At 42.1% G+C, this 57671-nt stretch carries 50 protein-coding genes and 2 pseudogenes (2 of these 52 running past the window's edge); 43 read left to right on the top strand and 9 right to left on the bottom strand.

Annotation, left to right across the window (positions count from 1 at the left end; all coding sequences use genetic code 11):
- From MKX34_RS20205 to hcp, 5 genes are all read left to right on the top strand, one after another.
- A protein-coding gene (locus MKX34_RS20205) for a sensor histidine kinase (RefSeq protein WP_038572109.1) crosses the window boundary here: on the top strand, positions 1 to 554 show its 3' portion. Its footprint begins 769 nt before the window's first position; the window shows 554 of its 1323 coding nt (coding positions 770–1323); the start codon falls outside the window, past its left edge; its stop codon occupies positions 552 to 554.
- 110 nt (positions 555 to 664) lie between these two features.
- Positions 665 to 1273, top strand: coding sequence for a CPBP family intramembrane glutamic endopeptidase (locus MKX34_RS20200; protein ID WP_036688777.1), 609 nt, complete (start codon positions 665 to 667; stop codon positions 1271 to 1273).
- Between the two features lie 200 nt (positions 1274 to 1473).
- Complete coding sequence (locus tag MKX34_RS20195) at positions 1474 to 2031, top strand: cysteine hydrolase family protein (RefSeq protein ID WP_036688775.1); 558 nt, start codon at positions 1474 to 1476, stop codon at positions 2029 to 2031.
- Between the two features lie 188 nt (positions 2032 to 2219).
- Positions 2220 to 3620 carry an MFS transporter gene (locus tag MKX34_RS20190; RefSeq protein ID WP_143763797.1) on the top strand — a complete coding sequence of 467 codons (1401 nt, stop codon included), beginning with the start codon at positions 2220 to 2222 and terminating at the stop codon, positions 3618 to 3620.
- A 93-nt stretch (positions 3621 to 3713) separates the two neighbouring features.
- Positions 3714 to 5006, top strand: a complete 1293-nt coding sequence (gene hcp, locus MKX34_RS20185; protein ID WP_076275202.1) for a hydroxylamine reductase — start codon at positions 3714 to 3716, stop codon at positions 5004 to 5006.
- A gap of 137 nt (positions 5007 to 5143) precedes the next feature.
- Here hcp and MKX34_RS20180 read toward each other — a convergent pair whose 3' ends face one another.
- A complete protein-coding gene (locus tag MKX34_RS20180; protein ID WP_076275203.1) occupies positions 5144 to 5902 on the bottom strand; it encodes an SDR family NAD(P)-dependent oxidoreductase in 759 nt (252 codons plus the stop codon).
- Between the two features lie 135 nt (positions 5903 to 6037).
- Here MKX34_RS20180 and MKX34_RS20175 point away from each other — a divergent pair, with 135 nt between their 5' ends.
- The gene (locus tag MKX34_RS20175; protein ID WP_038572105.1) at positions 6038 to 6409 is read left to right on the top strand and encodes a MerR family transcriptional regulator; all 372 of its coding nucleotides are present in this window, start codon (positions 6038 to 6040) and stop codon (positions 6407 to 6409) included.
- Positions 6410 to 6698: 289 nt separating this feature from the next.
- Positions 6699 to 8630 carry an AraC family transcriptional regulator gene (locus MKX34_RS20170; RefSeq protein ID WP_038572103.1) on the top strand — a complete coding sequence of 644 codons (1932 nt, stop codon included), beginning with the start codon at positions 6699 to 6701 and terminating at the stop codon, positions 8628 to 8630.
- Here MKX34_RS20170 and MKX34_RS20165 read toward each other — a convergent pair.
- Complete coding sequence (locus MKX34_RS20165; protein WP_179089023.1) at positions 8608 to 8802, bottom strand: hypothetical protein; 195 nt, start codon at positions 8800 to 8802, stop codon at positions 8608 to 8610. The two genes, MKX34_RS20170 and MKX34_RS20165, sit on opposite strands and share 23 nt — an antisense overlap.
- Positions 8803 to 9057: 255 nt before the next feature.
- On the opposite strand from MKX34_RS20165, the gene MKX34_RS20160 reads away from it, so the two are divergent.
- The 7 genes from MKX34_RS20160 (at position 9058) to MKX34_RS20130 (ending at position 15000) form a co-directional block, all read left to right on the top strand.
- A complete protein-coding gene (locus MKX34_RS20160) occupies positions 9058 to 9630 on the top strand; it encodes a hypothetical protein (RefSeq protein ID WP_036688772.1) in 573 nt (190 codons plus the stop codon).
- A gap of 68 nt (positions 9631 to 9698) precedes the next feature.
- Positions 9699 to 10316: a hypothetical protein gene (locus MKX34_RS20155; RefSeq protein WP_076297650.1), complete on the top strand. Its 618-nt coding sequence runs from the start codon at positions 9699 to 9701 to the stop codon at positions 10314 to 10316.
- A gap of 181 nt (positions 10317 to 10497) precedes the next feature.
- Entirely contained in the window at positions 10498 to 11247 is a 750-nt protein-coding gene (locus MKX34_RS20150) for a hypothetical protein (RefSeq protein WP_076143776.1), read from the top strand.
- A 65-nt stretch (positions 11248 to 11312) separates the two neighbouring features.
- Positions 11313 to 11621 carry a hypothetical protein gene (locus MKX34_RS20145; protein WP_256717308.1) on the top strand — a complete coding sequence of 103 codons (309 nt, stop codon included), beginning with the start codon at positions 11313 to 11315 and terminating at the stop codon, positions 11619 to 11621.
- A 63-nt stretch (positions 11622 to 11684) separates the two neighbouring features.
- Positions 11685 to 12236, top strand: coding sequence for a DUF4303 domain-containing protein (locus tag MKX34_RS20140; RefSeq protein ID WP_038572095.1), 552 nt, complete (start codon positions 11685 to 11687; stop codon positions 12234 to 12236).
- Positions 12237 to 12362: 126 nt separating this feature from the next.
- Positions 12363 to 13757 carry a hypothetical protein gene (locus MKX34_RS20135; RefSeq protein ID WP_076297649.1) on the top strand — a complete coding sequence of 465 codons (1395 nt, stop codon included), beginning with the start codon at positions 12363 to 12365 and terminating at the stop codon, positions 13755 to 13757.
- 34 nt (positions 13758 to 13791) lie between these two features.
- Positions 13792 to 15000, top strand: a complete 1209-nt coding sequence (locus MKX34_RS20130; protein WP_076223204.1) for a hypothetical protein — start codon at positions 13792 to 13794, stop codon at positions 14998 to 15000.
- Positions 15001 to 15102: 102 nt separating this feature from the next.
- Here MKX34_RS20130 and MKX34_RS20125 read toward each other — a convergent pair whose 3' ends face one another.
- Complete coding sequence (locus tag MKX34_RS20125) at positions 15103 to 15576, bottom strand: hypothetical protein (protein WP_076223148.1); 474 nt, start codon at positions 15574 to 15576, stop codon at positions 15103 to 15105.
- A 269-nt stretch (positions 15577 to 15845) separates the two neighbouring features.
- On the opposite strand from MKX34_RS20125, the gene MKX34_RS20120 reads away from it, so the two are divergent.
- From MKX34_RS20120 to MKX34_RS20110, 3 genes are all read left to right on the top strand, one after another.
- The gene (locus tag MKX34_RS20120; RefSeq protein ID WP_076297648.1) at positions 15846 to 17114 is read left to right on the top strand and encodes a hypothetical protein; all 1269 of its coding nucleotides are present in this window, start codon (positions 15846 to 15848) and stop codon (positions 17112 to 17114) included.
- A 295-nt stretch (positions 17115 to 17409) separates the two neighbouring features.
- A complete protein-coding gene (locus tag MKX34_RS20115) occupies positions 17410 to 17961 on the top strand; it encodes a hypothetical protein (protein WP_051491598.1) in 552 nt (183 codons plus the stop codon).
- Between the two features lie 30 nt (positions 17962 to 17991).
- Entirely contained in the window at positions 17992 to 18690 is a 699-nt protein-coding gene (locus tag MKX34_RS20110) for a polysaccharide deacetylase family protein (protein ID WP_179089344.1), read from the top strand.
- A 5-nt stretch (positions 18691 to 18695) separates the two neighbouring features.
- Here MKX34_RS20110 and MKX34_RS20105 read toward each other — a convergent pair whose 3' ends face one another.
- Entirely contained in the window at positions 18696 to 19538 is an 843-nt protein-coding gene (locus tag MKX34_RS20105) for an AraC family transcriptional regulator (protein WP_076297647.1), read from the bottom strand.
- Between the two features lie 271 nt (positions 19539 to 19809).
- Between MKX34_RS20105 and MKX34_RS20100 the strand changes: the two genes are divergently transcribed.
- The 4 genes from MKX34_RS20100 to MKX34_RS20085 all read left to right on the top strand — a co-directional run bounded on the left by MKX34_RS20100 (position 19810) and on the right by MKX34_RS20085 (position 26160).
- Complete coding sequence (locus tag MKX34_RS20100) at positions 19810 to 20682, top strand: chitosanase (RefSeq protein WP_036689122.1); 873 nt, start codon at positions 19810 to 19812, stop codon at positions 20680 to 20682.
- A gap of 88 nt (positions 20683 to 20770) precedes the next feature.
- A complete protein-coding gene (locus tag MKX34_RS20095; RefSeq protein WP_076297646.1) occupies positions 20771 to 23359 on the top strand; it encodes a metallophosphoesterase in 2589 nt (862 codons plus the stop codon).
- A gap of 612 nt (positions 23360 to 23971) precedes the next feature.
- The gene (locus tag MKX34_RS20090; protein WP_076100295.1) at positions 23972 to 24346 is read left to right on the top strand and encodes a hypothetical protein; all 375 of its coding nucleotides are present in this window, start codon (positions 23972 to 23974) and stop codon (positions 24344 to 24346) included.
- A gap of 173 nt (positions 24347 to 24519) precedes the next feature.
- Positions 24520 to 26160 carry an alkaline phosphatase gene (locus tag MKX34_RS20085; RefSeq protein ID WP_076297645.1) on the top strand — a complete coding sequence of 547 codons (1641 nt, stop codon included), beginning with the start codon at positions 24520 to 24522 and terminating at the stop codon, positions 26158 to 26160.
- A gap of 131 nt (positions 26161 to 26291) precedes the next feature.
- Here the strand turns inward: MKX34_RS20085 and MKX34_RS20080 are convergent, their stop codons facing one another.
- The gene (locus MKX34_RS20080; protein ID WP_076297644.1) at positions 26292 to 27338 is read right to left on the bottom strand and encodes a DUF418 domain-containing protein; all 1047 of its coding nucleotides are present in this window, start codon (positions 27336 to 27338) and stop codon (positions 26292 to 26294) included.
- 184 nt (positions 27339 to 27522) lie between these two features.
- On the opposite strand from MKX34_RS20080, the gene MKX34_RS20075 reads away from it, so the two are divergent.
- The 4 genes from MKX34_RS20075 to MKX34_RS20060 all read left to right on the top strand — a co-directional run bounded on the left by MKX34_RS20075 (position 27523) and on the right by MKX34_RS20060 (position 31858).
- Positions 27523 to 28671, top strand: a complete 1149-nt coding sequence (locus MKX34_RS20075) for a VanZ family protein (RefSeq protein ID WP_076297643.1) — start codon at positions 27523 to 27525, stop codon at positions 28669 to 28671.
- A 154-nt stretch (positions 28672 to 28825) separates the two neighbouring features.
- Complete coding sequence (locus MKX34_RS20070; protein WP_038572078.1) at positions 28826 to 29593, top strand: ABC transporter ATP-binding protein; 768 nt, start codon at positions 28826 to 28828, stop codon at positions 29591 to 29593.
- Positions 29580 to 31499, top strand: a complete 1920-nt coding sequence (locus tag MKX34_RS20065) for an ABC transporter permease (RefSeq protein ID WP_076297642.1) — start codon at positions 29580 to 29582, stop codon at positions 31497 to 31499. The genes MKX34_RS20070 and MKX34_RS20065 overlap by 14 nt, the downstream gene beginning before the upstream one ends.
- Positions 31500 to 31504: 5 nt before the next feature.
- Positions 31505 to 31858 carry a YxeA family protein gene (locus MKX34_RS20060; protein WP_036688737.1) on the top strand — a complete coding sequence of 118 codons (354 nt, stop codon included), beginning with the start codon at positions 31505 to 31507 and terminating at the stop codon, positions 31856 to 31858.
- A gap of 82 nt (positions 31859 to 31940) precedes the next feature.
- On the opposite strand, the gene MKX34_RS20055 is transcribed toward MKX34_RS20060, so the two are convergent.
- On the bottom strand, positions 31941 to 33335 hold the full coding sequence (locus MKX34_RS20055; RefSeq protein ID WP_076297641.1) for a HAMP domain-containing sensor histidine kinase: 1395 nt from the start codon (positions 33333 to 33335) through the stop codon (positions 31941 to 31943).
- 6 nt (positions 33336 to 33341) lie between these two features.
- Complete coding sequence (locus MKX34_RS20050) at positions 33342 to 34043, bottom strand: response regulator transcription factor (protein ID WP_036688733.1); 702 nt, start codon at positions 34041 to 34043, stop codon at positions 33342 to 33344.
- A 212-nt stretch (positions 34044 to 34255) separates the two neighbouring features.
- Here MKX34_RS20050 and MKX34_RS20045 point away from each other — a divergent pair.
- The 13 genes and pseudogenes from MKX34_RS20045 to MKX34_RS19985 all read left to right on the top strand — a co-directional run.
- Positions 34256 to 34321: pseudogene (locus tag MKX34_RS20045) on the top strand (hypothetical protein); the annotation flags it as partial.
- 54 nt (positions 34322 to 34375) lie between these two features.
- A pseudogene (locus MKX34_RS20040) lies at positions 34376 to 34913 on the top strand (MMPL family transporter); the annotation flags it as partial.
- Between the two features lie 305 nt (positions 34914 to 35218).
- Positions 35219 to 36082: a MurR/RpiR family transcriptional regulator gene (locus MKX34_RS20035; protein WP_036688728.1), complete on the top strand. Its 864-nt coding sequence runs from the start codon at positions 35219 to 35221 to the stop codon at positions 36080 to 36082.
- 572 nt (positions 36083 to 36654) lie between these two features.
- Positions 36655 to 37560, top strand: coding sequence for an N-acetylmuramic acid 6-phosphate etherase (murQ, locus tag MKX34_RS20030; RefSeq protein WP_042129111.1), 906 nt, complete (start codon positions 36655 to 36657; stop codon positions 37558 to 37560).
- A gap of 57 nt (positions 37561 to 37617) precedes the next feature.
- On the top strand, positions 37618 to 39072 hold the full coding sequence (locus MKX34_RS20025) for an extracellular solute-binding protein (RefSeq protein WP_036688723.1): 1455 nt from the start codon (positions 37618 to 37620) through the stop codon (positions 39070 to 39072).
- 104 nt (positions 39073 to 39176) lie between these two features.
- A complete protein-coding gene (locus MKX34_RS20020; RefSeq protein ID WP_036688721.1) occupies positions 39177 to 40079 on the top strand; it encodes a sugar ABC transporter permease in 903 nt (300 codons plus the stop codon).
- 18 nt (positions 40080 to 40097) lie between these two features.
- The gene (locus MKX34_RS20015; RefSeq protein ID WP_036688719.1) at positions 40098 to 40958 is read left to right on the top strand and encodes a carbohydrate ABC transporter permease; all 861 of its coding nucleotides are present in this window, start codon (positions 40098 to 40100) and stop codon (positions 40956 to 40958) included.
- Positions 40958 to 42178: an anhydro-N-acetylmuramic acid kinase gene (locus tag MKX34_RS20010; RefSeq protein WP_076100307.1), complete on the top strand. Its 1221-nt coding sequence runs from the start codon at positions 40958 to 40960 to the stop codon at positions 42176 to 42178. Before MKX34_RS20015 ends, MKX34_RS20010 begins: the two co-directional genes overlap by 1 nt.
- Positions 42179 to 43150, top strand: a complete 972-nt coding sequence (locus MKX34_RS20005) for a GNAT family N-acetyltransferase (RefSeq protein WP_249267672.1) — start codon at positions 42179 to 42181, stop codon at positions 43148 to 43150. It abuts the gene before it with no gap.
- Positions 43151 to 43152: 2 nt separating this feature from the next.
- The gene (locus tag MKX34_RS20000) at positions 43153 to 43860 is read left to right on the top strand and encodes a PIG-L family deacetylase (protein WP_076100309.1); all 708 of its coding nucleotides are present in this window, start codon (positions 43153 to 43155) and stop codon (positions 43858 to 43860) included.
- A 98-nt stretch (positions 43861 to 43958) separates the two neighbouring features.
- Positions 43959 to 45101: a DUF1343 domain-containing protein gene (locus MKX34_RS19995; RefSeq protein WP_076100310.1), complete on the top strand. Its 1143-nt coding sequence runs from the start codon at positions 43959 to 43961 to the stop codon at positions 45099 to 45101.
- A gap of 17 nt (positions 45102 to 45118) precedes the next feature.
- Positions 45119 to 46681 carry a glycoside hydrolase family 3 protein gene (locus tag MKX34_RS19990; protein WP_076297640.1) on the top strand — a complete coding sequence of 521 codons (1563 nt, stop codon included), beginning with the start codon at positions 45119 to 45121 and terminating at the stop codon, positions 46679 to 46681.
- Positions 46682 to 46709: 28 nt separating this feature from the next.
- Positions 46710 to 47627, top strand: a complete 918-nt coding sequence (locus MKX34_RS19985; RefSeq protein WP_076297639.1) for a BadF/BadG/BcrA/BcrD ATPase family protein — start codon at positions 46710 to 46712, stop codon at positions 47625 to 47627.
- A gap of 96 nt (positions 47628 to 47723) precedes the next feature.
- Here the strand turns inward: MKX34_RS19985 and MKX34_RS19980 are convergent, their stop codons facing one another.
- Complete coding sequence (locus MKX34_RS19980; RefSeq protein WP_076297638.1) at positions 47724 to 48932, bottom strand: GNAT family N-acetyltransferase; 1209 nt, start codon at positions 48930 to 48932, stop codon at positions 47724 to 47726.
- Between the two features lie 232 nt (positions 48933 to 49164).
- On the opposite strand from MKX34_RS19980, the gene MKX34_RS19975 reads away from it, so the two are divergent.
- The 3 genes from MKX34_RS19975 to MKX34_RS19965 all read left to right on the top strand — a co-directional run bounded on the left by MKX34_RS19975 (position 49165) and on the right by MKX34_RS19965 (position 52697).
- Positions 49165 to 50001, top strand: coding sequence for a MurR/RpiR family transcriptional regulator (locus tag MKX34_RS19975; RefSeq protein ID WP_081384081.1), 837 nt, complete (start codon positions 49165 to 49167; stop codon positions 49999 to 50001).
- Positions 50002 to 50407: 406 nt separating this feature from the next.
- Positions 50408 to 51496, top strand: a complete 1089-nt coding sequence (locus MKX34_RS19970) for a DUF1648 domain-containing protein (protein WP_076297635.1) — start codon at positions 50408 to 50410, stop codon at positions 51494 to 51496.
- 211 nt (positions 51497 to 51707) lie between these two features.
- The gene (locus tag MKX34_RS19965; protein ID WP_076297634.1) at positions 51708 to 52697 is read left to right on the top strand and encodes an aldo/keto reductase family protein; all 990 of its coding nucleotides are present in this window, start codon (positions 51708 to 51710) and stop codon (positions 52695 to 52697) included.
- An 8-nt stretch (positions 52698 to 52705) separates the two neighbouring features.
- On the opposite strand, the gene MKX34_RS19960 is transcribed toward MKX34_RS19965, so the two are convergent.
- On the bottom strand, positions 52706 to 53605 hold the full coding sequence (locus tag MKX34_RS19960; RefSeq protein WP_038572065.1) for a LysR family transcriptional regulator: 900 nt from the start codon (positions 53603 to 53605) through the stop codon (positions 52706 to 52708).
- Between the two features lie 177 nt (positions 53606 to 53782).
- On the opposite strand from MKX34_RS19960, the gene MKX34_RS19955 reads away from it, so the two are divergent.
- A complete protein-coding gene (locus tag MKX34_RS19955; protein WP_038572064.1) occupies positions 53783 to 54616 on the top strand; it encodes a sugar phosphate isomerase/epimerase family protein in 834 nt (277 codons plus the stop codon).
- A gap of 233 nt (positions 54617 to 54849) precedes the next feature.
- Positions 54850 to 57671 carry the 5' portion of an ATP-binding protein gene (locus MKX34_RS19950; protein ID WP_339203217.1) on the top strand. It continues 259 nt past the right edge of the window, so only the first 2822 of its 3081 coding nucleotides appear in the window; its start codon is at positions 54850 to 54852; its stop codon lies beyond the right edge, outside the window.

Raw genomic sequence — 57671 nt, 5'->3', positions numbered from 1 at the left:
ATCATGTGCTGATCCTTATTCATTCTCTGCTGGATGAAGGCGCTTTAGAAGAAGCCAAGCGATATATTGCAGAGGTTGCTTCGACACAGGAGGCGGGAGAAAAGTTTATTTCTTCTGGAAATATCGCTATTGATGCCATTTATAATGAGAAATTCGCAAAAGCTGAGCTACATCAAGTTACAATGCAATCTCATTTTCGCATCCCGCAGGACCTGTCACTTGCAGGCAAAGAGGTTGATATTGCAATTATTCTAGGCAATGCATTAGATAATGCAATTGAAGGGGTTCAGAGATTACCAGAGTCAGAGCAGAATGTTATTGAGCTGGAAGTAATTTATACCGAAGGGTTATTGGTGATTTCTTTAAAGAATCCTGCATCTCTGCTTACAGAGGACGGGCAGGGCTCTTTTTTGTCCAGCAAGCGGAACTTTGGGAGTAGAGGGTTCGGAATCGAAAGCATTGAGTATGCGGTTCAACAGCTTCAAGGAAGCGTCAGTTTCAGATATGAGAATGGGCAGTTCATGATGTTGGCGGTATTACCACTGCCTGAGTAGCAATCCGAAACCAACTACTCCACCTAACCTGCAAGTTACGGTCTCTTCCCGCGGGCAAGCAGCGGTCCATGATATATTGAGGCTGTTCTTATTAAAGGGAGGGTATTCCGTTGACATTGTCATTGCTCATCAGTGCAGTCCTTCAGCTCATCTTATTCAGCATCATTCCCTATACATACTGGTTTTTTACAAGCAGAACAACATCATCCTTTGCCATGTGGATTGGCTGGAAGAAACCCCAATTGATTTCTAGGAAGCAGTTCATACTATGTTTTATACTTACGATGACTATATTCACCAGTCTGGGAATGCTTACAGCAATCTACATGCTGGATAGGAATACTTTGGCCAGCTCACAGTTTTATGGTACAGGTCTTAAAGGTTTGATTCCGGCATTGATTTATTCTTGGTTGCAGACTAGCTTGTCCGAAGAGATTCTGTTCCGCGGCTTCATTGGAAAACGGTTAAGTTCGAAATTCGGATTCGGAATTGGAAACTGTGCTCAAGCTTTATTATTTGGTGTCGTACATGCTGTGCTGTTATACAGTAGTGCCGGATTTTTGAATTCTGCTGTTGTAATGCTTCTTACGGGTCTTGTGGGTTGGAGTATCGGAATATTGAATGAGAAGTTATCCGGCGGTTCGATCATTCCAGGTTGGGTCCTGCACGGGCTGACTAATCTGATTTCCTCCATTTTTATGATGTATCAATGGATGTAGCGATCAAAGTTTTTAGAGAGTACATTTTAAAAATATGGTAAACTAAAAAAGTCTTAAATTATAAGATTAAAGTTTATATACCATTTTTATTGGGAGGTAGATATTATGAAAAACAATGTCAGCTTGCAAAATTATATGGGGAAAACGTTTAACTGATCAAGCGTGTTAGCGTTCCCCACCATTCGAAAGGGGAAAATCATTTGAATCAGGTATTATTAATCATCGATGCACAACAAGAATTAATGGATGGAAACGAAAAGGAAAGTGCGGTATTCAATAAAGAGCAGCTTATCCGGAATATTAATAAAGTGATTGAACAAGCAAAAGAAGCCAATGTCGAAGTTGTGTTTGTTAGGGATCTTGATGTCGCTGAAGGAACAGGTGCAGGCTTTCAAGTGCACAATGAAATCAATAGGTCTGTAAATGCCAAAATCTTTGATAAGCTGGCAACGAATTCTTTTCACGGAACTGAACTGCTACAATATCTGAAAGATCAGCAGATTGAGCATGTGGTCATTATGGGATGTAAAACTCAACACTGCATCGATACTGCGGTTCGGACGGCTACGGTTAGCGGCATGGATGTTACATTGGTCGGAGATGGTCATTCTACAACGGGCAATGATGTTTTAAGTGCAGAACAAATCATCAAGCATCACAATAAAACATTACATGGGCACTACAATGTCGAACATTTTTCTATGGTCAGAAGTTCCGAAGAAGATTTGTTTCGCCCAACGCATGACTCTTATAGATAATAATTCAGAGGCGGCACTTAAATGTGCCGCTTTTTGCTGTTTTGCATTACCTCTGATTTTCCTCACCTATTCTGATAGACATATTCGCCTAAACCATTTCCATCCCATCTTTATGGGATTGTTCTTGCAAGGGATCTACTTATAATTGTTAGTAATTCTTAAACAATATGAGTAGGGACGGGATCAACATGATAGCAGCAAAAGATATAGAGTTTAAAAGCAGACACGGGCAGCGGCTGGGGATGATGGCGGCTATTTGTATGGGGGCGTTTATTTCCCATTTTACAGCCGGAATTGTGAATGTGTCGCTTCCTTTTATTGTGGATTATTTTCAGACAGAGCTTGGGAAGGGATTATGGATCACAACAGGGTATCTGCTAGTGATTACGGCACTTCTTCCTGTTATGGGGAAACTGGGCGACCGTTATGGTTTTCGCCGGATTCACAATCTTGGATTTGTGATCTTTACTGTGGGTTCCATCCTGGTCGCTTTTTCACCTAATTTACCAATATTGCTAACGCTCAGAGTTATACAGGGAGTAGGAGCTGCGATGTTCCAAGCAACTAATATTGCGCTCATCACCATTCATATGCCGAAAGAGCAAAGAGGACGTGCACTCGGAATTTTAAGTACAGCTGTCGCACTGGGCGGGATGACGGGACCTATAGCGGGAGGTTTGATTGCAGAGTGGCTGAGCTGGAAATGGTTATTTTTAATCCATGTTCCTGTGGCGATTGTGGCTACAATTATGGCATATCGGTACATACCCAACCGTGTGCAAGAGCGCAAACCGGGTGCTATCAGCTTCGTGGGGGCCAGCTTGTTTATGGCATTCATCACCTTGGTTCTTCTCGTAATAACAAATGGGAGCAAATGGGGCTGGGTGTCCGTGTGGACGATGACAAGTTTGGTGGGGGGGTTCTTGTTACTGATTACTTTTCTATTCTGGGAACGGAAGCAAAAGAATCCTTTTCTACCCTTACAAGCTTTGAAAATTCCAACTGTAGCGGGAGGCTTGATCGTTAGCTGTGCCTCTTTTATTCTGTCTAATACATTGCTTGTCCTTATTCCATTTTATTTGATGGGGGCGGCGGTTCCGTTCTCGTCATCTACGACAGGATATATTATGGCGGCTTATCCCATTGCCTTGGCGTTTGCAGGTCCTCTCGCAGGCTACTGTTCCGACCGTTATGGCTCTCATCGTCTGATGCTTATGGGACTGAGCTGTATGGGAAGCGGGTTTATCTTGTTGCTGGTGTATTTAGACCATATACCGGTTTATGGAATCGCGGCGATTCTATCTCTTATAGGCCTTGGTATGGGGCTCATTGCCTCTCCTAATAATAGCTTTATTATGCAGCAGACGCCTCGGGAACACGTAGGTTCGATTGGCGGATTAATTGCTTTAACAAGAAATGCGGGGATGGTCTTTGGCTCAGCACTTGGACTTGGTGTGATGAGTGGAGGGACAGGACAAGGGAGTCAGTTGCAGGCGTACAAATTGGTTTTTGAGATTAATATTTTCATTTGTTTAGGCGTTATTGTACTAATGATTGTTATAAATAGAAGGTCATTTAAATCTGCTTGATCTAAAAAAATGTGTGTGTAATCACAACTCAAGGTTTGGTGTTCTGTTACGTTGGAAGTAACGAATGATTATCTAGATATGGAGGATAACGATATGTTTTGTTACCAATGTGAACAGACACCGAATGGCGGATGCACCGTTGTAGGGGTATGTGGCAAAAATGAAACCATTGCGAGTTTACAAGATACGATGATTTTTGCATTAAAAGGAATTGCAGCTTATGCGACACATGCCCGGCAGCTAGGATATAGCGACCCCGAGGTGGATCGTATCACCCACGAAGCTTTGTATATGACGTTGACCAATTCCAACTTTAATACGCAGGAACATTTGGAGATGGCGATGAAGGTCGGAGATGCGGCGGTGCGCATCATGGATGTACTGGATCGTGCGCATACGGACCGCTTTGGCATTCCGCAACCAATCACAGTCAGTCAGAACAAAATTGAAGGTCAATGTATTGTTGTGACTGGACATAATATATATGCGTTGGAGGAATTACTGCGGCAGACAGAGGGGAAAGGCATCAACATTTATACTCACTCAGAAATGCTGCCTGCGCATGGATATCCTGCACTCAAAAAGTATAAGCATCTTAAAGGCAACATCGGCAAAGCGTGGTATGATCAGCGTAGATTGTTTGAGCAGTTTCCCGGTGCAATTCTTGCTACCACAAACTGTGTAATGCCGATTAAAGGCACTTATGCAGACCGCTTTTTCTCATATGAAGTAGCGGGGCTGGAAGGTGTAGAGAAAATAACGGGCGACGACTTCTCCCCACTAATTAATCGAGCGTTGTCCCTACCTGCGGCTGATGTAGAGTCAGATCTGGTACTCACGACCGGATATCATCATGAAACTGTAATCGGGTTAGCACCAGAGATCATTCAAGCAGTCAAAGACGGGCATATCCGCCGGTTTTTCGTCATTGCAGGCTGTGATGCGCCAGGTACGGGCGGGAATTACTACCGTGAGTTGGCGACTTCCTTACCGAACGATACCGTCATTTTAACTACTTCTTGCGGAAAGTTCCGCTTTAATGACGTAGATTATGGCACCGTTGGAGACACCGGTATTCCGCGTTACATTGACCTTGGGCAATGTAATAATTCCGGTTCTACAGTGAAGATTGCCATGGCTCTGGCTGAGGCATTTGAGTGTACGGTGAACGAGCTGCCTGTCAGCATCGTGCTGTCTTGGTTTGAGCAAAAAGCAGTGGCCATTCTGCTAGGCTTGTTCAGTCTCGGCATTCAGGACATCCGCATCGGACCAAAGCCACCCGAGTTCATCTCGCCAGGTGTACTGGATGTGTTGGTAGAGCTTTTTGGGTTGAAGCTAATTACTACTGCTGAGGAAGATATGAACGCGATGTTGGCGTTGTCGTAGAGTAAAAATCAAAGGTTGCCGCCCATAAGGGATTGGCAGCCTTTTTTTGATAGGGGATTTAGGAGATACATCATTGTCGAAGCACGGCGATCCGTAAAGGATGATCATGCTTCTTAACTTGCCATTACGAGATGAACTTATCGCGTGCTCGCCACATAATTATAGAGGGTATCTCTCAACTCGAACTCGTACGTCAAACCATTAACAATCCCCACAACATGATCGTTGTCATACAGATCAAGCATGAATACAGCCATTTCCTTCGCGGTATGATATTTCGGCACAGTCCCATGATATTCGAATTCGGAGACATCGAAAGAAAGCTTCGCGAATTCTGTTTCTGTTGCGGCAGGTGCCAGCACTTTAGCCTGCATAAGTGCACCTTGACTCTTCAACTCATGAGAGAGTCCTTCAGTAAAGGCACTCACATAGAACTTAGTCGCACAGTACGTAATGGCATTTCCCACAATCGTATAGCCGCCACCGGATGAAACGTTGATTAATTGTGTTCCTTCAACATTGGAGTAATCACGAACGAATAGAGAGGAAAGGATCGTCAACGATTCAATGTTCAGATGCAGCATTGCAGAAATTTTATCTAAATCTTGCTTGGCCACTGAAGCGAAATTTCCAAATCCCGCATTGTTGATCCAAGTTTCGATTTCGAACCCTTGTAGATCCTCATAAAGCTTATAAGCATTACTAGAAACGGATAAGTCAGTCACTCGAATAACGACAACTACATCGGGGTAGTTATGATTGATTTCAGATTTTAGCTCCTCCAGTTGCTCCCTTCTGCGGGCTGTAACAATTAAGTTTTTACCGCGAGCCGCAAAGGCTAGAGCGGTTTCATAACCTATACCTGAACTGGCGCCTGTAACTACAGTATATTTCATGTGAATTCCTCCGTTTTTACAAGAATATTTAGTGTTTCAACAACGATGTAATCATAAAGCTTAGAGTTTACTCTAAGTCAAATGTTTTTTATAATTATGGGGACTCTTAAAATCAACATAGATTCGGGGGCTTGTATGTATACGATCAGCGATGTAGCCAAATTACTAGGGATTACCGCATATACACTGAGATATTATGAAAAGGAAAAGATTATTGCTCCGATACGGAATGCGAATGGAGAAAGAATATATGATGACTCCAATCTTGCTTGGCTGCGATTTGTGATGAGGTTGAAACAAACCCAAATGCCGATCTCACAAATTAGAGAATATGCGCAGTTATATTTAGAAGGAGAGCATACGGCCCAAGCCCGCTTGAACCTTCTTGAGAATCATAGTAACTCTATACAGAGCCAAATCAGAAACTTAACAGCCACAGAGAAGATGTTGAAAGACAAAATTGCAGCCTACAAAAATTCCCTTACGAAAGAGACAGGCATTCACTAAGCAGGCAACATAAAAGTATGCTAATGATTAAGATAATTGAGGGTTCAAAGAAAGGGCCCTCACGATTCATTGATAGACGCTAGTTCCGCACGTATGTTTGCGGAACTAGCGTCTTTTGCTTTTGGGCTAGACTCCGGCAAAATAGCCGTATGCCTCGCTATTCGCATCCTCGTCTCATTCGGCAATACCTTATTGACAGCGCTAGATGTATTCGTTATTGTGTTTAGAAACATGATTCAATTGAGAATGATTATCTCTTGAGAATTTAAAGGGAGTTTGCGAATCAGCTATGGACGTTCTGAAACTTATACAAATATGGAACCAGGTGATTATGAGTGTGCTGGACGTAAGGCTAAAGCAGGCCGGAACCGAGAACGATTTGAATCAATACCGTTTGCCAGCAAGCGCATTTATATTCGCTTTCCAAGGACAAGGCGAGTTGTGGGTTGATGATGAGGTGTGGCTGTGCGATCGTTTTCATGTACTGCACGCCGGCAAAGGCTCTTTGGTGACGGTTCGGAGCCGAGAAGCGCTGAATGTATATATCGTACTCTACAAAGCGTCTCTCCCCGCTTCGGCCTCGCGCGAATTTCATATGATGATGGAGGAATCCGACCCGTTTCTGGAAAGCTGGGGGTTCCCGCCTGGCGAACCGCTGGCCATGCTCGAGCTGCTTCAAACGATACGCGACGGTTGGCTTAATTCTGACGACGGATTGACCCGGCTGTCGGCCAAGGGAGACTTTATCCGCTTCGTTCACGCTGTCCTGAGGGAGCGTCTGTTCGGAGCTGGTGAGCCATCTTTATCGGAGCAAGTTATTCGGCATTTGTCCAGGAATTACCGCCAGCCGATCTCGTTTGAGGAGCTTGCTCGGCAATTGAATTACAGCCAACAATACATTTCGCGAAAATTTAAAGAACAGACGGGGCTCAGTCCGCTGGACTACGTCATTCGTTTCCGAATGGAAGATGCGAAGGCTCTGCTGGCCGGCACGATAGCAACGCAACAGGAAATAGCATCACATGTCGGTTATCCGGACCTCATTTATTTCAGCCGCATGTTCAAAAAGTATGTCGGCATGACGCCAGGCCAATATCGTAAACGATACGGCCAGTTCGTTTCAGATTATGCAAGGAATATGTCACAATCGTCCGTTGTTCTAAGCCGGTCATTAAGCTATCCTTTTTATGTGAGTGATATTGATTATCAATTTCAACAGGATGGGGCGAATAAAATGACTAGAGCAACCAGAAGTTTTTATGCAGTGATGCTGTTATGTTTGACCGTGATGTTAACAGCTTGTGGTGGGGCGGTGAACAACGGAGGCGCAACGAACAGCCAGGTTGCCGTTAGCGCTTCTCCAACCATGGTCACCCAAGAGTCAGAGGTTTTGACATCTTCGGAGATCAAGGTAGTTAAGACTGCTTTCGGCGATGTCGAGGTTCCTGCACATCCTCAGCGCGTAGCGGCAATTTCTTATCTCGGCACCGTACTTGCGCTGGAAGTCCAGCCGATCGCAGCCGAATCGTTCTTGATGTCGAGTCCTTATCTTGAGGGAATGCTGGACGTCGTGACGGATGTAGGTGACTCATTAGAGAAGCTGCTGGAGCTCAATCCGGATTTAATCATAACGCATAATCCACAGCCTGAGGTAGTCGATAAATATCAGATGATCGCACCTACGGTATCTGTTCCTTACAATCAGTTTGCATCCATTCAGGAGGAAATGATGTATTTCGGCGACTTGCTGGATAAACGCGAGGAAGCGGAGAAATGGAACGAACAATTCGAGAAGGACATTGCAGACATTCGGGAGAAAGTCCAACAAGCCGTTCCCGAAGGAGAGACGCTTTCAATTATGCAAGAGTACGATGGAAACGTGAGCCTTTTTGGTCCGAAGTCGGGACGAGGCGGCCGGCTAATGTATGAAATAATGGGGCTGAAACCGCCGACGACGGTTCCAGAATTTATGCTGAAAGAATCCTACTATGAATTTTCGCTGGAGAAACTTTCGGAGTACATGGGTGATTATTTGATTCTGACGACAGAAGCCAGCTTGGAATCGCTGCAGGCTGATCCGATCTGGGGGACGCTCGAGCCGATTCGCAACAATCGGGTATTTTTATGGACGGAGAACCAATCCTGGTACCGCGACCCAATCGCCGTGAAAAGACAAATCAACGAATTGACCGACTGGATCATGGAGGCAGCGAGTCGGTAACTGCCCAAAGTATGGATTGATCGAACAACGGTAAGTTAAAATCAGAACTTGCCGTTACAGCCAGCGCGCTGATCCGTACCATTAGTGACGACAGGAAATTTTTGAGCAGAAAGTTGGAGAGTGCTGTAATAAGGGTGTGAAATAGTTCGACAGAGGGTGTCCCAAACGTCATAAATTGACGTAGGGATACCCTCCTTTTTTAATGAGTGAGCGAAGCGAGAAGGAGGGAAGGAGCTAGAGATTGTGCTGAACGGTCAAGGTTATATCTCTTTCTATGCAAAGGTTATTTCCAAAATTCAGGTGAAAAGTAGGTAGACTCAGGACAAGCGATCACTATAATGGAAATATGAGACATTCATAGAACCGATCAATAGGATATAAATAGAATCCGGCTGAGTAAAAAAAAGCGATTAGAGGAGGCCATCTCGTGGGAAGATCATTCGCAAATTTGCATATCAAGTCGAACAACCTTGAGAAGACTGTCGAAGCATTAAGAGAGCTAAGCGAAGGGCATGCCAAAGTATTAGGCAAGTCCAATCATGAGGCTCCAGAGAGCAAAGTTGTCATGTACGTAAGCAAAAGCAACGAGAACTGGATCAGCGTGCTCCACGATTATTTTGTATGGGGTACGGTGAAGGAGGCCGGCAAAACGTTGTCCCAGCTTATCGGGGAGCCAGTGATGACCGCAGGATATATGAATGAGGAAATATTCGAGTTGTCGTTGTTCGAGAATGGAGACATTCAAGCCGAAAAGATCTTTTGTGAACAGTGGACGAGGGATGAATATGAACAACTCCGGGAAGAGCGTCTCAATGATGACTACCTGCGAAAAGCGTTGGATATCCGTAATGAGGATTTTGACGGCTTCATTGACATAACGAGTCCGGGACAAGCCGTAGATAAGCTGTCAGAACTCGTAAGTATGTCTTTATGGAGTGATTGGGAGTGGATCCCGTACGAAGAAACTCTCAGAAAACGATTTGTGAAATATGAATTTTGAAAATACACGAGCAAATGGCTAAGGACAGCTGAGATGACATTTTAGTACATGGCGGTGAGCGAAAAGAAATGGATAGATTAAAGAACAGCGGATTTTATAAGCTTAGATTCTTCATAAGGCCGGAAGAGTTTGAAAGCGTTTTGAAGCTTTTTGAACATAAGCAAGCGCAATTTCATCTAACCAATTATGCCCAGACAGAGCATGATCTGAATCAGGTGTATGAGGCGTATAAGACCTTTTATGATTATTTTAGGGCAGAAGAAAAAAGGAATGAGGGTTTCCCTTTCTTTGTTTATTCTATTTCTGTTGCGTCTGATAATGAAAGCTCTGGATTTTTCGCGAGAAATGAAGGTGTCTATTTTCCATATTACGGACAATGGGCAGAGGATGAACTGCCGTGTATCTTGCTATCATTTCCTAAAGGCTTTCAAATAGATTTGGAAGATGAAAAAGGGAAGTATTATATCTATGAGGATATTCGGGACCATAAGCCATTAACATATACGTTTTTCGATGAAATAACGGGTGCTATTAAAAAAATGACAAGGCCGCTTCGCTTCTCGGCGCATGATGCAGATGCTATGAAGGAGCAAAAGCCTTCTGTGCGTATAAGCCATGGTGCGATGCAAGATTTGAGCAAATCGTGGATTTTCAATAAATATGGGCTTGTGATGGGTGGAAAATAGTTCAGGGCAAATGACACCGAAGCACTGGCCAAGCTGGAGAATTCAAAAATTGGGGATTGATATGTTGCACTCTCTAAAATTTCAGTATTATCTTGGATAAAAAAGCTCCTCAACCTGCAATATTTTAAAGAATTCTCTTATTTGGAAGAGTTGCATGTTGGGGGCAGCAGGAGGAGTATTTATGTACATCGTATCTCGGCCAAAACCGCTGTCTGATGACCAAAACCAAGCACTTGCGAAGGAAGATGCCGCTGTTTATCCACCGGGCTACCTCCGGTTTTTGCGGCGATTCGGCGAAGGAACTTACAGAGGGTGGTTGAATGTTCAGCTTCCGGATGCGGAGGTGCTCAAACCTTTTGCAGAGTACGGATTATGGGAGCATGACGAAAACAGCCCCATTACTGAGCAACAGATCGGGGAGTGTATCGTTATAGGTACAACGGTTGACGGTGATTTTCTGGCAGTGTATCCACAGACAGCTGGGCTGCTCTGGCTACCTCGGCATGCGGAGCACGTGAAGGCGATTTTCCTGCAGGTACCGGAGCAGGAAGACGAGGGGATGTACGCTTTGGTGCTGGACGAAATATATCGTCAGGTGTATGGAATCATTCAAGGGGAGAACGTCTATTATGAACCGTGGACGGGCACTCGCAGCCATCGCTTTTTGCGTTTGCCACAAGGGCAGGACCAGCTTACGCTACCCGAACTGGCTGGATTGTGCCAACATGAATTTCCGCCGGATTTGTTTAATGAGAATGCCTATGCTTGTTTCCTGTTCTACCGGCAGCTGGGAGGCTATGTACGATTGAATTATGCCTACCAGCAAGAGGTGGCCGTCTTCTATGAACAGGATACGGGGCAGGCGTTTGCCGATATGGAGCAGTGGCTCTTGTCGAAAGGCTGCGAAGCGATTTCAGAAAATAACAGCTGATCTGGGTGCTCCTTACGTATGGGAGAGGGAGGTAGGCATGAAACTAGTTTTTACTTTGGATACACATGGAACGTGTGTGGGTCAATTTGTCAGAGTCAGTTGCTAAATATAATAAGCATGCAGATAAGAAAACCCAAAATCAACTACTGGACCTAGTGAAAAAATGGATGCTCGAAAATAATTGGCTAAATGGAAAGTTAAATCAAGCACGGAAACTACTTTCGCAAGACATGGGTCTTTATGAAGTCAGCCAGAAATTGCAGATGCCATTAGAAGAGATTGAGTATATCCTTCTCCGTATGAATGACTATGAGCCAACTGATATTCATCCTGATAACCTTGTAGTAGAAAAAGCGCCGCCATATCATTTGTAGAAGGCTGGAGCTAATAGAAGACATCCTGCCTGAGCGGATCCACTAACGGAAAGGAGGAAGCCGATGCAAGAAATAGAGACGCTGGCGATAGAGATCGCCGATGCTGCTAGAACGTCTTTTCGCACTCTTTTTGAAAATGGCGAACGTTACTATTACTGTACTCTATACACTACTGGCGAGGGACATGCGCCAAGTATCTCCGCCTGGTCGTGGGAAGCTTTGGAGATGGAAGCAGCCAGGCAAGGAGTCGAAAGTGACACACCGGCATCGACGATTGCGGAACTTATCAAATGGTCTTATGCGGATTCGCCCTATTGTTGTTTCGGCGATGAGAACTTCGATAACGTTAAACAACGATTTACCGAGCGTCCTTTCATTGCGGATCTTGAGAATGACGAAGGGAATCGTGAGTTTGATTTGAGGCTGAAGGCCATGGAGCTGGCGATGAAAATGCTCGATGATGAAGGTGTGTTTGCCTTGAATCAACTGCGAGAGTCAGTATGCGTCCTTGTCGAAGTCATGCCGCCGGATGAGATCAATACTGAGATCGCCCTCCGTTTGAATCGGGCAGAATCTTCGGCTATGCAAGTATGGTTGGCGGAAGCGGCGGAGTAGAAGCCTCCGCTTTCGGGAACCGTCTACTATATTCGGATTTAATAAAATGGTCGAGATTAAGCAGGGCGTAAGCCTTGGGGCATGTGAGGAAATAATGGGAATTTCAAAATGAAGGGAAAATAATGTATGAGCAATCTTTTCCGATTCATTCCTATTAGCCAGCTAGCAGATAAATTTCCCGAAGGATCTTGGTGGGCGAAGTTTTACCAAGATTTTAGTGACGAGCAACTTGCCGCTTACTATGAAGGGGATTTGACGCTGCCTTCTCTTAATCTAGATTGGGAGCAACCTTTCCCGCAACAAAAAGAGGTAATCATCATTTTTATAGAAGGAAATTTTACTGTAGACAATCTTTATAATAAAGAAACTGATGGCGCCATAGGGCTTTTGGTGACCGGTAATTTGAGTGCAAAAAATATAGCTGTAGGAGGTCAGGAAATTTATGTTTCGGGCAACCTGATGATTGAGGAAATATTATGCGGCTCCTACAATCATGGGGAAACGATTGTTAAAGGTGATCTCAGCGCTGCGGTTTTAGTTCAGGATGACGAGTACAGTTTCAAAGTGGACGGCCATAAATCGATCGCCTGCTTAGTAAATGTGTGGGAGGGGGACGGCGTATTTCAGGAGCTTCCGGTGGACATTCATGAGGTGTTGATTGATGAAGTTTTTTTGGATATGGATGAGGATGAGGAGGACTTTTCCTTTGCCACACTGGTGAACGTAATTAAAGAAGGCCGTTCTGCTCTAAAAAAAATAAATGAATCCCCCACTAGCAAGAACGCAGTTCATTTATATTTCACCCATAACACGATCAATGAAGAAAATATATTGAAGTTGACGCAGTGTATTTTAATGCCAAGTGACAAGCCTTCTTTTAATTTTCGCGAGCAAGACGTTTTTTTCAAAGTTCAACTGGAGCATATTGATGCTGACGGGGATGAGCGGGATCTTAGCGTTTATATGAATGATAACCGGCATCACTATTATATTTGGCTGGAGCAAGATCATTCTGTCGGTTTGTTGAAGAGAACCATAGAAGAAGGGTCTGAGTGGGAGGACATTACAGAAGAGTCTCAGGAACAACTAGCAGAGATTAGCGATTGCTGGACGATGTTGCTGACCTGCGTTAATATGGCTGAGCTTTATTTACCAAACATTGAGGTACAGTATGTGCAAGACATTTTGCAACACACTTTAATTCAGGAATTATATTCGGAAGTGGAGGAGAATGGCGGGTTCTGGGACGGCTCCAAATGTTACAGCTTCCGTCAAACGCATACGGACGAGGACGGAGACCTCCTACATGGTCGGATTGAAATCAGGACTCCAGATGAAGCGTATTATTTTTATACACTGGACAATGGAACTTATGTTTCCCGGCATTATCAGCCGCCCGATCAATATGGTAAGCAGGACATGCCCTATTTGGATCTTAGGCGCTGGGAAGCATCAGAGCGGTATTTTACAAGATTCAAACAATTTATTACTGAGAAGATAGAGTCAGGTGTGAATAGTTAGATCTTGATATGCTTTAGAGGAAAGGATGATAGAAATGCCAAATGATAGCCAAGCTGGTCCTTCAGCTGGTTCTGTTAGAGAAGTTGGTAGTTATCCTATCAACCTGACAGGTCCACGTAGTCATACTCTTGTCCTTAGGCCCGGTGTGGGCAGTCTATCCATGGGTCCGTCGCAATTGGGGAAAAAGGTTGACCTTCATGTCGCGTCTGATGCGCCTATCGATTGGACCGTATTCGATGTCTTTGCCACACCGGCCGGCTCTCCCTGGCCGCGATTTCTGCATTATACAGGCAGTGATTTAGGCTTCTTTGACTGGGCACAGAAGCGTCCCATTGAAGAGATGACATGGACTCCGATCCTGTCTGCAGACACGGTGGTGGACGCCAGTCAGTCCAATTTGCATGGCTTGCATGTCGAGTCGGAACCATCCGGGAGGTCCCTTAGCCTAATACTTCCGAAGCAGCCTTTCCGCCTAAGTGTGACTGGCGATCTATCACGCTTCTCGGCCACAGGTGATATGCCATCTTCTCTTACACTAGCACCGCGCACCGGCCGACGTAAGAATGATTCCCCTTTTTTGCTGCCCGATATGGGGGAGCTGCACCAGGTAACGAGCTTGACGCTACATAACGCACCGCTGGGACAGCCCATCTCGCTAGAGTGTCTAAACCGGTACCCAAACCTTAAATCACTGAGTTTGTGGGGAAACTTCTGCGATTTGAATCTATTGGCTCATCATACCGAGTTAACGAATCTGGAGCTGCGCTTCATGCCTGATCTGGAGGATTTGCCGACCTTGAACGCGTGGCCGTTGCTTGACAGATTTATCGCCTACAATGTGGAAGAGAGCGCTGGCAAGCATCTAAAAAAGCAAATGAAAACTCGCGCTGAAACCCGTCCTTGGACCGACCATGCTTCAGTGAGCCAATTACGAAAGCCAGAGTGGTGGACGACCGAGTTTGGCCGCCCATTCTCCTCCTGGACTAAACGTCTAGCCAAGCTGGCTAATGAAGCTTACAACGTTGCACAGGTAACCTTGTCCGAGGCCCATAGCTTTGCTGAAGCAGAGGCCGCCATTACCGCTTTCACCGTGCGCTTCAACAATCTTAAGGGCATCGAAACCACCGAACGAGAAGATCTTGGTGAAGCGGTATGGCAACTTAGCCAGTCTGACCACTTGATTGGCCAGCCTATCACAGAGGAGATGGCTCAACACTGGTTCGATGCAGCGCGCGATTACTAAATGAATTGAATGTCACACCCCTAGAATAGAAATCGGATTGACCCAGGGGTTTATCCAATGTCTATTCTAAGGGGTGCACTTTACTATACTGGCGGGGTTTTGTTATACGATCATCCCCATTTCTCGGAGTCTATCTTTAATTTTCTTTAAACGAGCTTCTTTTTCGCTGTCTTCAGTTAATACCTCTACAGATGTTTCGTTATACTTCTTAATGATCCTCTTTAAAGTTAATTCTTTCATTTCCTTTTTACTGTGGATGGTAACAGGAGGGACAGTTGTATAGTTTTCTATGGTCTTGGGATCTGCAGAAATTCGTTCTAGTAAACTAAGTAGAAGCACCAGTCTTTGCTGGCCCAACCTCGGAACTTGGTATAGTTTTTTCCATGTGGAATTTAATAGATGATCAAGGTCTGTATATCCCTTTGAGTATAAAGCGTTTATGAGGCCTGTTAAATTTGGACCCCGTTCTTCTGCATGAGCCACAGCAACAATACAAGCAATATTCTTAGAATAAAGATGCGCCGGAAGTGGAAAAAAATGTATTAATGCCGCATTTCCGTCGATGATGTCAATCATGATGATATACCTCCATTAAAATATGTGTTCACTATACATGTTTAGTATTCTGGCAAGATTATGAGTCAGTAGGGTGAATTTCTCTGACTTGGTACAATAGATTAATACACTCTGCATTATTAAACCCCAAGCTACTGATCATTTTCTGAACACCAGCAAAACCCATTACATAAGCTCTTAGAATATGTAGCAGATATGATTCGTTGCGCTTCATAATCATTGCTAAGTAATGATATGATATAGGCATCAATTTTGTGGGGTGCACTGATATGGATTTCCGAATCAAAGAACTAGTTAATGCTACACAGCAAACCTATGGATTGGACAACTACTACTTACATACAAATGAAATTTATCGCGAAGTTACGATGCTGGGAGAAACCGACTATTTGCTTAGTATGGAATGGTTTCCTTCTCACATTAAGGAATGGAAGGAGGATTATAATCCGGAAGGAACTGCAGTCATTACGCTTGACTTACTATCCCGCAACTATAAAAGTGTTATTTTTGTTGGAGGGAAATCTTATGCAAATCGAACACCATTCCAAAACATTGAAATAAACGGCGTTATTCAGTGGATGGAAGCTGAAGTAGGGCTTGAATATGGTAAACAATTCTACCTATTGAAGGAAGAAAGAGGAGAATATCATTTTGCCGAATGTATAGACGGTATCCCCATCTCCCCCGGCGGGCGAATGGAGTTACGCTTCGATGCGGAAGGTAGGATTATTTTTTATAGTGTATATGGCCAGTTTCCTTCTAGCTCCCTTGTGCACAAAGAGCATTATTCTCTCACGCTTCAAGCGGTAGAGCCACTGGCGAAAAAACAACTACAGCTTATCGAATATCCAGTGTACGAGATGAAGCATCTCCTGCCGATCTATGGGATAGAAGAAATCTACATTACAAATGATGGAACAACCACAATTCCATTTGAGATGATATCAGGTACGAGAGCACGACTGAATATTGATCAAGTAATACATTGGGAGCAAGTGGACACGGAACAGTTCGCAAGGACGGAGATCCGTCTGCAAGAAGTAGTTACAATCGAACAGGCAGTAGCACGTGAGCCGCATCCAGATTCATTTTCAATCACAGACGTAGAACAAGCCCAATGTATAGCCGCAGTCGAAGCTGGTTTAAGCCAGCTCTATCCGGATGAATCCGGACAATGGATACTGAAGACTTTACATCGGGAAAGAGGACATATTCAAGCGACATTGAGGAGGAATGCGCCAAGTAATCGTATTTTTCAGCATAAGATCCTCCTGTTTATCGATACGAAAAATTATAAGGTTATAAATTATATGGATAACAAGTTAATGCTCGATACGTTTGATGAGTTCCAGAGCGAAGGGGAAATTGCTGTGAGCCATGACGAAGCTTATGACAAGCTCAGGGGATGGTTCGAATTAACACCCGTCTATGTGTATAATCCTGGGCAGAAGAAGTATGTGCTGTGCGGGAAGCTGGATTGTGATTTTGCAGTGAAGGCTACTAGCGGAGATGTGGTGGAGTTGGGTAGTTTGGATTGATAGTGAAACCAGATTGATTTAGTCAAAAAGATAACATCCGAAACTCATGTCCAAGAGACATGGGTTTTTCTTTATGTAGTTGGATGCCAAAAATTTAGACTTAATGAAAATAATTGTATGGAAATTTGATATACACGCAGAGAAATTCCGGTGTATAGCGTCAAATATAAGTAGACGTTAGAAAAAAAGAAAGTTCCGTTAGGTACAATGGATGAAATGAGAGAAAATAACCGTTTTAAGGATGGTGAATGAGTTGGGTTTCAAAATACGTAAAAACACGGTGCAGTCCGTCTGGATGATGTGGGAAAAAGCTTTTGCGTTGCTTTCACATTTTCGCGGATCGCATAAGTCACGCTTTGGAATATGTACCGTGATGCTAAAAAAGCACCGGGGACAGCCTATTGTATGCCAAGACGCCACGGTCATCAATCAGGGAGAGTGGGTGGGAGAACTCCACCTCGACAATGAAAGAATCCTGAAGTTGATCCGGTCCGAAGGATCGGATCGTGCCGCACTGCAAACGGCTCGCATGCTGCGCAAATCAATGCACCAAATCAATGAAGCCTTCGAATCGCAGTCCGAGTTCAGGCAGGTCAAGGCTTTGTTGGGGATTACACTGCTCCATCGGGGATTAACACACGGTCTTGGTTTTGAACAACAAAATATAAAGTCCGGCGTTTTCGAACGCATCACCACCATCTATCTTCGATTGCTGCTGTCTGCCATGCATCCGGAAGGGAGACAAAGAATCAATCGGCGAACAGAGCAACTGGTCCCGATGTTACTGATACATTCACGCGCCTCACTGAAAAATCGATTCTCACCCGGACAGAACTACTCTGGATAGGTCTAAAGCTTGTTATATGGAGGTGTAATCATGCTTACATATCTGATAGGAGGAATACTATGTGCCGCCACTCTTTACATGTTTATTCCGAGTTTGATTACGCGAGTGAGCGGCTTTGGTGTCTTTCGCAAAGGAACGGTGAAAAAACAGGTGGCATTCACTTTTGATGATGGGCCACATCCGAAATATACGCCGGAATTGCTGGATTTATTGAAGTTACATCAAGTGAAGGCTACTTTTTTCGTGCTTGGATCGCGAGCGGAGCAGTATCCAGATCTGATCAGAAGAATGGATCGGGAAGGCCATCAGATTGGCATCCATAATTATTGCCATACATCTAACTGGCTGATGCTGCCCAGTACTGTTAGGCGAGAACATCTGGACCGCTCCGCTGATATTATAGAGTCTATTGTCGGAATCAGACCCAATCATTACCGTCCACCCTGGGGATTAATCAATCTATTTGATTTCTTTCGGCACAAGCAGTATCGAATTATTTTATGGTCCCTGAAGGCGGGCGACTGGAACATCCGGGCCTGTCAAACCCGGATGCAGGCCATTCTATTAGGTGGAATCACCGATGGCTCCGTTGTTTTACTTCACGACAGCGGTGAGACTGCGGGCGCGGACCGGCATGCTCCTTATTTTATGTTGCAAGCTCTAGAAGAAGTGCTAAACCAACTGCAGGCAAGAAACCTGCAATTTGTTCGGCTTGACGAAATGTCTTGACGTTGCTATTTAGACTTAAATTGTTTGCGGAAGCAGAGCGGCGAGATGCCCATTATTAATTTGAAGGTTCGTCCAAAATGGGAGGTGTTATCAAACCCAACCATTCCCGCAATTTCAGTAACATTAAACGAAGAGCCAACCAGCAAATCACGCGCTTTTTTGATGCGGATATTATTGATATATTCAATGAAGCTGAACCCGGTGGATTCTTTAAAAGTTCGGCAAAGGTAGGAGGAGCTTATGTCGAATTGCCGTGAAATCTCACAGAGCTTAAGCGGTTCCATATAATGTTGATTTACATAATTAACGATGTCCAGGACTTTCTTATGTGTACGATTGGATTCCACAAATGAAGCTACGCGGCTGTCAAATAGTTTACGATTAAGATAGAGGAGCAGCTCCACCAATAATATTTGTTGGTACTGTTCATATCCGCGGGCTTGCTTCTTCCCCTCCTGGATCATTTTCTGAAAAAGCTGTTCGATGAAATATTGATCCATCCCGGTCATCTTCAAAGCGCGGTAATCACTTTTGAACAATTCGAGCAGTTCCTCACATTGACTGCCGGTGCAGAAATGCTGCAGGAATTCTTTTTTAAACAGGAGTGTTACCCGCTCATACATATTGCAGCCTGAATTGACCAGTTTGTGCATTTCGTGAATATCCATAAATAGCAGCGTTCCGCCCGCAACCTGATAGGTTCTGTCCCCTATAAAATAATAAAAATCCCCGGATATTAAATACAGAATCTCATATGCATCATGATAGTGTCTTGCAGGCATGCTGGTGTATACCTGTTTCTTGCGGCTGATGTCAAAAAGAGTAGACTCATAAAATACCGGCTTCATTCAGCACCTCCTAAGAGGATTGTAGACTTAATCTATGGTTTGTAGCAACATATGTATAAAAATTAATAAATACAAGAAAATACGTGCTGTTTGGACAAACTTTTTGAGATAAGCTTGAACTGAATTACCAAGTGTTGGTAAAAGGAGGGCTGTCATGCACAGATGGGTTGGGGATAAGGTTCACTGCCGCTAAAAGTTAAAGCGCTTAAACTATTCAATTAAAGGAGAGATTGCGGTGCTAAATTCAACGAAGAGTAAGGTTTCCAAGAAGATGAAATTTTCATTGTTGATCGTGCTCAGTTTTTCAATGATTTTTTCTTATGGCTGTCTGTCCAAAACATCTCAACAGAAAAGTTATGCGGCAGGGAACCCTGATTCTAATTTTTCACCGGCAACACTTCAATTCTTGCGTGACAACACAGGACTGGATGGTGAGCAGTGGAACAATATTATGATGCTTGTCAACAAACCGGAGCAGGACGATCTGAACTGGATCGATTTTTACGGATATTGTGAAGATATTGATGATGACCGCGGGTATACGATTGGAATATTTGGTGCAACTACAGGCGGCTCAAATGATACCGGTCCTGACGGTCCGGATCTGTTCAAGGCATATGACGCTGCTAAAGGCGCGAGTAATCCTTCGGTTAAAGGTGCATTGGCCCGGATCGGTGTTAAGGGTTCGATGAAAGGGAAGATCCTCGAGATCAATGAAAGCGAAGAGAGCTTCTGTAGAAAAATCGGCAATTTGCAAGATGATCCCGAGTGGAGAGAGGCTATGTGGAAAACGTTCTACAATATCTATATTAAATACAGTGTGGAGCAGGCCCGCAAACGCGGCTTTAACTCGGCATTAACTATTGGTTCCTTCGTGGATGCAGCGCTGAACCATGGAGCTACCGGCGGCTCCGAGACCCTTCAAGGGCTTTTGGGTAAATCCGGAAGTAGCACGGATGAGAAGACTTTCATGACCAAATTTTATAAAGAACGGACCAAGATTGTGGATACTAATGAGTACAACTCTCCGCCTAACGGCAAGAACCGTGTGAAGCAGTGGAGTAATTTGCTGAACATGGGAGAGACAGACCTGAAAGGTGCAGATTCGGCAATTCTTCAAGTCACCGACTGGGAACTCCAATAACAGGAATGTAAGGGCAGTAGAACCACCGTTCTTCTCGGTGACTGCGGTTCGATGATAAGTGAGATTAAGGAAGAGGGAGATGGGCTGAATGGATAACAACCAATCTTATCTCAAAAATAGATTTTACAAGGTAATCAGTCTAATGGTTATAGGTTTGCTGCTTGCCATGGAGTTGACCGGGTTTGTCTCAGCAGGAAGAGAGGGAAATGAGGAAGATCTTGCAAGCGAAGCAACTGCAGTTCAGGAAACGATTGCCCAGTGGATTTTTAAAGACAAAGGCGAGAACGGTGTATTTCCGGCTACAGGCGGGGTATATCAGACGGCTTCATCCATTCGTGATGTAGGAACTAATACGAATGCGTACACCTATGAGTCAGGTGAGAACAGCGTACGCAACCAGGGGTGGCATGAAGGAACGGGCCTGAAATACTGGCTTGCCACGCTTTCTACCAAAGGTTTCGAAGGTATCTTCCTCTCTTCACAGCAAACTTCTTCAAGTACAGGACCCAGGGATTTTAAGGTGCAATACAGTATAGATCAACAGGAATGGACAGATGTTACGGGCGGCAACCTTGTTTTAGCCCAGAACAATTTTAATTGTTCCAATAATTCCTGCAAATTAACTAACCTCGCTTTGCCTGCGGGAACAAACAATCAAGATGTACTCTATATCCGCTGGGTGGTAAACTCTGCGAAAAGTGTAAGCGGGGGAACGGTGTCCAGCTCAGGCTCAAGCAGAATCAAAGATGTGATAATTAAAGGAACACGCAGCAGCGGCGAACCTGGGGACACTCCCACACTTGAGGTAAGCAAAACTCCCGCTTCAGGGGCTGCAGATGTTTCCCTTAACGCAGAGATCACAGTGAAGTTTAACAAAGCGATCAGTCTCGACAGTGGTTATCAAGTTGTAATCACGGAAAACAATCTCCCTCTTAATAACATTTCTGCTTCGCTCCTCGGTCAAGACACAGTCAGAGTCAGCCACCCTAATTTTACTGCCGGCAAAACTTACAACGTGACCGTCCCTAAAGAGCTTGTTAAGGGGACTGCGGATGGCCGGACACCTGAGAACGATATTACCTGGAGCTTTAAGACAAAGTCTCCGGATACCGGCATCAAAACACCAACGCTGCTGAACATGACTTTTAACGGGGACCCAAAGACAAGTATCGCCTTTGACTGGTATACAGCCGAAACCGTCAGAGGTACAGTAGTGCAAGTAGTGGAGGCCTCCAATGCGGGAGGAAGCGAGTTTCCGGAACAACTGGCAGCTTCTTATGAGGGCAGCTCAACAGTTATTGAAACCTTAATGACATCAGGAGACAGAAGTTCTAAAAAGTATAAAAAGTTCGCCAGCCACAAGGTTATTGCAAGCGGTCTTAAGCCTGGAACCCAATATATCTACCGGGCCGGTAACGGTGATGCGGACGGCTGGAGCGAGGCGGGTTCTTTTACCACGGACAAGGCGAATAATCAGGATTTCCATTTCCTCTATGTAACCGACACCCAAGGCTCAAGTAAATCGAATTTTGATCTGTGGCAGGATACTTTTAAGAGAGCTATTGAGAAAACGGTAGATCCCAAGTTTGTTCTTCTTACAGGGGATCTAACGGATGATGGTGATCTGGAGCAGCTGTGGCAGTGGTTCTTGGGTGTGCCGAAAAAGGAATTTGCCAATGTGCCATTTGCACCGATTATCGGCAACCATGAGATAGAAGATTATCCGAATAACAACTTCTATAACCATTTTAATCTTCCGAAAGATGTCGGGACGGGTGCTCATGACGGTTCGGTATATGCTTTCGAATACGGCGATGCCCTGTTTATGCAGATCAATTCCCAGTACGAAGGGGAGGTCAAGCCATACAAAGCGGATATTCAGTTCACCAAACAATTGGAATGGATGCGGAATCAGGTGGCAAAGACCGATAAAAAGTGGAAATTCGTCTCGATGCATAAGGGAGCGTATTCTTCAGGGGATAATGCTTCGGCAGAAAGCGACCGGGTAGAATTTTACCGGAAATATCTGATTCCTGTATTGGATGAGCTGGGTGTGGACATGGTTTTTGAAGGTCATGACCATATGTATATGAGGTCTTTTCAAATGCTGAACAACGTTCCGATTAAGAATGTCATTACCGATGAGCAAGGAAATGTGCTGAATCCCAAAGGGACCGTATATCTAATGGGCAACTCGGCAGCTTCGAAATTCTATGCTATTAATCCAGATGCAGACACTTTTTTTGCAGCAAAAAACGATCAGCCCAACAAGAAAATGTTCGTGGATGTTTCCATTACAAGCGACGTGCTGAAATTCACATCCTACACAGCAGTTAAAGATAAACCCCTTGCCGTCTATGATGCTTACAGTATTAAACGGACTGATGTCAAACCCGGCATTGTCCAAAATCCAAGCGCAGTAAGACAGTCAGGGAACCGTGCAGTTCTTTCTTGGAAAGCGCCAGCAAATAGTTCTGAGCCGGTGCGAGGTTACCGGATTTACGAGAAAAATGATAAAGTCAGCACAAACTGGAGCGTGTATGTACCGACGGTAAGCGGTCAGACGAGTTACAGCTATACATTAAACGGCATAGATTCTGCTAAAGCCTACAATTTCGTTATTAAAGCAGTGGGGACAAGAAATAACTCGCTTCCAGCAGAGGCAGGAATACAATGAAAGGATAGAGGAGGCGTTGACGGGGCTTAGGCATCCGTTAACGCCTTTTTTTAGTTGTTGAAGCTGTCCATTCCTCCTACGGAACTCCTCAGAAAGATAGCCTCACTTTTTACCAGATCATGATTCATTGCGCATTGGCGTGACTTTTGTTCCTTTTAACGGCATAACCTCTGCATTGGTACCTTCAAAATATAACGGCAGTCCTTCTGCCAGAATAGGCAAGAGGGTTTGGGTTGGGTCCTACGAAACCTAGAATGGGGATGAAAAATTTAAGTGCCATCCATGCATAGACACCAGGTAAGCCGTGAATCAAAAATACGCAGATCCATGACAGTAAAGCTGCAGCCAAAATTGTACTACCTAAATACCCGAATGCTTGAATTATTCTTTTCATATTCGCACCTAACGTATAAGAAAGTGTCTAATAGTTAGACGAATATAACTGTAAAAATCACTTCAATTGCTAACATATCCGAGGCTCGATACGGTTATTTGGATAATACCACCATAGGGAAATCTGAAAAACAAACATTTGTACAACTGTATTTGTCTTGTACCGTTCTTTGAAGTTAGTAATAAACTATATCAATCTCAGAAAAGGAGTTGATTTAGTTGGCTAACAGTGATATACGTCTTACTCTTTGGTCGGGTACTAATTTTACCAATCGTCGGATTCGATTCAGACGTGGAGGAGTTGCGGTTCGTGATCTTGGAGCGTTTCGGTTTAACAACGTTCTCTCGAGTTTCCGTCTCAGAAATGTTGTGGAAAGCTCTCAAGTAACGCTTGTGCTTTTTTCGCGAATTAACTTTCAGGGATCGTTCCGTGTGTTCCGTGGCAGCCAAAACGTAGCGAACTTGAATAATTTTAACTTTAACAATGTCACATCTTCGTTGATATTGGTAGGACGTATCCTTACAAGCTCCGAAATTTCGCAAATTCAAAGAACTGGTAGAGCGCCTCGAGATGTCCTCGTAATAAGACAATAATAATGCAAAGGGGGCGCCCTAGGGCGCCCCTTTTTTACAAATATCAGTAGCACAGGTCAAGACAAAATATGCATAGAATTTAATATAAAATAAGAGAATAGGTGCTGCTCCCGCAAACAATCCTCCTTTAAACTAGTAACGTACTTAACAAAATCTGCTAGAGGAGGATTCAAATGCGCAAAAAGGTTATCGGGAGAATTTGCAGTACAGTTATGATTTGCAGTCTGCTTGCAGCAGGCAACGGAACGACCTACGCCGATGGCGCCAATAACTCTGATGCTCCTACCAACAAATCGGTCAAAAACGTAATCCTGTTTATTACGGATGGGATGAGCTTATCCGATGTGAACTTGGCCAGATGGTATCAGGGAGGGCAGGCGCTTGCGATGGATAAGTATTTCAGCGGGCTGGTGAGAACATATTCTACGGATTCACTGACCACAGATTCCGCTGCGGGAGCTACGGCTTATGCTACAGGCCATAAGGTTAAGAGTGAGACGGTATCCATACTTCCAGACCGAATAACGATGCCTTTCATAAGCGCAGTTAAGCCAGAGGACGTGAACAAACCTCTGCCTACCCTTATGGATGCAGCGAGAATGGCAGGGAAAAGTACAGGAACGGTATTCACTTGTGAATTAACGGATGCGACGCCGGCTACATTTTTAAGTCATGCATACACGCGTGACAATGCGCAGTCTATTGCAGAACAGATGGTCTATAGTGGTGTAGATGTTCTACTTGGGGGTGGTTCCGGGTATTTGGTACCCGGCAAAGAAGACATTAACCGCAAGGACGGAGAAGATTTAACCAAAGTTCTGAAATCAAATGGGTATGAATACGTAACGGATAAAGCAGGGTTAATGAATTCTAAAACGAATAAAATCTGGGGTCTCTTCAACCCCGAAGCACTGGATGCTGATTTTGACCTGAACCCGCAAAAGCAACCGAGCCTTGCTGAAATGACCAAAGTAGCGATAGAGAAGTTGTCGCAGAACGAGAACGGTTTTATTCTGATGGTCGAAGCAAGCCAGATTGACTGGTATGGTCATGATAACGATCCAGTGGGTATTATGAGTGAGACCTTAGCGTTTGATAAAGCTTTCAAAGCCGCTGTTGACTTTGCAGAAAAAGACGGGAATACAGCAGTCTTATCGGTTTCGGATCATGCTACCGGCGGGCTCAATATGACGAACTATGATTCTACCAAAGACCTAATCTCCGTGCTGAAGAAAGCGAAGCATACCAGTTATTACATTGAAGGCAGTATTAATGAGAGCAATTTCAAAAAGGTCCTTGCGGATCATTATGGACTTAGTGATCTAACCAAAGAAGAAGCGGATCAAGTCAGATTGGGAATGCAGGATAACCTTTCGCCGGTCATCGGTAAAATTTTGGGGGATAAAATAGGTGTAACCTTCTCTACGGATGATCACACATCGGAAGAAGTTGGATTGTTCGCCTACCATCCGGCTAATTTTAAACCGACCGATTTCATGAACAGCGGTGTAATCCAGAATACGGATGTGAATAAGTATATTCAAGAAGTGACCGGACTCAATCTGGCGCAGCTTCAGGATACACTGTACGTATCCAGTGATAAATTCAAGGCCAAAGGAGCTACGATTACCCTAGATAAGACCGATAAGACTAATCCGGTGGTTGTAGTGAAAAAAGCAGGCCAAGTTCTCAAGCTGCCTATAGATAAAAATATCGCCATTCAGGATGGCAAAACAACGAAGCTAAATGTGCTGACGGTAATGATTAAAGATAAAGTGTGGATTTCGCAGGATGCTTTGGACTTAATTCCCTAATTCTTAAAGTTCATGTTGTGATCTGTCGCCTAAAAGTTAAAGCGCTTAAACTTGAGAACCCCTTTTTAAAAGGGGTTTTTGGGTTGAGATAGGAAATTTCAACTTGAATTGAGACGAGGAAAGCGAAGCTTTTATCGTTTGATTGCAGGCTTTGTTCCATAGGTCATTAAGCGCCAAACCTTTTCTAAAGGGCCCATGGAGAAAAACTTGAACCAGATGTTACTAAAAATGATTTGAATCATATAAATCAGAACTGCAATGTAGAGAATATCTTTTGGTGAAACGACTTTGAGACCTATCATTGAAATGATTGCCGTCCCTATAATGCTTTGTGCCACATAATTTGTAAACGCCATTTGACCCACCCGTGATATGGGTTTCAGGAATTTCACCATTTGTTTATTTTCTAATAGTAGAAACAATGTTGTTAAGTAGAACAAAGTGGTTGGGAGAGATCCTAAGCCCGTAACTGAATCTACATTGCTGTTCCCATTTTGAGAAGCGTTCCAAATCCATAGTGAAAAACCAATGAACAACAGAAATGATACCATTTGAATCCATCTAATTGGTCTTGATAATTCTTGTATGTGTGTCAGCCAACCTGACTTTGCGGTTAAAAAACCAGCTAAAAACATAATAAAAATTTGTATAGCGTCATTTGAAAAAATATCAAGAATAGATGAGATTGCCCCTTGAGAAGGTAGGAATATTTTTACCACTAAGGAAATGATGTAAATGGATGTCATACCCACAAGCCACTTTTTAAGTGTAGAAACCGTTGTGTGATAAAAAGGGATCAGAAACAATCCGATAATGGCGTATGCGGGCAGAATGGTTCCCCAAAAGATAAATACATGAATGATTCCCAGCAGCAAAAGGATTAGTAAACGTCTAGCCATACGCAATCTGGGTTTATCTCCCCGGCTTTCGGCTCTTGAGGCGAAAATGTATAGACCTACACCAAATAGAAAGGAAAAAATAGAAAAGAACTTTTTTTGTACGAAGATGATTATCAAGCTATGGATGATTCCATTAATGCCACTATAGTCTGGTAAGGGATCTCCTTCCATAATAACTTTAAAGGCTCCAACATTTATAAGCAGAATGCCGAAAAGAGCAAGTCCGCGAATGATGTCGAGTGAAATGATTCTTTCTTTTTGCGAAATGGAGGGATTCATTAATAGTGCTCCTTTGAAAATATTTTTATTTGCCTAGGAGTTAGTATAAGTTGCGAACCTTACATTAAATTGATGCCAACATTACAGGATCCTTAAATTTGATAAAATGTTCCAACTCCAGTTGAATTAGAATCAGTTTTATGGTTAATATGAATACTAAATCATTTTGGGGTGTGAACTAGAAATGTCAGCATATACTCAACCGATCTTTGTGGCAGCGATCTTTTTTGTGGTTTTAGCATTTGCCTTATTTATCCCATGGCTCATTTATACCTATAGAAAATATAATTACCTTCCCTTTTCTACCACGTTAATTTCGTTTTCGTTTATCTTTTACTTTCTAGCAGCGTTATTTTTAGTATTGTTGCCGTTGCCGGAAATACGTAATACTTGTTCTCTTCAAAAACCGGGCACACAACATTATTCACTTATGCCATTTCAATTTATAGTGGGCACCTTTGGCAATAGTGGCATCGTGTTATCACAGCCAGCTACTTATAGACTGTTATTTAGCCAACCCTCATTCTATCAAGCTTTTTTTAATTTCTTGCTATTATTACCTTTTGGTGTTTATCTGCGTTACTTTTTTCATGATAAAAAATATTGGAAGAAAGCTCTAGGCTTCACGTTCCTATTAACTTTATTTTATGAGATAACACAGGTAACCGGTATTTACGGGATTTATAATTGCCCTTATCGTATTTTTGATGTGGATGATTTATTGTTAAATACTTCTGGCGGAGTACTGGGGTTCTTTATTGCTCCAGCCGTGTTGGCGTTATTCCCATCAAAAAAGAAAATTAAGGAGAAAGCAGAAATATTATTAGCTCTTGATGAAGTAAGAGGGATGTCTGTGTTACTGGCTGTTATTATTGATCTATTTATCAGCAACCTAGTAGTTAAAGTTGTGTTGAGTATGACCAACGTTAATATGGTTAGTGAATTTATTGCGAGCACAATTACACTTTCTGTAACCTTTTTTATTATTCCGATAATTTGGAATGGATCGACAATCGGTACGAAAATAATGCGTTATCGCTATGACAGTAAAATAAGTCGAGTGGAAACTAACAAGCGATTATTTAAACGCTTTGGTGCCATTTACGCGATGTACTTCATAACAGTCATTGCGAATATTTTGAATAATGTGGAACTATCAATGGATTCTCCATTTTATAAGGCATCTATATTCTTAACGCTAGGTGCTGGATTGACCTCCATTATTTTAACGATCGTGTTGTTCATCCATATTGTCTTAGTCGTGTTTGGCAAACAAAAACGCCGCTTTTACTTTGATGAAGCTTCTGATTTATATACAACCAGAAAAAAATGAATGCTATTCAATAGCAAAGGGATACTCCGTAGTCTTAAATGGCTACAGGGTATCCCTTTTTTTGTAGATTTAAGCTTGTTGTAAGGTTGGCATGAATTTGCTGTAAGGTTCGGTGCCTATAGTATAAGTATCAGCAAATTATGAGGTGAAATGAATGGAACCATTATTAAAAGTAGAAAACGTAAAAAAAGTGTACGGGAAGTTAAGTGCTGCTTACACAGCGTTGGAAAACGTGTCTTTTGACATTCATGAAGGTGAGTTTGTAGGGATTATGGGACCTTCCGGAGCGGGAAAATCAACCTTGCTAAATTTGTTAGCAACCATAGATTCTCCAACAGAAGGAAAGATATATATGAAGAACAAGAGTATTCATGATCTGAAGGAAGCAGCTTTGTCAGACTTCCGGCGTGAACATCTCGGGTTCATCTTTCAAGATTACAATTTACTCGATTCCTTGACGGTAAAGGAGAACATATTGCTTCCCCTGGCGATTGCTAAAATTCCAGCGAAGAAAATTAATCACCTCGTGACTCAGATCTCTAAAGTATTTGGGATTGAAGATTTACTGGGGAAATATCCTTACCAAATCTCTGGGGGTCAAAAGCAAAGAACCGCTGCGGCTAGAGCGCTCGTGACAGAGCCAGCACTGATTTTGGCTGATGAACCAACAGGTGCACTTGACTCCAAATCAGCAACAGATTTATTGGAAAGCTTAAGTACTTTAAATGAAAATAACAATTCGACCATTATGATGGTGACCCATGATGCCTTTGCCGCAAGCTTCTGCCGCCGGATTATTTTCATCAAAGATGGTTCGTTTTCAACAGAAATCTATCGTCGTGATCAGACACGCAAAGCCTTCTTCCAAGAGATCTTAGATGTTCATGCGGCCATTGGGGGTGAGGTAGATGACGTTATTTAGTCTAGCAAGAAAAAATATAGCCAGAAATTTCTCGCAATATTTTTTATACATTGCATCGATGGTGTTTAGTATCATCATTTACTTTACATTTGTGACCTTAAAATATAGTGATACGATAGCAGAACAGACGGCTTCATCCCAAAAACTGGGTTCCCTAATGAGTGGCGCGGCAGTCATTCTTATCTTTTTCGTGTTCATATTTATAGCTTATTCCAATTCATTTTTTATGAAAAAACGTAAAAAAGAAGTCGCACTGTATGCGTTGCTGGGGGTACGTAATCGTCAAATAGGTTTTATGCTCTTTTTTGAAAATTTGTTATTAGGATTATTCTCTTTAATAGTAGGGATTGTATTTGGCTTCCTCTGTTCAAAAGGATTTATGACGATTTTGATTCATTTAATGGGTTATGACGTTGTAGCACCCTTTACATTTTCAATGGCGGCAGCGATGAACACGGCTATCGTATTTCTGGTTATTTTCTTAGTGACATCATTTCAAGGCTACCGCTTGATCTATCAATTTAAGCTGATTGATTTATTTCATGCTTCCAAAAAGGGAGAAGTGGCGCCTAAACCATCTATGATAGTAGCTGTTCTTGGAGTGTTACTTATTGTCTTGGGCTATTGGCTTGCAATGCAGGACCTGTTCACTTCTAAGGTATGGGCAAAAATCGGATTTCTCATGACCGTATTAATTATTTTAACAACGGTAATTGTGGGTACATTTTTATTGTTCCATAGTGTGACTGGCTTTGTGTTAGCAATGATTAAGAAAAATGAAAAGTGGCTGTGGAAAGGCCTTCATGTAATAACCATATCGCAGCTGCTCCATCGTATCCGTGGGAATGCACGTACATTAACTGTGATTGCTGTGTTGAGTGCTACAACAGTAACTGCCGGTGGAGCGGTCTATAGCCTGTATTACAATACGAATGACTCGGCAAAAACGATTAATCCGAATACCTTTATGTATCAATCAACAGATGCAGAAATGGATAAACAAGTAAATGCTGTACTGCCAGCTACAAAATACGATGAAAATATCGAAGCGCTATCCATTACGTTTCATACGAAAGAATTAAACGCGCCATCCTCGTTCGATAGCTCTGATAAACGAGGGTATACAGTTATCGATGAAAAAACATACAACAACTTAGCAAATGTACAGCATAAAGAAAAATTAAATGTAAAGGATGGCTACGCGGTTATTTTAGATATCGGATATGACAAAAGGTTCTCACCTATGTATACAGGAAAAACTATAACAACAGGCAACGGCCATCCACTCATATTCCAAAGCTTTAAAACACAAACCGTATTGAATGCAGGCACAGCAGGTATAACAGTTGTAGTCTCGGATGAACAGTATAAAGTATTACGGAATGATGGAGAAGTGCTACGCTATCGTGTTCTTGGGGTAGAGGATGCCTCTGTGGATTTATCTGCAAAAATTGCAAACCAATTGCCTGAAGAAGCGCCATTTTCTAGTAGGCCTCAAGATTACCAAACAAGCTTGGAAAGTGTGGGTTCTCTACTTTTTATAGGCAGTTTCCTTGGGCTCGTATTTCTGGCTGCAACAGGCAGTATCATTTACTTTAAAGTTTTAACAGAGGCAGAAGAGGATAAAGCACAGTACAATATGCTGCATAAAATGGGTGTCAGTGCAAAAGAAATGCAGAAATCCATTGCGTCACAGGTATTCGTTATCTTTGTTGTACCGCTTATAGTAGGGTTATTGCATAGTGTAGTGGCTTTAAAAGCATTCTCTAGTCTACTGATGATAGATTTAGCAAAGCCAGTGTTGCTCTGGATGATTGCTTATACCGTAATTTACGGGTTGTATTATTTCTTAACCGTAGCTTCATACAATCGTATTATCACACTAAATAATAGAACAGAAGGATAATTGAGATGAAAAAATTTCTAATTACTATGGGTATTTTGTTTGTTATTGGGGTTGTAGGTGTCTTTGCTCTAGCAAAGATTGATTTCAATCGCATGAATGCCGAAAATTACTATTTACAAATTACAGAGGATGGGGAACCCCATGAATATAAACTGAGTGATGGTACAGTGATGACTTCCTATTCGTATACACTAGAGGCTACAAATGCTAAAGGTAATACAATTCCACTGGAATTTAATGCACAAAAAAATCTTCGTAAAGGCGCCTACTTAAAAATGTATGTAAAAAAAGGTGATCAAGTCTCCTCATATGATGAAGTGAAAGTAGAGGATATTCCGCTAAAAGCAATAAAAAACTAATAAATTGAAGAAGGGCTGTCTCCAATAATGGTAATGGAGCACAGCCCTTTTCTCTGCCTAATGAGTAAGTAAGGCATTTATATTATAAAAGTATAGTAATGGTTGTTCCAATATTTTCAGCGCTCGTCATATCGAGTTTCCCCTCATGAGCCCAAATAATGTCTCTTGCGATGGCCATTCCTAAACCAGTACCATGCTTGCTGGTTGTATTTGTACCCCGATAGTAGCGTTCGAAAACCTGTTCCAGATCTTTAGTTGGAATACCCTGGCCATTATCAGAAATCGAAATTTGGGTATGAGATTCTGGACCTGTATCCACTCGAATCTTCACCACGACATTTTCATCGTTATGCACCAGCGCGTTGTAGATCAAGTTAAGGATCGCTCGTTTTAGTAACTTTTTATCTACTTTATGCATTGCTTTAGCCACATTCGCCTCAAACTCTATCTGCCGTTCACCAAAGGTCGGGTCATTTAAAAGTTCAATCGTCATTTCTCGTAGAAACTGAACGAGATTCGCCTCTTCAAATTGCAGGGATAGCTGGTGATTACGTAAACGTGTTGTTAAATTGAGGTCATCTAACAGATCTTTCATATACATCGATTTACTTTTGATAATTGACGTGTATTCCTGTAATTCTTGGGCTGTTAAATCTGTGGCACTGTCGTTAATAAATTCTGCATAACCTTGAATAGAAGCAAGTGGTGTTTTCATGTCATGTGAAACATTGCTAATCCATTCCTCACGCATTTGATCGAGACGTTTACGCTCCTCTTCATGCCGATCGAGCTTTTCAGATAGTTCATTCATATTACGAAAAACATCTTCATAAACACCTTTGGGAGTAGGCATTTTCTTAAAACGTCGTTCCCTGAGCTGTTGAATACCCTCTATTAATGTATGAAGGGGTGCAGTTAACTTTTTCCCAAATAGAAATCCAATGATGATTACAATAAGCACATCAACGATTAAAAAAATGGAAAGAAAAACATTAACATCTTTGAAAATTTCAGCGTAGTCATAGGTCATTACGTAGCGGCCTATTTTAGGATTATTAATCCCTAAAAAGTAACTGAAATTTTGGGCTTCGCTGACAAAAACCGTCGTGCGTGCATCTAATTCTTTATATTTATACATTTGGACAATTTCAATAGGAGAATACTCTGTTTTCAATTCTTCAGGGGTATAAAAGGCTGCTGCTTGCTCCCCTTGGTCATTCAAGAATTGTACCCAGGCGCTCATTTCTTGTAGTTTTTTGAGACCTTCTTCGTTCACAACAGGTTTGCCAGCCTGCAGTTCTACGTATTGTGAAAAGGTTCGGCTAAAGGTTTCTGCAGATGCTTCTTCAGTGCCAAAGTTATTATTATTTACCTTTATAAAGAATAGGGAAAGGAACAAAATCGCGTTTACAATACCAACGATCACAACAATAGTCATAACCGATCTTAAAAAGCGGAGTGTCAATTTCCATTTCAACTAGTCTCACTCCTTGGTATGTAATTTATAACCTAACCCTTTAACCGTCAAAATAAAGGAAGGATTTGAAGGGTCGGCCTCAATTTTTTCGCGTAATCGCCGAATATGTACCATCACTGTATTATCGGAACCAAAAAAATCTTCACCCCACACCTGTCCAAACAAGGTTTCTTTGCTTAGAATCTGATTGGGATGATGCATAAAACAGCTCATTAAACCGACTTCTTTGGCGGTTAGCACGAGGACCTCGCCATTCTTTTTTAATTCTGTCTCATTGGCACTAAGTTCAAAGGGACCAGCTTGTAAGCTTTTCGGAGCCTTTTTTTCTTCTGTAAAGCCAGCTCTTCTCAGTTGTGCCTTTACCCGATAAGCGACTTCTTTCGGACTGAACGGTTTAGTAATATAATCATCGCCACCTATCGCCAGTCCTAACAGCTTATTAATTTCCTCGTCTTTTGCAGACATAAATAAGATGGGTGCATTTGATGTTTCCCGAATTTTTCTGCATAAGTCATATCCTTCTCCATCTGGGAGCATAATATCTAGCAATATAAGCTCAGGATTATACTCCTGGAACTTGTCCCAACCCTCTGCAACGGTCCCGGCAGTTACAACGTCTGGAACACCTTCTTTATGTAAAACAGCCTTCATTAGACGCGCTAAATCATCTTCATCGTCTATGATTAATACCCATTTACGACTTGCCATTTATTTCCCTCCAAATCCGTCTTTATGTACATTATTACATTATAAAGGACTCTTTATTTCTTGCGCAAAAAAATCGCAAAAGAAAGGCTTGCATGAAGATGGGTATTACTTAGACGAACATAGCAAAGCCATATTTGGTGATTTATTAAAAATTCATTCTAGATATAGCCAAATCAAGTAAGGAGGAGAAATTGTTACGCCCCCTGCCTTCTATGGCATTGATCTGCACTGTATATGGCCCTTTGAAGAAGTTCGCTAAAATGATGGAAGAAGGTGAGTTACTGTATTCGCTTGAGCTCGAAGAAGAACTTGCAGACAGCTTTTGGAATGCCATTAGATGGGGCAGCGACTTGCAAGGAGTGCAAGCAGCCTTAACAGGAACAACTGCAACCAATGCTGATTTGCAGAATATTTCACAGGATGACTTTGTACGTACAGCCGTGATTATGCTGGTCGGAATCTTAATTGTGCTAATAGTCATTACGCGCTCTGTGTCCAGTTCTCTGTTCATTATTGCTTCCTTGGTGCTAGTGTACTTACTTCTCTTGGAATCAGTGAAATCTTGAGCTGGATCGTTCCATTTTTCAGCTTCATTATGATTGCAGCCCTGGGCGTTGATTACAGCATATTCCTGATGATGCGGTATAACGAGCTTGAAGGGGATGTTGGATCACCTGCGCCGCGTTGATTCCTTCGGGCGTAATGACACTTATACAGGTAGCATTCGTATTAATCATTGCACTATTATTACTAAGTGTAGCGGCCATGCCGGTGTTCTTGACTGCATTAAAGCAGCTTGCTAGCAAATTAAATGGTTCAAGCAACGGTGCTACATCAAAGAATGTAGTTGACAAATCGAGTCATATTTAGAGGGCAGTAAAATTTAAAAATACATGCGTATTACGTATGCTGAGAACAATAGAAAGAATCTTCGGGGACCTTTGTGGTCCCTTGTTTCACCATATCAGAAAGTATATAATTATCGACTATACCTTACAACTTTATTACGCTATAATCAACGTAAAGTCACCAGATGACCTAAGAGTAGGATGATTTTAATAGATTAATTAATATTAGCTTTTGATATGCCGAAACGTATTTTGTTATTGTAATAGGTTGTTTATATTGTTTATGATATTAATAAAGGTGTTAATTAAATCTAGAGTAGGTAGATTATGAGTCTAAATGACAACGTATTAATTAAAATTCGTGATATGCGAGAGAGTTATACACCAGTTGAACGATTGGTCGGAGATTACATTTTAGAAAATACGGAAGAGATCCCTCATTTGTCGATTAAGGAATTGGCTCAATCGAGTAAGACAAGCGATGCATCTGTCCTTCGTTTCTGTAAGACGATGGGTTACAGCGGATACCGCAATTTTATTGTGAGTATATCGGCATCTTTGGGTTCTCGTGATGAGGATTCAAAGGCTCAATATACAGATATTCAGCCAGGTGATGATCTCTCGACAATTATATCAAATATTTCATTGAATAATTGCAAGTCCATTGAGGATACGCTTAGTGTTATTGATCGAAAAGAAATTACAAGAGCTGTAGAATTACTATGTCATAGTAAGCGAATTGTTTTCTTTGGAATAGGTGCTTCGGGACTCGTTTGTATGGACGGGGAACAGAAGTTCTCGCGAATTAATAAGATGTGTCATGCCTATACAGATGGTCATAGTCAGCTCACGGCAGCAACTTTACTTGAGAAAGATGATGTTGCCATTTTCATTTCTAACTCTGGAGCAACTAGTGATATTATTGATGCACTGGAAATTGCCCAAAAGAATAGAGCGAAATGTATTGCGATTACGAAGTACAATAAAAGTGAGCTTGCGGAGCGGGCGGATATTGTATTGAGCATATCCACACCTGAAATAACAATCCGCAGTGGGGCTATGGGCTCGCGTATTGCGATGCTTACGATCATCGACATATTATTTGCTGGTGTCGCAAGTGCTGAATATGAAGAAGTAAAAACCTACTTAACAAAAACGCATAATATATTAAAGAAAAAACTTAGAAATTAGGTTCTGATAGAATGAATGTGGAGGAAAGCATTGATCATGGATCAATGCTTTCTTTTTTTGTATTTCATTCACTTATTCGTGTACTAAAATGTACTACTTATCAATCCATGTCAGATTATCTACATGATGAATACGTTGATCTAATGAATATAATAAGTAGTTTAATTCAATAATTAATAGCTTGGCACACAATTATGAGGAAGAAAATGAATGGAATTGAAGACGAAACATCATCCGGTTGAACACGGATGATGTAACTTTATGTTTCGTTTGGAGCGATAATCAGCAAATAATACATTTTTTTAAATCGCTTTAACCTTAGAGCCATAGCGATCAAAGCAATTGTTAAAAATTTAAATTGCATCTTGTAAGCGCTTTATAAATGTGGTATAACATAGTATGTAAGGAATGAAATAAAACATCAGAATTTAATTTCTTCATGAAATTATATTTCAAAATCTATTGACGAAGCGATGGTGTTGTATTAGTATAAGAACATAATAATTGTAAGTTAATCTAACACGTTTTGTTAATTAAATGACAGATTAAGGCTGGGAAGAAGGAGGATGGCTATGAATGACTACCTTGCGGGATTGACAACAGAGGCTGTGAATCCAGACACATTAATGATTGATGAATGTACTACGGAAGAAATGATCCAGTTAATGAATCAACAAGATGCACTAGTCCCCAGAGCTATAGCTGAGGAGATTCCGCAGATTGCAAAGGCGGTAGATATTCTACATCATAGGTTGTCTAATGGTGGAAGAATGTTTTACATAGGAGCTGGCTCATCAGGAAGATTAGGTGTTCTGGATGCTTCCGAATGTCCTCCTACCTTTGGTACAGATCCTTCCTTGGTGCAGGGCTATATTGCTGGTGGTGATATTGCTTTGCGTACTGCGGTTGAAGGCTGTGAAGACGATATGGATGAAGGGATCGCATTAATCGAAAGCATTGGTGTAACAAACAAAGATGTACTTATTGGGATTTCGGCAAGCGGTAGTGCAAACTACGTTATTGCAGCTTTAGCGAAAGCAAAGGAACTTGGAGCAGCCACTATCGGTGTTTGTAACAACAGAGGCTCAAAGTTCGAACCCATTGTAGATGTTTGTATAACACCTGTTGTAGGACCTGAGGTCATTAGCGGTTCGACTCGATTAAAGGCAGGAACTGCTCAGAAGTTGGTGCTTAATATGCTGACAACATGCACAATGGTCAAGTTAGGAAAAACGTACAACAACTTGATGGTTGATCTGAAGGCTAGTAATTTTAAGCTCGTAGATCGCTCGATTCGTATCATCATGAACACGACTGGTGTAGATACATCAACCGCAGCAGAAACACTTGAAAAAGCATCTATGAACTGTAAGCTGGCAATTATGATGATTAAATCGGGGTTAGATGCAAAAGAAGCAGAACAAGTACTTAACACAAACGGAGGACGCTTGAAACAGGCAATCGCATCATTGGTTTAGGTGTGAAAAGTGGAATAACAGGATGGATGCTATTAATAATTGAGGAGGCTGTTTTCGATGAAAAAAAGATCACGTGGATTAACTCTGTTTTTGTCAGGAATCATGATGGTATCACTATTATCGGCTTGCGGAGGAAACGGAAATAACGCTCCAGCTTCTACAGATTCCGGTAACACAGGAACTAGTAACGGTGGTTCTGAGCCTAAAAAGGATACGATTACAGCACTTTTACCTCCGATATCAGCGAACTATCAAACACGTTTTGCTGATATGGAAAAAGAATTTAATACACTACATCCTAACTTGACTTTGAAAATCGAGCCAGCGAGCTGGGAAGATATGACGCAAAAACTTGATACTCAAGTAAATGCAGGTTCTCCTCCAGATATTGCTTTTATCGGTGCTTCAGGAATTTCGAAATATGCAGCACTTAATGTACTAATCGACCTTAACGGTGCCCTTTCTGATGAAGCCAAGGCAGATTATGACGAAGTTCCATTGAAATATTTCCAACTAGGTGACGCTCAATACGGCCTACCAGCGTATATGGAAATCCACACTATCGGTGGTAACAAACAATTCCTTGAAGAAGCCGGAATTGATTGGAAAAGCATTCAACAAAACGGTTGGACTTATGAAGAGTTCCGTAATGCAATTTCTAAAGGCGTAGTGAAAAATGATAAAGGTGAAACTACTCGTTATGGTTTCGTGTTCGCAACATCTGGTGTAGCATCTAAAGACTATCTAGCTATTCTTGCTAAAACTGCTGGTTTACCAGATTACTTCGATAAAGATCTTAAATATACGTATACAAGCAAAAACTTCTTGGGGCTACTTACATCTATTCGCGAAATGATCAACGATGGTTCTATGCCTAAAGAGCTAAGCTCTATCGATGCTGGTAAACGGTGGAACATGTTCCTAACGGGTCAAACGATGATCACAGGTAAAGGTTTATCTGCATTTGAAAACTCTGCTCGTCTAAACAATGAGAAGATTAAAGCGAACGATGGTTCAGCTGTTGCAGATTCTATTGAAGTTGATTATATTTCACTTCCAGTCCCAACATTCAACGGTGCCGATTATGTCCCTACTTCAATCGTTGATGGTTATATCGCACTTCGTGGTAAAAAAGCTCCATCTGAAGAGCACATCAAAAATATTGCCCTAGCAACGAATTTCTTGTCTTCTGGTTCAATTGCTGCTAACTACAGTAATGAGCTGTTCTTATCACCAATTACTGAATCTGCACGTAATGCAGAAGTACTTGAAAAATTCCCTCGTAACGAAGATAACGTTGCTGCAGGTAAAGCTATGATGGCAAAAGCGCTTCCGGCTCGTACAGATATTCCTACTGATCTGGCTGCTGAAGCATTAAAAATTGAAACAGAAGTTATTATTCCTAAACTACAAGCCTTACTTGCAAATGAGATTGCTCCACAAGAAATGTATGATGCAGTTAAAGCAGCTGCAATTAAATCTTTCGGTAAAGATGGTATTGTAGTTGACTAGTCTGTCGTAGGCTGACATGTGAAAGCTGTGCGTAGCTAGAACGTACAGCTTTCCTTCTAAATTAGCTAGAGCTTGTACTGTTTTTAGAAGAGAGGTGCGACCCAATGAATCAAACGTTGACTAAAAGAAAAAAATTGAAACTCGAAAGTGACTCAGGTTGGGGATACGCGTTTATCGCAGTAGCACTTATTGCGTTTTCTTTATTTACCGCATATCCAGTCATCAATGCTTTTATTATCAGCTTACAAAAATATGGTCCATTAGGATCCACTTTTGTCGGCGTGGATAACTTCGTTAACTCTTTTTCAGATGAACTTTTCTGGAAAGCGCTGAAAAATACGTTAGTATATACGCTATTAACTGTTCCGTTTAATATTCTTCTATCATTTTTAATTTCAATTTTGATTATTCCTTTCAAGAAAAAAACACAAACGATCTTTAAAGCACTATATTACTTGCCAGCCGTAGCATCTGGTGTAGCGCTTTCTGTTGTGTGGCTGTGGATCTTCGATCCGTTAAAATCAGGTATTGCCAATAAGCTCGTGAGTTTTTTAGGTATTGAAAATCAAAACTGGCTTGGTTCCAGTGCAACTGCAATGTTCTCACTTGTATTAATGTCATGGTTATCAAGTCATGGTACAGCAATTATTATTTATATAGCCGCATTACTCGCTATTGATAACAGCTATTATGAAGCAGCTGAAATTGATGGCGCGTCTTTCCTGCAAAAGCTTTGGTTTATCGTTGTCCCTTTCCTTAAGCCAACAACGCTATTCCTACTTGTTACTGGTGTTATCGGTTCCTTCCAAGTATTCCAAAACGCTTATCTTATGACAGGCGGTGGACCAGACCATGCAACAACAATGGTAGGTTTGTTAATCTTTAACAATGCGTTCACATATTTTGAGTTTGGTGAGGCAGCGGCACAATCATTAGTTCTAGCAGCGATTATCGGATTTATCTCATTCCTTCAATTCAAGTTTATAGGTAAAGATGTAGAATACTAGGAAAAGGAGCAGAATACTATGGGTTTGTACAACAATAGCTTAAGAAGCAAAGGGTATCTGTTTATACGTAATGGTGCAAACATTACGTTCCTTATCCTATTTGCCGCAGCTACCATATTCCCGATATACTTTATGGTCATCTCCTCGTTCGGTGATCCGGTAGAAGCTGGTGCAATGAGCTATTCTATCCTACCATCGAAGATTTCATTTGAATCTTATAAATTCTTCTTTAACTTCAGCCCACATACATGGGACTGGTTATTGAACTCCTTTATAGTGGCAGCGTGTATCACGGTATCTAACGTATTTTTTGCTACACTTGCTGGATATGCTTTTGCAAAAATGAAATTTAAAGGGAAAAACATTTTGTTCGCTATTTTGCTGGGATCTATGATGATTCCTGTTCAAGTCACTCAGGTTCCACTATATATTTTGATCGTAAACATTTTTGAATTACAAAATACGTACACAGCGTTGATTATGCCGAGCATAGTAACGGTATACAATATCTTCTTGGTTAAGCAGTTCATGTCCTCCATTCCAGGTGAAATTATTGAATCTGCTAAAATCGAAGGTTGTTCCCAGCCTAAAATCTTCTGGTATATCATTATGCCTCTATCTAAAACAATTATGGCAGTACTAGCAATCCTAACGTTCATGGCGGCATGGAATGACTTTTTCTGGCCGTTCCTAGTAACGAATACGATGGATATGCAAACCATTCAGGTCGGCTTGAAAAACTTTCGCTTTGCGAATACAACTTACTTTGCACCGATGATGGCGGGGGCAACCATTTCAGCAGTTCCAATGTTTATTTTGTTCTTCAGTTTACAAAAATACTTCCTTGAAGGGGTAACAGTTGGAGCGGTGAAAGGTTAATGGACAAACAATCAAAAGTTGATGCAACATACTTAGTTGGCTTGATGTCAGGTACATCAGTAGATGGTATTGATGCAGCAGTAGTTAAGCTTTTCCCATCAGCCGAAAAAGAGCATGGAGTAGAGATTGAATTACTGGCTTTTGAAAACACACCTTTTGAGGTGCAAGTTAGAAACTCCATATTTGAGCTTTTTGATCCCGCTAAAGCTACGATTGATAAGGTTGGCGCAATGAATATGTGGCTTGGCGAATTATACGCCCAAGCCACATTATCCGTTATAGGGAAATGCGGCCTTTCGCCTTCGCAAATATTCGCAGTAGGATCACATGGTCAAACAATCTATCATGCTCCGGAAGAGAATGTTATGGGCGGCTATAATCTGCATTGTACTGTTCAGATTGGGGATGGTGCAGTTATCGCCAATCGCACAGGAATTCCTTGCGTATCAGACTTTCGAGTTGCTGACATGGCAATGGGTGGACAAGGAGCTCCGTTAGTACCATTTACCGAATACTTATTGTTTAACAATCCAGAGAAAACAATTCTGATGCAAAATATTGGCGGAATAGGCAATGTGACTGTTTTGCCTGTAAATGCCTCACCGGATGAGGTATTTGCTTTTGATACGGGTCCTGGAAATATGATTATCGATGGCCTTGTATCGCAATTATTTGCACCAATGACCATGGATGTTGATGGCGAAATTGGTGCGGGCGGTCAAGTGATTGATGAGCTATTGAAATGGATGCAGCAGGATAAATATTATACGATGCCGTTACCAAAATCGACAGGCAGAGAACGGTTTGGCCAACAATACGTGGCACAAATTATTGAAATGATGAAGGTTAATAACTGGAAAGCGGAAGATGTTGTTGCAACAGCTACGTACTTAACTGCCTGGAGCATCGTCGATAGCTATGAACGGTATATTGCACCGCAGCATCAGGCTGAGCAATTGTTAATTGGCGGCGGTGGAAGCTATAACAAGACGCTTTTGCGTGATTTACAACACTTATTTGCACCGCATAACGTGCAGGTGCTGACGCAGGAGGATATCGGTGGTAATAGTGATGCTAAGGAAGCAATTGCTTTTGCTCTGCTAGCGTATTACACGATGGAGCGCTTACCAAACAATATCCCGCTAGTAACTGGAGCTTCACAGCCAGTAGTAATGGGCAAAATTTCCTGGCCCTATATTGGACGTTCACAGGAGGCTTAAATGATGCAAATCAGAACCTTTTCAATTGAAGATCACTCTGCAGTTGTAGAGCTTTGGAATCGTGAGGCTACAAAATATGATTATAAGCCATTTACAGAGCGAGAGTTTCAAGATACATTCATCGACCATCCTTATTTTGACGCTGACTGTATATGGGTAGGCTGTGACGAAAAAGGGATTGTTGGTTTTGCAGCTGGCTGCTGCGGTGACGATCTCCCTCTTGGAGATGTGGCGGGTTATATTACGAGTGTTATTATAGATACCCATGTGGCTTCTCTGGAGTTTTACGATGCTTTTCTATTGCGTTTAGAAAAAAGATTCCAAGAACTTGGGAAAAGACAAGCGGATGTATTGTTTTTCAACCCTGTTAAGCTGAAGTGGAGTATACCAAGTGCACCTCAGCATGAGCATAATAATGCCCCGGGCATCAGTAAGGACCAGCCATTATATGAAGCTTTAATTGCTAGAGGCTACGAAGATCGAGCGAGGCAATGCGGCATGTATTTAAGACTCGGAAGCTTTATAGTTCCCGAAGATATTTTAGATAAGGAAACCAATGCAAATAGCAAGGACTATTACATTACTTCCTATGTCCCTGATTTACATACAGGGCTTGAAGCAACGCTTGCTGCCCTGCAAAATCCGCAGTGGAAGAAGGATGTTGTTACTTATGTGAAGGTTGGCGCACCACTTGTAGTAGCTGTGTACGGCAACGAGGTTGTGGGCTTTGCGGGTCCAATTATTTCGCAGCCTGATGGAAGAGCATTTTTTTGCGGTATCGGAGTGCACCCAGAGCATGAGGGTCATGGCCTTGGCAGTGTATTATTTTTCAGAATGGTTGAAGCTTTTCAAAATGTGGGCTGTCAATATATCTCTCTATTCACTGGAAATAATAATCCGGCTCTTCGAATCTATCAAAAAGCGGGCTTTACTATTGAAAAACAATTTTCTATATTGCGGAGGGAACTTTAAAGATGAGCGAAAAATTCACAGTATTAGCAATTGGAGCACATGTTGGTGATGTGGAGCTAGCTTCTGGTGGTGTACTCGCTAGTCATAGTTTAAAGGGAGATCGCATTGTGACACTAGCGTTAACTGCGGGTGAACGAGGGGTCCCGGCAGGACAGGATATAAAGGAATATCGTCAGCAAAAAGTGAAAGAGGCACAGGTTTTTGCGGATATGCTAGGCGGTGAAGCCATTGTATTCGATGATTATTGTGACGGAGAGTTGCCTGACAATCAAGAAATTCGTATGGAGGTTTGTGATGTAATTCGTCGCGTGAAGCCTAACATTATTATTACACACTGGAAAAACAGTATGCATAAGGACCATGCGCTAACGCATCATATCGTAAATGATGCCCGTTTCTTCGCAAGTCTATCATCCTTTGAACGAGCGCTCCCCGCGCACTTTGCAGCAAGATTATATTACTCCGAAAACTGGGAGGATGCGGTTGATTATGTCCCTTACGTATATGTGGATTTCGATCAAGCGGCATTTGATCTATGGATAGATGCTTTAAGCAAGCATTGGTTTGTGACGAATAGCAAATCTTTCAAATACATGGATTATTATAAAGCACTAGCAGTTGTTCGCGGCTGTGAAGCAAGAAAGACATATGCAGAAGCATTTATGGTGCCAGCTGAAACGGTGAAGGTTAGGCAGTCTAGTCTTTGGTAACTATTCAACTAGCTAAGAGGGAGTGTTTCTATGTATAGCAGGAAACATTCCCTTGTTCTATCCATTTATGCGAAAAAGCAGCTAGGAGGCAGCTTCATATGGTGTTAAATGGGATTGATTCTATAACGAATTATCGTTATTTGTTCGAAGGTAAGCGCGTAGGATTGATTACAGCGCCGACAGGTCTTACGAAGGATTTTGCATCAACGATTACTATATTACATGAAAATTTTAATCTTGCTGCGATGTTTTCACCTGAGCATGGCGTTCGCGGAGATTTGGATGCAGGGGCAGTAGTAGACACTTACATGGATCCTTTTACGAATGTTCCAGTCTATAGCTTGTACCGTAAAGACTCCAAGCGTTTAACAAAAGAAATGCTGAATGAAGTAGACATCATTGTATACGATATTCAAGATGTTGGTGTACGCTATTACACATTTATTTATACGATGCTATATGCACTTGAAGATTGTGCAAATGCAGGTGTGGAATTTGTTGTTCTTGATCGTGTTAATCCGCTTAACGGGGTAACGGTAGAAGGGAATGTCTTGAAGCCCGGCTTCAAATCATTTGTTGGAAATTACGAGCTAGCCGTGCGATACGGCTTAACAGCAGGTGAGGTAGCAACGATGGCAAATGATCAAATGAATTGGAATGCATCGCTGCATGTCGTTCGTTTGGAAGGCTGGGAACGGAGCATGTCCTTCCCGGATACAGGATTAACTTGGGTTCATCCTTCACTTGGAATGCCACGATATGAAACAGCGTTATTATATACAGGAACATGTTTATTTGAAGGCACGAACTGCTCGGAAGGACGAGGCACAACGTTCCCGTTTGAAATGATTGGTGCTCCGTTCATTCAAGCGCAGCAATTGGCAGATGAGATGAATGCAAAAGGTATCCCGGGTGTGCTTTTTCGTCCAGTTTATTTCAAGCCAACGTCATCTAAACATTGTGGCGAGCTATGCGGCGGGGTACAAATTTACATTACAGATCTCCAAGTGCTGAGGCCTTTAGAAGTTGGGGTAACCTTATTATTTACGATAAGAGATTTGTACGAGCAATTTTCATTCCTGCCTCCTGTGAAGGAGGGCTCTCGCCCATTTATCGATTTGCTGGGGGGAGACAGCATGTATCGTACGGAAAATATGCAAGCTAAGCAGCTGCTTGAACAGTTTGCAGCGGAAAGCAAGCAATTTGCAGAAATAACACAGCAGTATCATTTATATCGCTAGAGGAAGGTGAATAATTGATGAGAACAATAGAACATATGAGCTTGCGCGAAAAGATTGGACAAATGTTCGTAACAGGCTTCCCTTCAACCGAGATCACTCCTGAGCTGAAGGAAGTTATTGAGCATTATAAAGTGGGCAATATTATTTTATTCTCACATAATATCGACAATAAATATCAATTAGGCCAGCTTGTTACTGAGCTGCAGCAATGGTACACGACACATACTGGTATCCCGGGTTTTATTACGATCGACCAAGAAGGCGGTCGAGTCACTCGTATGCCTAAAGACGCGACCAATGTTGCTGGAGCCATGGCAATTGCTTCTTCAGGACGACCTGAAAATGCGTATGCAGCAGGCAGAATGACTGCCAGAGAATTGAAAGCATTAGGTATTAATTTTAATCTAGCTCCAGTTATGGACGTTAACAATAGTGCATTGAATCCAGTCATAAATGTTCGTTCATATGGTGATTCTGTTGCAACAGTATCCCAGTATGGAATTCAAATGATGAAGGGTTTGCTCGATGGAGGCGTCATGTCCTCACTTAAGCATTTTCCAGGTCATGGTGATACAAATGTCGATTCACATATTGGCTTGCCTAGCATTGAAAAAACACTTGAGGAATTAGAGCAGCTTGAGCTGCTGCCGTTTAAGGCAGCAATTGAGCAAGGAGCTCAAGCGATTATGAGTGCACATATTTTATTTCCGAAAATTGAAAAATCCGGTGTGCCCGGAACTATGTCTCATACCATTATTACAGAGATATTAAAAGGAAAATTAGGATATAAAGGGTTAGTTGTATCGGATTGTTTAGAAATGGACGCGATCAAACGATACTATGGTACGGCAAAAGGAGCGTTAGGAGCTGTTAAAGCAGGTATTGATTTGGTATTCATTAGTCATACTCCTGAGACAGTGAAGGAAGCGATTCATTTGATCGAAGAAGCTGTAGCCACCGGTGACTTGGATGAAGCGCTAATTGATGCAGCTGTTACAAAAATTTTAGCTTATAAAGCACAATATGCGACGATTGAGGAGCTAGATTATGAACTAGTTGGCTGCGATGTACATCGCCGAGCAAATGAGCTAATGCGTACGGAAACGATCTACCTCATTAAAGGTGAGCTCCAGCCCATTCATACCGGTGACGAGCAAGTGTTATTTATGGGTTCCTATTCATACCGCACCGATCTTGCGTCCAGCAGCTTGAATCAAGCTCTTAGCTTTCCGCAATATATGGGGGAGCATTTTAATACAGCTTATGAGATTATCGACATTGACCCGAGTGAGGAGCAAATCAACGCTGCGCTGCCAAAGGTACAAGGCTACAAGCATATTGTTATCGGCTTGTTTAATGCGCGTGAAAACAAAGGTCAGCTTGCGCTTGTTCAGAAGCTGCTGGCAGCAGGCTACAAAGTAACGGCCATTACATTAGGTCGCCCGTATGATTTACCGTTAATCGAAGGCGAGTTCTGCGGAATTGCGGCATTTGAGTATACACTTGATGCATTCAAATCACTCCTTCCAATCCTAAATGGTGAGGTTGTACCCACCGCCAAGATTACGATACAGATGTAGATAAAAAGTACAACAAGGGGACATAGGTATGGCATTTATCGTTGGAATTGATGGGGGTGGCACGAAAACAGCTGTCACCATTACGCATGAGCAGGAAGACTCTTTATTCACCTTTACTGTAGGGCCTATTAATTATAACGGTGGTGATGCTGATGCTATTGCCGCTTCCTTTGAGAAAATTTTTAGTCAAATGAAGCTCTACTGCGGTAATTTACAAGAAGTTGCTCATATATGTATAGGTGCGGCAGGAATAAGTAATCCGCTGGTCATCAATTTTTTGGAGCAGCATGTGAGAAATAACGGTTATATCGGGCCATTAACGATTACTGGCGATCAAGAAACCGCATTATACGGGGCACAAAATGCGATGCAAGGCATCATTCTCATTGCCGGTACAGGATCGATTTGCTTTGGGGTCAATGAAAAAGGAGAGCAGCATCGCACAGGAGGTTTTGGTCATCTGATTGATGACGAGGGAAGCGGTTATAGTATTGGGCGCGATCTATTATCCGGATTAGTTCAAGTGGAGGACGGAAGAATAACCGATACGGTCATCCCAGCGATGGTATATGAGCAGCTTGGATTAAGCACTGTGAAAGAGATTATTGGCTTTGTTTATGATAAAAATACGACGAAAAAAGATATTGCGCAGCTCGCACCGATTATGACGACCGCATGCGAGAAGGGCGATGCACATGCAATAGCGTTAGCGGAGAAATGTGCAGCCAATCTATATGAGCTTGTTGTGCCTGTTATTGAACGGCTTAAGCTATATGAAAGTCCGATTGCGATTGCAGGAAGTGTGCTGCAAAAGTCTCGCTTTGTGAAAGAAGCCTTGGAGCGAAAGCTCGCACAGAGCTACCCGCAAACAAAGCTGATTTTGCCGATTAAGGATGCAGCCTACGGTGCTGTCCTGTTAGGAAGATCAAAAATGAACAACGACTAGTTTTTGTCGCTATGGAAAAATAAGGGTGTGTCATAAGTCCGAGCAGTTGGACTTGCGACACACCCTTATTTTAAAATGGTAGGAATCAAAAATGGCTTAAAATTTATCAGTCAAATAAAACACGGCTTGTTGTTTCGGAAATAGAGCTTGAAGGATGTTAGCGTGCTTAGTACTGTCCTTTGCTGCGCCTGCTTCATTATAGCCGAACATGATATAAGTCATTAGCTCGCGCTCATCTACTTCTATTGAAGTATAGGGATTGGTATGATTACTAGCATCGGAAACAGAAAGCTGCTTTTGCTTATAATCCAAGTAGATACAGTCCTCATTACTGCGAAGTGCAATATGCAGCTCCTGGTCTGCAATTATGTTGCTACGGTTTAGGCGATCTTCTAATTCAGGCTGAAGCTTATGGAAAGTTGAACTGAGATTGATCATTTTCCACATCGCCATATTGATTTGAATTGAATTAGCTTGATGCTGTTGGTAATAGGAATATAGCTTATGGTCCTCTGGGAGCATCGCTAATATTTGCTTTGCATTTTGACGCAGCTGACATAAGGCATGAAACAAAGCTTCAACGCCGTTTTCGGCTTCGTTCAAATACAATAATTCATTAATAAATACTTGTTCAGTATCTTTCTTTTCAATGATGCCATAAGCGACGATTTTTCCATTTCTGCGAAGGAGCAAGCAGTCAACTTTCTTCCATTCCGGCCAGGTCAATAAATCATTCCAATACGTTCTACTTCGGATCACGGTGTAGGTACGATTCTTATTGAATTGTTCATAGATGAAACGGATATCATCGAGATAACAGGCTTCAAAAGGAATGATTTCATCACTGTTTTGCTGCTGCTCCAAACTTGCTGGTTTTTCAATTGCGAAAGCAGTCTCCGGAATAAGTCTCCAGCCAGCCTTTTCATAAAACGCATGCTTGCTAGCCAAAAGCAAGCTTATATCATAATCGGTTTCTTTCATATAGTTGGTCTGCGCATGAAGAATTTTGTGTGCAAGCCCCAGCCCGCGGTAATTTAGATCTGTACCGACACTCCCCATTGCACCTGTTTTCAAGATCGCTTGACCGACTCTAATATGAAACGGGAAAATTTGTACATTGGATGCAATCTTACCGTCTACCATCGCAAACCATGTTGTATCTGGATCATATGTGGTGTCGAGGTCTAATCTTTCTTGGAAAAAAGCTCGGCCTACGGAAAAGCATTCATCTAAAATATCGTAAATCTTTTCAAGCTGCTCTCTAGTTGGATGGTTCATTACGATGATGTTTGGTGTCGTCGTCATCTTTCATTTCCTCCTGCGCCGTAATGTTGGGATAAATTTAATAAATGAAAAAAAACGGTTTTTTTGAAATTTAATTTCTTAACTTATAGTTTAATGTTGAAAAAAAAATTCGTCAATAATGGAACGTGTGGAATCATAGATAAACCGTTCAAGAACTTTTTGCGAAAAATCGGAAATATTTTCATACCAATGATTCCTGCATTTGTTGGAGCGGGTTTAATTGCGGGGAAGTATGATTTCGCAAATTGAACTATTATTAAATGAACTGCCAGAATCCGAAAAAAAAGTTGCTGAGTACATTCTTGCAAATGCTAAAGAAGTGATGCATATGACTATACATGAATTAGCGACGAAAGCGGATGCAAGCAGTGCGGCGGTTGTTCGTTTTTGCGGGTCACTAGGAATAGACGGTTTCCCCGCGTTGAAAATCCGTTTATCTGCGGAAGCAGAAAACACGCCGCATGTTGGCTACTTTGATGTTGAATCGAATGAATCGGTGCATTCTATCATTGATAAAATGTTGTCGAACACCATATTGACCTTTCAGAATACGGCCAGTCAACTGGACGCGCAATCTATAGAGCAGGCAGTGAACCTGTTACAACAGGCAGAAGTAATTTATGTTTATGGGATAGGTGCCTCATTTATTATTGCAGAAGATGCAGCACAAAAATGGCTTCGGCTAGGCAAAAATGTATATGCGATTTCAGATCGTCATTTATTGGCGGCAGCCATGGCTACGAAATCAGAAAATGCTGTCTTCTGGGGGATTTCGTATAGCGGTGAAACGAGAGAGGTTATTCAATTATTAAAACGAGCTAAGGAACAGGGGATAAAAACAATCAGCCTCACTCGTCCTGGAAATAACAAGCTTTCTCAGCTAGCTGATGTTTCTTTATTTACATCACGTGCGCCGGAAGCGCAGCTTCGCAGTGCGGCAACAAGTTCAAGATTTGCGCAATTATTTGTGCTCGATATTGTCTTTAGTGCATATGCTTCTGCTCAGCATGATTTTACTGTGGAGCAGCTAGCGAAGACAAGAAAAATGATTGAAATTTTGAATGATTAAATTGCGATAAGAAGCTTCTACCAGAGTATGGTGGAAGCTTTTTTATTGTAAAGTGCTTTAAGCAGATCGAGCTATTCTTCCACTTAATAGTATAATCAAATTGTATTGCTTATTTTGAATGGAGGAGATTTTCTGGAAGCTAAAGTAATAACATTGCCTTCTTTTCATGTTGTTGGTTACACCTGTCCTTTATGAGGAGCTCTGCGTAGCAAAAAAACTGGATAAATTGTTAATTTCACCCCTATAGTTACTAAAATCGATTATAATAAAATTTATGTTCAAGCCGATTACCTATCCTAAGTTAATAGGATAATCATACGCAAAAAGGCATAGTGATGAATCGCCTATGCTATAAGGGTTATAGAGTTTTCAAATACACACTTATGTATAAGAGGAGGCGAATGATATGACGATAATGCCTGTTATAGTAATGATCTTAGTATTTGTACCTGCCATTGTACTCATGGTAAGCATGCCTTATTTAACAAGAGAGACGATTAGTTTTGGGGTCACCGTCAGCCCTGTACAATTCCATAGTGAGCCTCTGCGCCAGATGCGGAAGTCATATACTAGGATTAGTGCTACCTTACATACCATCCTATTCATTGTTTGTATCCTCTGTCTAATATACGGTGATGAACATTCCAAGCAACCAAGTTGGATCATTGTCACTTATTCACTCGCCATGGTCGTAATCTCCCTAGTCATAAACATTAGCTATTATTTCAAAATGAAAAGTTTACTACCTATGCTGCCTATTGCTCTGGAACCATCGATCATGGCAGTGGACACTGGATTTCGGAAAAGAAACATTGGCTTGTCTAATAAATGGTTCCTCATTCATGTTTTAATTATTGTTGTTACTATTGTAAATGTGCTACGCAACTACGATCTGATTCCTGATCAGATTCCGATCCATTACAACAGCAGTTGGAACGTAGACGGCTATGCAGCTAAATCTTATAGTTCTGTGTTTATGCCTACGATCATGCAAGTGTTCATAACACTTTTGTTCATATTTGAGAATTGGAGTATTCGCAGAGTGAAGCAGCAGGTTCAACCCAATGATCCTAACCGTTCCATCAGACAAGACGCAACTTACCGCCGTACTTGGTCATATTTTATGCTTACAGCAAGCTTCTTAATAGTTATCCTGTTTTCCGTCGTGCAACTAAATATGATATCTCAGCTTAACATGAATTTCGCTATCCCTATTATCCTAATCATAATAGCCCTTATCATCCTATACGCCTTGGCCTTAACGTTCTGGGCTGGTCAGGGTGAAAGCCGCTTGGAGCGATCTGCCGATAGCTCCAATGTCAGACCTGTCCATGATGATGAAAAATGGCTATTAGGTATGATTTATTTCAATAGCAAAGATCCAAACCTAATCGTCAAGAAAAGGCTCGGAGTCGGCTGGGGATTAAATTTCGGTCACCCAGTAAGCTGGCTGTTTTGGCTCGGAATTATTGTACTGTTAGTTGTGGTGCGGTAACAAAGCTTGGAGGTTAATACTCACCGGAGTATAGACGAAGTTAGAGTTTCGAAACAGAATATTTACCGAAAAAAACGCCTAAAGGGTGTTTTTTTATTATCTTTAAGTGTCTCAGTAATATCTATTTTGAATTAAACTGCATATTAAAGAGTATTTCTCGTATTAATATCTCTTTGTTACAATCAGATTGTTATCTAAAGGAGGGTATAAAATGAACTATCGCAAATTAGGAACTAGTGGCTTACATCTAAGTGAGATTGCTTATGGTAATTGGATTACACATGGTGCTCAAGTGGACAATGATACTGCCCATGCTTGTGTTCCCGCTGCATTGGATGTAGGGATCACAACATTTGATACTGCAGATGTATATTCCGATACGAAAGCTGAGATGGTGCTGGGCCAAGCATTAAAAGGAGTGCACAGAGCTGATATCGAATTGTGTACCAAGGTGTGCCATCCCACAGGGACGGGACGTAACGCAAGAGGTCTGTCTCGCAAGCATATTATGGAGGCGTGCCATGCTTCACTGAACAGATTACAGACCGATTATATTGATATCTATTATGCGCATCGCTTTGACGCAACAGTATCCCTTGAAGAGACCTTTTTGGCTTTTTCGGATCTGGTGCGTCAAGGTAAGGTTCTCTATGTCGGGATAAGTGAGTGGACGGCGGATCAGATAGCAGAAGGTGCTATTTTGGCGAGGGAATTGAAGGTGCCATTGGTGGCTAGTCAACCTCAATATTCGATGTTATGGCGCGTGATGGAGACGGAGGTAGTTCAAGCTTGTGAGCGGGAAGGGATTGGACAGGTGGTCTGGTCACCGCTTGCTCAAGGGATTCTTTCAGGTAAATATATGCCAGGGCAACCATTGCCAGAGGGTTCTCGTGCTTCAACCGCTGCGGGCTCACCATTTATGAATAAATTGGCGGGTCAGTGGCTTCGGACTGAGGTGCTTGAGGCGGTCTCGAATCTCTCTTCCATCGCCAGTGAAGTTGGGTTGACGCTTCCGCAGTTGGCTATAGCATGGGTGTTGCAAAATACACAAGTCTCATCTGCAATTATTGGGGCATCCAAGCCTGAGCAGGTTATAGAAAATGCCAAAGCTGCGGGAGTTCGTCTGGATAGGGAAGTGATGTTGGAAATCGATAGGGTGCTAGAAGGACTCGTTGAACGTGATCCTAGAAAAACGGGCTGAATATTATATTATTCACCATTAATAGCTTCTGAACTCATTTGTCCTATGATCTCTAGTAACGCGGATAAGGAGGCACGATCGCAATCGGTTCTCCAAGCGGCATAAAGGGGAATCGATGGTGTGCTTTCTTCAAAGGGACGAAATGCGACACCTTCACGCTGAAAAATAGCAACTGAAGAGGGCACAATGGAAACTCCAAGATTAGCAGCTACCAAATTTACAATGGTGTACATCTGAATGGCTTCCTGTACAACATTCGGATACATGTCGTGTTGGGCGCAGAAGCTCATAATGAGGTCATGAAAAGGAGCTCCTAAATGACGCGGGAACGATATAAACGGCTCTAAAGCTAAAGAGCGAATGGATAACACCGGTAATTGAGATAGGTGATGCTGCTCTGGCAAAACGGCAATAAGCGATTCATTGACTAAGGGACGATGGTCGATATGTTTGCCCGACTCTGTATAACGTACAAATCCAATGTGAATCGTTCCTTCATGTAAAGCCTGCCACTGCTGAGCAGACGTCATCTCATGTAATCTGAGTTGTACTTGTGGATAACGTTCCCGAAACATTTTTAACATATTAACCAATACTCCACCAGCTGCAGAATCTATAAATCCAATGTTCAAATGTCCGATAATTCCTTGATCGACTAATTGTGTTGTTTTAATAGAGCGTTCCAGTTGAGATAAAATGGATTTAGCCTCCTCTAGAAATACCGCCCCCGCTGGCGTGAGACGAACTTGTCTTTTGTTCCGTTCTAATAGTTTCACACCAATTTCATTCTCCAGAGCTTGAATTTGCTGGCTTAAGGGAGGCTGTGTCATATTTAGCTTCTCTGCTGCACGGTTAAAATGCAGTTCCTCTGCTACTGCGATAAAGTATTGCAATTTTTTTATGTCCATACTTTTCATTCTCCCTTGAAATGCTTCTTCAAGCAAGTATAAGGATCTTTGAAGAAAAATGAAAGGAATGACATGTCCTTTGAGGTGTTTTATTCGAGTGCCAAATGCGCTAGACTTGGAATGGGTACCCAGAACAATGATGTACTGTTTGATTGGTCATAAAGGGGGAGATCTACGATGATAAGAGGATTAACAACAGCAGGTTTGGGTGAGATTAGTTCCAATGAAGAATACATCAGACTTGCGAGCCAATTCGGGTTTCGGTCCATAGACGTCAATCCATTAGAGTTGGTACAGCAATATGGCAAGGATGGGGCAGTTCAATTGTTGGAAAGTCATGGCGTCATGCTAGGATCTTTTGGTTTAGAGGTAGATTGGCGCACGACAGAGGATAGCTTTAGGGAGAGTCTGAAATCGCTTACCCAGATGGCTGAGGCCGCTGCTGACTTAAAGTGCACCACATGCTGCACATATATTTTACCTTCGACTGATCTTCCGGTCGCACCGTTTATGATTGCAGCCACTAGACGTTTAAGACTATGTGCAGAAATATTAGGCGCTTATGGTATTTCGCTAGCCTTAGAGTTCGTTGGCCCTCATCACTTACGTACACAATGGGCAAATCCGCTGATCTGGACGATGCATGATACGTTGAACTGGATAGACACCATTCAAGTGAGAAATATCGGCTTGTTGCTGGATTCCTATCATTGGCATACAAATGGATTAACAAGTGAGGATCTGCTGAAATTACAACCGCATCAAATCGCGTATGTCCATATCAATGATGCTAAACCTCTGCCCATAGAAGAATTGCTTGATTTTGATCGATTGTATCCAGGGGAAGGGGCTATTGATCTTACAGGCTTCCTGGGAAGCCTTACAAAGATCGGGTATACCGGCGTTATCGCCCAAGAAGTGCTGGCACCAGCCTCCGCACACAGTTCATCTGAATTATTTTCCCGTTCCAAAGCAGGTTTCGATAAAGTATTCTCATTGCTAGAAATCTAAACACATCGAACTCTACATTAGAAGAAGCGTTAAGGAAGGAATCAACTATCTGCTCTATGGGATAGTTGATTTTTTTCCTCTAAACATAGGATTACATACGTCTATAGGCCTCTTAATATAGTATAATCATACTGTATTGCTCAAAGTTGAAGATAGGGATATAGCACTATTAAATACTATTGACGAATGAGGAGTCTATGAGAACTTCGGAGAATAAAATTAAGTTAAGTCATATGTTGTACATAGTAGTATTCATCTGCCTGCTGATTGCAATACGCTGGAGCTGGTACAATCATTTTACTCTGTCTAATCCTCCTGTAGTGGAGCAAGGTGTGCTCGATTTGCGGGGAGTAGACCTTGAATCACTAAGCTCCTTTCCACTGGATGGAGAATGGGAGTTTTATCCTCAACAATGGGTGAATGCCGCCAATATGGATCGTGTTTTAAAAGGTCAAATGCTTCAGGTGCCGGGTAATTGGAGTACCGCATTTAATCCTTCAGAGCAAAAGAAGGCATATGGATACGGAACTTATCATATGCGTATTTTGCTAGATCAACCCTTGTCTGAGCCGCTAAGCTTTTGGTTCCAGTCCATCTATACTTCTTCTGAAGTGGAGATCAATGGAACAGTGCTCGCACGGTTTGGTGTGTTATCTGACGAGAAGGAAGAGCATGTTTATGTGACGAAAGCATTCTTAATCAGTTATACACCTACAGATCAGAAGCATCTGGATCTGTTTGTTCGGACGTCAAACTATGAGTCTCCACTAAAAGGGGGCATAATTCGGTCCGTGGAGTTTGGCATTCAACATGAAGTAGACACTATATACTGGAATTCCATTGGCTTGCAGCTAGTCGTAGGGGTCATGCTTCTTCTACATGGGTTGTATTTATTGATTATCTATCTGATGGATGTACGAAAAACAGAGCTGATTATTTTTTTCCTCATGATGGTCGCTGCGGCTGTATCCATTGGGGTTGAACATAATGGACTAATGTTCCGGTTTCTTCATGTTGATTTTGCCTGGATGTTGAGGTTAAAGGTTCTTTCGTATATAGGGTTTTGTCTATTCCTTTTATTGATGGGAAGAGAACTATTGGGGAATCGACGGAAAGGCAAGGCGTTTTATAGTTACATCCTGTCAGTTCTCATTTTTACTTTATTTATTATTGTAGGTCCTGAAGAGGCAGTGTTATATATCATCGGAAAAGGGTATTACATGATCCTGTATTACGTTCCAGTGTGTTGGACGGTATATTATTTTTGGAAGATGGTATCCTTACGAGCTGAAGGTGCTCTATTTTTATTGTTTTCAGTGTTAGCAGTACTAAATAATATGTTGTGGGGGGCTGTCTACTATGCCAGTAGCTCACAATTTATGTTTTATCCCGTAGATTTAATAGCTGCCCTTGCCGCATTTTCCGCCTATTGGTTTAGGAGATATTTTCATCAATCCCATCAAAATGTGTTACTGAACGCTCAATTGGCGGAATCCAATAAATTAAAGGACCGTTTTCTAGCCAATACGTCACATGAGCTGCGCACTCCACTGCATGGGATTATGAATATTGCCCAAAGTGTGTTAACAAGAAAAAAACATGTGCTGGATGAAGAGAGCCAGCGTGACATGGAATTGCTAATTATGGTCAGTCGCCGGATGTCGCTTATGCTGAATGACTTGCTTGATGTTGTGCGATTGCAGGATAAGCGGATTGTGATGAATATAAAGGTCTTGCAAGTGAGGTCATTGGCTGAAGGTGTACTGGATATGTTACGCTTCTTAACCGGTGGGACGAAGGTGGAGCTTCGAATGTCTATAGATGAGAAACTGCCTCGTGTTTATGCGGATGAGGAGCGATTGGTGCAGATTCTGATTAATTTAGTTCATAACGCACTAAAGTACACCGAACAGGGAAGTGTTGAACTGGCCGCAGAACAAGTGGGTGGGGATGTATGGATACATGTTACGGATACAGGAGTAGGCATGGATGAAGCTTTGAAAAAGCGTGTTTTTATGCGCTATGAACAAGGGGCTTACGGTCAAGGCGGCATTGGGCTGGGACTAAGCATCTGTAAGGAGCTGGTCGAACTGCATGGCAGTGAATTATTGCTGCAATCGCAGCCGGGTCAGGGAAGTAAGTTCAGCTTCAAATTACCTGTAGCCAAAGGGAGCTTGCAGTCATCCATTCCGGATGTCTATGCAGAAAAAGATTCGGATCCATTGTCACCATTCAGCACGTGGATAACTGCTGAGAAATCAGCTATGGTGGCTGCCACCTATAATACAAAGGAAGTAGAGCCACTCTCGAAGCTCGATACAGACGCTGATATCATACATGTGCTGGCAGTTGATGATGATTCGGTCAATTTAAAAGTTTTGCAAAATATTTTATCAGATGGAGCTTATCGGATTGATACAACGACTTCAGCCCGTGAGGCGCTGGATATGTTGCATCATGAGCAGTTCGATTTGGTTATCGCTGATGTGATGATGCCGGGCATGTCTGGTTATGAATTGACAAGATTGATACGCGAGCGGTTTACGATGTATGAACTTCCTATTATTCTATTGACCGCCCGCAGTGAACAGGAGGATGTCTACGCAGGTTTCTTGGCTGGCGCTAATGACTATGTAACCAAGCCAGTAGATGCCATGGAATTGAAGTATCGTGCTTCGTCGCTCACTTCTATGAAGCAAGCAGTCAATGATCGTTTGAGAATGGAGGCTGCTTATTTACAAGCGCAGATCCATCCACATTTTCTCTTTAATACATTAAATTCGATTATGTCCTTGAGTGATTTTGACACTGTCAAAATGAAAGATCTTTCAGATGCGTTCACTACTTATCTGCGGATCAGCTTTGACTTCTTAAATGCAGGCAAACTTGTTTCGCTGTCGCAAGAGCTGGAGCTGGTCGAGAATTATGTATATATCCAGCAGCAGCGTTTTGAGGAGAGGCTGCAAGTTGAATGGGAAGTAGACGCGAATCTCCAGCTTCTAATTCCTCCGCTGACGATTCAGCCACTGGTCGAGAACGCCGTCCGGCATGGGAT

It is taken from the genome of Paenibacillus sp. FSL R5-0636 (assembly GCF_037974255.1).
Taxonomy (GTDB): Bacteria; Bacillota; Bacilli; order Paenibacillales; family Paenibacillaceae; genus Paenibacillus_AQ; species Paenibacillus_AQ odorifer.
Note: the sequence above shows the minus strand (reverse complement) of the source record. Positions and strands in the feature narration are given on the sequence as shown.

Excerpts from the sequence above, each read along its gene's own strand:
- MKX34_RS20050 (WP_036688733.1), bottom strand. The coding sequence starts at position 34,043 with ATGGCAAGTCGTAAATGGGTATTAATCATAGACGATGAAGATGATTTA.
- MKX34_RS20150 (WP_076143776.1), top strand. The coding sequence starts at position 10,498 with ATGTACATCGTATCTCGGCCAAAACCGCTGTCTGATGACCAAAACCAA.
- MKX34_RS20145 (WP_256717308.1), top strand. The coding sequence starts at position 11,313 with ATGGAACGTGTGTGGGTCAATTTGTCAGAGTCAGTTGCTAAATATAAT.
- MKX34_RS20140 (WP_038572095.1), top strand. The coding sequence starts at position 11,685 with ATGCAAGAAATAGAGACGCTGGCGATAGAGATCGCCGATGCTGCTAGA.
- MKX34_RS20065 (WP_076297642.1), top strand. The coding sequence starts at position 29,580 with ATGACGTTATTTAGTCTAGCAAGAAAAAATATAGCCAGAAATTTCTCG.
- MKX34_RS19985 (WP_076297639.1), top strand. The coding sequence starts at position 46,710 with ATGGCATTTATCGTTGGAATTGATGGGGGTGGCACGAAAACAGCTGTC.
- MKX34_RS20190 (WP_143763797.1), top strand. The coding sequence starts at position 2,220 with ATGATAGCAGCAAAAGATATAGAGTTTAAAAGCAGACACGGGCAGCGG.
- MKX34_RS20105 (WP_076297647.1), bottom strand. The coding sequence starts at position 19,538 with ATGAAGCCGGTATTTTATGAGTCTACTCTTTTTGACATCAGCCGCAAG.
- MKX34_RS20015 (WP_036688719.1), top strand. The coding sequence starts at position 40,098 with ATGGGTTTGTACAACAATAGCTTAAGAAGCAAAGGGTATCTGTTTATA.
- MKX34_RS20130 (WP_076223204.1), top strand. The coding sequence starts at position 13,792 with ATGCCAAATGATAGCCAAGCTGGTCCTTCAGCTGGTTCTGTTAGAGAA.
- MKX34_RS19960 (WP_038572065.1), bottom strand. The coding sequence starts at position 53,605 with ATGGACATAAAAAAATTGCAATACTTTATCGCAGTAGCAGAGGAACTG.
- MKX34_RS20025 (WP_036688723.1), top strand. The coding sequence starts at position 37,618 with ATGAAAAAAAGATCACGTGGATTAACTCTGTTTTTGTCAGGAATCATG.
- murQ (WP_042129111.1), top strand. The coding sequence starts at position 36,655 with ATGAATGACTACCTTGCGGGATTGACAACAGAGGCTGTGAATCCAGAC.
- MKX34_RS20095 (WP_076297646.1), top strand. The coding sequence starts at position 20,771 with ATGGATAACAACCAATCTTATCTCAAAAATAGATTTTACAAGGTAATC.
- MKX34_RS20100 (WP_036689122.1), top strand. The coding sequence starts at position 19,810 with ATGAAATTTTCATTGTTGATCGTGCTCAGTTTTTCAATGATTTTTTCT.
- MKX34_RS20155 (WP_076297650.1), top strand. The coding sequence starts at position 9,699 with ATGGATAGATTAAAGAACAGCGGATTTTATAAGCTTAGATTCTTCATA.
- MKX34_RS20175 (WP_038572105.1), top strand. The coding sequence starts at position 6,038 with ATGTATACGATCAGCGATGTAGCCAAATTACTAGGGATTACCGCATAT.
- hcp (WP_076275202.1), top strand. The coding sequence starts at position 3,714 with ATGTTTTGTTACCAATGTGAACAGACACCGAATGGCGGATGCACCGTT.
- MKX34_RS20180 (WP_076275203.1), bottom strand. The coding sequence starts at position 5,902 with ATGAAATATACTGTAGTTACAGGCGCCAGTTCAGGTATAGGTTATGAA.
- MKX34_RS19975 (WP_081384081.1), top strand. The coding sequence starts at position 49,165 with ATGATTTCGCAAATTGAACTATTATTAAATGAACTGCCAGAATCCGAA.
- MKX34_RS20125 (WP_076223148.1), bottom strand. The coding sequence starts at position 15,576 with ATGATTGACATCATCGACGGAAATGCGGCATTAATACATTTTTTTCCA.
- MKX34_RS20005 (WP_249267672.1), top strand. The coding sequence starts at position 42,179 with ATGATGCAAATCAGAACCTTTTCAATTGAAGATCACTCTGCAGTTGTA.
- MKX34_RS19990 (WP_076297640.1), top strand. The coding sequence starts at position 45,119 with ATGAGAACAATAGAACATATGAGCTTGCGCGAAAAGATTGGACAAATG.
- MKX34_RS20075 (WP_076297643.1), top strand. The coding sequence starts at position 27,523 with ATGTCAGCATATACTCAACCGATCTTTGTGGCAGCGATCTTTTTTGTG.
- MKX34_RS20120 (WP_076297648.1), top strand. The coding sequence starts at position 15,846 with ATGGATTTCCGAATCAAAGAACTAGTTAATGCTACACAGCAAACCTAT.
- MKX34_RS20000 (WP_076100309.1), top strand. The coding sequence starts at position 43,153 with ATGAGCGAAAAATTCACAGTATTAGCAATTGGAGCACATGTTGGTGAT.
- MKX34_RS20070 (WP_038572078.1), top strand. The coding sequence starts at position 28,826 with ATGGAACCATTATTAAAAGTAGAAAACGTAAAAAAAGTGTACGGGAAG.
- MKX34_RS20110 (WP_179089344.1), top strand. The coding sequence starts at position 17,992 with ATGCTTACATATCTGATAGGAGGAATACTATGTGCCGCCACTCTTTAC.
- MKX34_RS19965 (WP_076297634.1), top strand. The coding sequence starts at position 51,708 with ATGAACTATCGCAAATTAGGAACTAGTGGCTTACATCTAAGTGAGATT.
- MKX34_RS20010 (WP_076100307.1), top strand. The coding sequence starts at position 40,958 with ATGGACAAACAATCAAAAGTTGATGCAACATACTTAGTTGGCTTGATG.
- MKX34_RS20170 (WP_038572103.1), top strand. The coding sequence starts at position 6,699 with ATGGACGTTCTGAAACTTATACAAATATGGAACCAGGTGATTATGAGT.
- MKX34_RS19955 (WP_038572064.1), top strand. The coding sequence starts at position 53,783 with ATGATAAGAGGATTAACAACAGCAGGTTTGGGTGAGATTAGTTCCAAT.
- MKX34_RS19970 (WP_076297635.1), top strand. The coding sequence starts at position 50,408 with ATGACGATAATGCCTGTTATAGTAATGATCTTAGTATTTGTACCTGCC.
- MKX34_RS20080 (WP_076297644.1), bottom strand. The coding sequence starts at position 27,338 with ATGAATCCCTCCATTTCGCAAAAAGAAAGAATCATTTCACTCGACATC.
- MKX34_RS20035 (WP_036688728.1), top strand. The coding sequence starts at position 35,219 with ATGAGTCTAAATGACAACGTATTAATTAAAATTCGTGATATGCGAGAG.
- MKX34_RS20115 (WP_051491598.1), top strand. The coding sequence starts at position 17,410 with ATGATGTGGGAAAAAGCTTTTGCGTTGCTTTCACATTTTCGCGGATCG.
- MKX34_RS20165 (WP_179089023.1), bottom strand. The coding sequence starts at position 8,802 with ATGACGTTTGGGACACCCTCTGTCGAACTATTTCACACCCTTATTACA.
- MKX34_RS20135 (WP_076297649.1), top strand. The coding sequence starts at position 12,363 with ATGAGCAATCTTTTCCGATTCATTCCTATTAGCCAGCTAGCAGATAAA.
- MKX34_RS20085 (WP_076297645.1), top strand. The coding sequence starts at position 24,520 with ATGCGCAAAAAGGTTATCGGGAGAATTTGCAGTACAGTTATGATTTGC.
- MKX34_RS19980 (WP_076297638.1), bottom strand. The coding sequence starts at position 48,932 with ATGACGACGACACCAAACATCATCGTAATGAACCATCCAACTAGAGAG.
- MKX34_RS20060 (WP_036688737.1), top strand. The coding sequence starts at position 31,505 with ATGAAAAAATTTCTAATTACTATGGGTATTTTGTTTGTTATTGGGGTT.
- MKX34_RS19995 (WP_076100310.1), top strand. The coding sequence starts at position 43,959 with ATGGTGTTAAATGGGATTGATTCTATAACGAATTATCGTTATTTGTTC.
- MKX34_RS20020 (WP_036688721.1), top strand. The coding sequence starts at position 39,177 with ATGAATCAAACGTTGACTAAAAGAAAAAAATTGAAACTCGAAAGTGAC.